The organism is Acinetobacter sp. NIPH 2100, assembly GCF_000369805.1.
Classification (GTDB): Bacteria; Pseudomonadota; Gammaproteobacteria; order Pseudomonadales; family Moraxellaceae; genus Acinetobacter.
In genome coordinates this window covers 1-57,671 of record NZ_KB850224.1, presented here as the reverse complement: position 1 = coordinate 57,671, position 57,671 = coordinate 1, and the positions used below count along the sequence as shown (strand labels likewise).

General features: G+C 40.8%; 53 protein-coding genes (1 of these 53 running past the window's edge). 27 read left to right on the top strand and 26 right to left on the bottom strand.

Annotated features, from left to right (window positions below; genetic code table 11):
• From F887_RS17610 to F887_RS17620, 3 genes are all read right to left on the bottom strand, one after another.
• Window positions 1-602: the 5' portion of an alpha/beta hydrolase gene (locus tag F887_RS17610; protein WP_212749621.1), read on the bottom strand. Its footprint begins 469 nt before the window's first position; 602 of the gene's 1,071 nt are visible here — the first part of the coding sequence; it begins with the start codon at window positions 600-602; the stop codon falls past the left edge of the window.
• 361 nt (window positions 603-963) lie between these two features.
• Window positions 964-1,203 (bottom strand): hypothetical protein, encoded by a 240-nt coding sequence (locus tag F887_RS17615; RefSeq protein ID WP_005186334.1) that lies wholly within the window; start codon window positions 1,201-1,203, stop codon window positions 964-966.
• Window positions 1,204-1,585: 382 nt separating this feature from the next.
• A complete protein-coding gene (locus tag F887_RS17620; RefSeq protein WP_005290698.1) occupies window positions 1,586-2,440 on the bottom strand; it encodes an MBL fold metallo-hydrolase in 855 nt (284 codons plus the stop codon).
• Window positions 2,441-2,547: 107 nt separating this feature from the next.
• Here F887_RS17620 and F887_RS17625 point away from each other — a divergent pair, with 107 nt between their 5' ends.
• The 3 genes from F887_RS17625 to dnaK all read left to right on the top strand — a co-directional run bounded on the left by F887_RS17625 (window position 2,548) and on the right by dnaK (window position 6,211).
• Window positions 2,548-3,441, top strand: coding sequence for a LysR family transcriptional regulator (locus tag F887_RS17625; protein WP_005290695.1), 894 nt, complete (start codon window positions 2,548-2,550; stop codon window positions 3,439-3,441).
• A 159-nt stretch (window positions 3,442-3,600) separates the two neighbouring features.
• Complete coding sequence (gene grpE, locus F887_RS17630; RefSeq protein ID WP_005186322.1) at window positions 3,601-4,146, top strand: nucleotide exchange factor GrpE; 546 nt, start codon at window positions 3,601-3,603, stop codon at window positions 4,144-4,146.
• Between the two features lie 118 nt (window positions 4,147-4,264).
• Window positions 4,265-6,211, top strand: a complete 1,947-nt coding sequence (gene dnaK, locus F887_RS17635) for a molecular chaperone DnaK (RefSeq protein WP_005290692.1) — start codon at window positions 4,265-4,267, stop codon at window positions 6,209-6,211.
• Window positions 6,212-6,284: 73 nt separating this feature from the next.
• On the opposite strand, the gene F887_RS17640 is transcribed toward dnaK, so the two are convergent.
• Window positions 6,285-7,169: an MBL fold metallo-hydrolase gene (locus tag F887_RS17640; protein ID WP_005290689.1), complete on the bottom strand. Its 885-nt coding sequence runs from the start codon at window positions 7,167-7,169 to the stop codon at window positions 6,285-6,287.
• A 195-nt stretch (window positions 7,170-7,364) separates the two neighbouring features.
• Between F887_RS17640 and F887_RS17645 the strand changes: the two genes are divergently transcribed.
• From F887_RS17645 to F887_RS17665, 5 genes are all read left to right on the top strand, one after another.
• Window positions 7,365-7,781, top strand: a complete 417-nt coding sequence (locus F887_RS17645) for a hypothetical protein (RefSeq protein ID WP_005290687.1) — start codon at window positions 7,365-7,367, stop codon at window positions 7,779-7,781.
• Window positions 7,778-8,686, top strand: coding sequence for a matrixin family metalloprotease (locus F887_RS17650; protein WP_005290684.1), 909 nt, complete (start codon window positions 7,778-7,780; stop codon window positions 8,684-8,686). Before F887_RS17645 ends, F887_RS17650 begins: the two co-directional genes overlap by 4 nt.
• Window positions 8,687-9,075: 389 nt before the next feature.
• Window positions 9,076-9,987, top strand: coding sequence for a matrixin family metalloprotease (locus tag F887_RS17655; protein WP_005290681.1), 912 nt, complete (start codon window positions 9,076-9,078; stop codon window positions 9,985-9,987).
• Window positions 9,988-10,373: 386 nt separating this feature from the next.
• Window positions 10,374-11,282 carry a matrixin family metalloprotease gene (locus tag F887_RS17660; RefSeq protein ID WP_005290678.1) on the top strand — a complete coding sequence of 303 codons (909 nt, stop codon included), beginning with the start codon at window positions 10,374-10,376 and terminating at the stop codon, window positions 11,280-11,282.
• Window positions 11,283-11,414: 132 nt separating this feature from the next.
• Window positions 11,415-11,786, top strand: coding sequence for a hypothetical protein (locus F887_RS17665; RefSeq protein WP_005290675.1), 372 nt, complete (start codon window positions 11,415-11,417; stop codon window positions 11,784-11,786).
• 59 nt (window positions 11,787-11,845) lie between these two features.
• On the opposite strand, the gene F887_RS17670 is transcribed toward F887_RS17665, so the two are convergent.
• The 4 genes from F887_RS17670 to F887_RS17685 form a co-directional block, all read right to left on the bottom strand.
• Window positions 11,846-13,141: a lytic murein transglycosylase gene (locus F887_RS17670; RefSeq protein ID WP_005290672.1), complete on the bottom strand. Its 1,296-nt coding sequence runs from the start codon at window positions 13,139-13,141 to the stop codon at window positions 11,846-11,848.
• A gap of 600 nt (window positions 13,142-13,741) precedes the next feature.
• Window positions 13,742-14,869, bottom strand: coding sequence for a 5-(carboxyamino)imidazole ribonucleotide synthase (locus tag F887_RS17675; RefSeq protein WP_265596640.1), 1,128 nt, complete (start codon window positions 14,867-14,869; stop codon window positions 13,742-13,744).
• Between the two features lie 166 nt (window positions 14,870-15,035).
• A complete protein-coding gene (gene purE / locus F887_RS17680) occupies window positions 15,036-15,548 on the bottom strand; it encodes a 5-(carboxyamino)imidazole ribonucleotide mutase (RefSeq protein WP_005290665.1) in 513 nt (170 codons plus the stop codon).
• Window positions 15,549-15,682: 134 nt separating this feature from the next.
• A complete protein-coding gene (locus F887_RS17685) occupies window positions 15,683-16,036 on the bottom strand; it encodes a DMT family protein (RefSeq protein ID WP_005290663.1) in 354 nt (117 codons plus the stop codon).
• A 221-nt stretch (window positions 16,037-16,257) separates the two neighbouring features.
• Between F887_RS17685 and mpl the strand changes: the two genes are divergently transcribed.
• Window positions 16,258-17,619, top strand: a complete 1,362-nt coding sequence (gene mpl / locus F887_RS17690; protein WP_005290660.1) for a UDP-N-acetylmuramate:L-alanyl-gamma-D-glutamyl-meso-diaminopimelate ligase — start codon at window positions 16,258-16,260, stop codon at window positions 17,617-17,619.
• Window positions 17,620-18,146: 527 nt separating this feature from the next.
• Here mpl and F887_RS17695 read toward each other — a convergent pair.
• Genes F887_RS17695 through F887_RS17710 form a run of 4 tightly spaced genes read right to left on the bottom strand, consistent with a single transcriptional unit; the run spans window position 18,147 to window position 21,968 of the window.
• Window positions 18,147-18,890 (bottom strand): SDR family oxidoreductase, encoded by a 744-nt coding sequence (locus tag F887_RS17695; protein ID WP_005290656.1) that lies wholly within the window; start codon window positions 18,888-18,890, stop codon window positions 18,147-18,149.
• Window positions 18,891-18,906: 16 nt separating this feature from the next.
• A complete protein-coding gene (locus tag F887_RS17700; RefSeq protein ID WP_005290653.1) occupies window positions 18,907-19,605 on the bottom strand; it encodes a histidine phosphatase family protein in 699 nt (232 codons plus the stop codon).
• A complete protein-coding gene (locus tag F887_RS17705) occupies window positions 19,602-20,723 on the bottom strand; it encodes a phosphotransferase family protein (RefSeq protein ID WP_005290650.1) in 1,122 nt (373 codons plus the stop codon). The genes F887_RS17700 and F887_RS17705 overlap by 4 nt, the downstream gene beginning before the upstream one ends.
• A 15-nt stretch (window positions 20,724-20,738) precedes the next feature.
• Window positions 20,739-21,968, bottom strand: coding sequence for an acyl-CoA dehydrogenase family protein (locus tag F887_RS17710; RefSeq protein WP_005290646.1), 1,230 nt, complete (start codon window positions 21,966-21,968; stop codon window positions 20,739-20,741).
• Window positions 21,969-22,073: 105 nt separating this feature from the next.
• On the opposite strand from F887_RS17710, the gene F887_RS17715 reads away from it, so the two are divergent.
• Window positions 22,074-23,024: a LysR family transcriptional regulator gene (locus tag F887_RS17715; RefSeq protein ID WP_005290643.1), complete on the top strand. Its 951-nt coding sequence runs from the start codon at window positions 22,074-22,076 to the stop codon at window positions 23,022-23,024.
• Window positions 23,025-23,283: 259 nt separating this feature from the next.
• The gene (locus F887_RS17720; RefSeq protein ID WP_005290640.1) at window positions 23,284-24,240 is read left to right on the top strand and encodes a TerC family protein; all 957 of its coding nucleotides are present in this window, start codon (window positions 23,284-23,286) and stop codon (window positions 24,238-24,240) included.
• 54 nt (window positions 24,241-24,294) lie between these two features.
• Here F887_RS17720 and F887_RS17725 read toward each other — a convergent pair whose 3' ends face one another.
• Window positions 24,295-24,894 carry a nucleotidyltransferase family protein gene (locus tag F887_RS17725; protein WP_005290637.1) on the bottom strand — a complete coding sequence of 200 codons (600 nt, stop codon included), beginning with the start codon at window positions 24,892-24,894 and terminating at the stop codon, window positions 24,295-24,297.
• Window positions 24,895-25,066: 172 nt separating this feature from the next.
• On the opposite strand from F887_RS17725, the gene F887_RS17730 reads away from it, so the two are divergent.
• Entirely contained in the window at window positions 25,067-25,456 is a 390-nt protein-coding gene (locus F887_RS17730) for a hypothetical protein (RefSeq protein ID WP_005290634.1), read from the top strand.
• Window positions 25,457-25,477: 21 nt separating this feature from the next.
• Window positions 25,478-26,638, top strand: coding sequence for a glutathionylspermidine synthase family protein (locus F887_RS17735; RefSeq protein ID WP_005290630.1), 1,161 nt, complete (start codon window positions 25,478-25,480; stop codon window positions 26,636-26,638).
• A 221-nt stretch (window positions 26,639-26,859) separates the two neighbouring features.
• Here the strand turns inward: F887_RS17735 and F887_RS17740 are convergent, their stop codons facing one another.
• The gene (locus F887_RS17740; RefSeq protein ID WP_005290627.1) at window positions 26,860-27,333 is read right to left on the bottom strand and encodes a hypothetical protein; all 474 of its coding nucleotides are present in this window, start codon (window positions 27,331-27,333) and stop codon (window positions 26,860-26,862) included.
• Window positions 27,334-27,520: 187 nt separating this feature from the next.
• Between F887_RS17740 and guaD the strand changes: the two genes are divergently transcribed.
• The 3 genes from guaD to F887_RS17755 all read left to right on the top strand — a co-directional run bounded on the left by guaD (window position 27,521) and on the right by F887_RS17755 (window position 30,072).
• Window positions 27,521-28,837, top strand: a complete 1,317-nt coding sequence (guaD, locus tag F887_RS17745; protein WP_005290624.1) for a guanine deaminase — start codon at window positions 27,521-27,523, stop codon at window positions 28,835-28,837.
• A gap of 224 nt (window positions 28,838-29,061) precedes the next feature.
• Complete coding sequence (gene hpt, locus F887_RS17750) at window positions 29,062-29,592, top strand: hypoxanthine phosphoribosyltransferase (protein WP_005290621.1); 531 nt, start codon at window positions 29,062-29,064, stop codon at window positions 29,590-29,592.
• 228 nt (window positions 29,593-29,820) lie between these two features.
• Window positions 29,821-30,072 carry a GlsB/YeaQ/YmgE family stress response membrane protein gene (locus tag F887_RS17755; RefSeq protein ID WP_005290618.1) on the top strand — a complete coding sequence of 84 codons (252 nt, stop codon included), beginning with the start codon at window positions 29,821-29,823 and terminating at the stop codon, window positions 30,070-30,072.
• A gap of 59 nt (window positions 30,073-30,131) precedes the next feature.
• Here F887_RS17755 and F887_RS17760 read toward each other — a convergent pair whose 3' ends face one another.
• Entirely contained in the window at window positions 30,132-30,830 is a 699-nt protein-coding gene (locus tag F887_RS17760) for a DsbC family protein (RefSeq protein WP_005290614.1), read from the bottom strand.
• Between the two features lie 438 nt (window positions 30,831-31,268).
• Here F887_RS17760 and F887_RS17765 point away from each other — a divergent pair, with 438 nt between their 5' ends.
• Window positions 31,269-32,450: a PilT/PilU family type 4a pilus ATPase gene (locus F887_RS17765; RefSeq protein ID WP_005290611.1), complete on the top strand. Its 1,182-nt coding sequence runs from the start codon at window positions 31,269-31,271 to the stop codon at window positions 32,448-32,450.
• 151 nt (window positions 32,451-32,601) lie between these two features.
• On the opposite strand, the gene F887_RS17770 is transcribed toward F887_RS17765, so the two are convergent.
• The 6 genes from F887_RS17770 to rpmH all read right to left on the bottom strand — a co-directional run bounded on the left by F887_RS17770 (window position 32,602) and on the right by rpmH (window position 37,841).
• Window positions 32,602-33,270 (bottom strand): isochorismatase family protein, encoded by a 669-nt coding sequence (locus F887_RS17770; RefSeq protein WP_005290608.1) that lies wholly within the window; start codon window positions 33,268-33,270, stop codon window positions 32,602-32,604.
• Between the two features lie 450 nt (window positions 33,271-33,720).
• Window positions 33,721-35,076, bottom strand: coding sequence for a tRNA uridine-5-carboxymethylaminomethyl(34) synthesis GTPase MnmE (gene mnmE / locus F887_RS17775; RefSeq protein ID WP_005290607.1), 1,356 nt, complete (start codon window positions 35,074-35,076; stop codon window positions 33,721-33,723).
• 114 nt (window positions 35,077-35,190) lie between these two features.
• Window positions 35,191-36,948 carry a membrane protein insertase YidC gene (gene yidC, locus F887_RS17780; RefSeq protein WP_005290605.1) on the bottom strand — a complete coding sequence of 586 codons (1,758 nt, stop codon included), beginning with the start codon at window positions 36,946-36,948 and terminating at the stop codon, window positions 35,191-35,193.
• Window positions 36,949-36,953: 5 nt separating this feature from the next.
• Complete coding sequence (gene yidD / locus F887_RS17785) at window positions 36,954-37,274, bottom strand: membrane protein insertion efficiency factor YidD (protein ID WP_005146289.1); 321 nt, start codon at window positions 37,272-37,274, stop codon at window positions 36,954-36,956.
• Window positions 37,275-37,283: 9 nt separating this feature from the next.
• Complete coding sequence (rnpA, locus tag F887_RS17790) at window positions 37,284-37,679, bottom strand: ribonuclease P protein component (protein WP_004656857.1); 396 nt, start codon at window positions 37,677-37,679, stop codon at window positions 37,284-37,286.
• A gap of 27 nt (window positions 37,680-37,706) precedes the next feature.
• A complete protein-coding gene (rpmH, locus tag F887_RS17795) occupies window positions 37,707-37,841 on the bottom strand; it encodes a 50S ribosomal protein L34 (RefSeq protein WP_000831329.1) in 135 nt (44 codons plus the stop codon).
• Window positions 37,842-38,511: 670 nt separating this feature from the next.
• Between rpmH and dnaA the strand changes: the two genes are divergently transcribed.
• The 4 genes from dnaA to gyrB all read left to right on the top strand — a co-directional run bounded on the left by dnaA (window position 38,512) and on the right by gyrB (window position 44,966).
• Window positions 38,512-39,906: a chromosomal replication initiator protein DnaA gene (gene dnaA, locus F887_RS17800; RefSeq protein ID WP_005290600.1), complete on the top strand. Its 1,395-nt coding sequence runs from the start codon at window positions 38,512-38,514 to the stop codon at window positions 39,904-39,906.
• Window positions 39,907-40,192: 286 nt separating this feature from the next.
• Window positions 40,193-41,341: a DNA polymerase III subunit beta gene (gene dnaN / locus F887_RS17805; protein WP_005146294.1), complete on the top strand. Its 1,149-nt coding sequence runs from the start codon at window positions 40,193-40,195 to the stop codon at window positions 41,339-41,341.
• Window positions 41,342-41,368: 27 nt separating this feature from the next.
• Window positions 41,369-42,451 carry a DNA replication/repair protein RecF gene (recF, locus tag F887_RS17810; protein ID WP_005290596.1) on the top strand — a complete coding sequence of 361 codons (1,083 nt, stop codon included), beginning with the start codon at window positions 41,369-41,371 and terminating at the stop codon, window positions 42,449-42,451.
• A 46-nt stretch (window positions 42,452-42,497) separates the two neighbouring features.
• Window positions 42,498-44,966, top strand: coding sequence for a DNA topoisomerase (ATP-hydrolyzing) subunit B (gene gyrB, locus F887_RS17815; RefSeq protein WP_005290594.1), 2,469 nt, complete (start codon window positions 42,498-42,500; stop codon window positions 44,964-44,966).
• A gap of 32 nt (window positions 44,967-44,998) precedes the next feature.
• Here the strand turns inward: gyrB and F887_RS18580 are convergent, their stop codons facing one another.
• The 4 genes from F887_RS18580 to F887_RS17830 form a co-directional block, all read right to left on the bottom strand.
• Window positions 44,999-45,175, bottom strand: a complete 177-nt coding sequence (locus F887_RS18580) for a hypothetical protein (protein WP_005290591.1) — start codon at window positions 45,173-45,175, stop codon at window positions 44,999-45,001.
• Window positions 45,159-46,316, bottom strand: a complete 1,158-nt coding sequence (locus F887_RS17820) for a PepSY-associated TM helix domain-containing protein (RefSeq protein ID WP_005290588.1) — start codon at window positions 46,314-46,316, stop codon at window positions 45,159-45,161. The genes F887_RS18580 and F887_RS17820 overlap by 17 nt, the downstream gene beginning before the upstream one ends.
• Window positions 46,317-46,558: 242 nt before the next feature.
• On the bottom strand, window positions 46,559-47,116 hold the full coding sequence (locus F887_RS17825) for a VTT domain-containing protein (protein WP_005146304.1): 558 nt from the start codon (window positions 47,114-47,116) through the stop codon (window positions 46,559-46,561).
• 329 nt (window positions 47,117-47,445) lie between these two features.
• Window positions 47,446-49,368, bottom strand: a complete 1,923-nt coding sequence (locus F887_RS17830; protein ID WP_005290586.1) for an ATP-binding cassette domain-containing protein — start codon at window positions 49,366-49,368, stop codon at window positions 47,446-47,448.
• A gap of 213 nt (window positions 49,369-49,581) precedes the next feature.
• On the opposite strand from F887_RS17830, the gene F887_RS17835 reads away from it, so the two are divergent.
• The 5 genes from F887_RS17835 to erpA all read left to right on the top strand — a co-directional run bounded on the left by F887_RS17835 (window position 49,582) and on the right by erpA (window position 54,771).
• Window positions 49,582-50,589, top strand: coding sequence for a putative solute-binding protein (locus tag F887_RS17835; RefSeq protein WP_005290580.1), 1,008 nt, complete (start codon window positions 49,582-49,584; stop codon window positions 50,587-50,589).
• Between the two features lie 204 nt (window positions 50,590-50,793).
• On the top strand, window positions 50,794-51,795 hold the full coding sequence (locus F887_RS17840) for a putative solute-binding protein (RefSeq protein WP_005290578.1): 1,002 nt from the start codon (window positions 50,794-50,796) through the stop codon (window positions 51,793-51,795).
• A 217-nt stretch (window positions 51,796-52,012) separates the two neighbouring features.
• Window positions 52,013-53,020 carry a putative solute-binding protein gene (locus F887_RS17845; protein ID WP_032863037.1) on the top strand — a complete coding sequence of 336 codons (1,008 nt, stop codon included), beginning with the start codon at window positions 52,013-52,015 and terminating at the stop codon, window positions 53,018-53,020.
• Window positions 53,021-53,308: 288 nt separating this feature from the next.
• The gene (locus F887_RS17850) at window positions 53,309-54,313 is read left to right on the top strand and encodes a putative solute-binding protein (RefSeq protein ID WP_005290573.1); all 1,005 of its coding nucleotides are present in this window, start codon (window positions 53,309-53,311) and stop codon (window positions 54,311-54,313) included.
• 122 nt (window positions 54,314-54,435) lie between these two features.
• On the top strand, window positions 54,436-54,771 hold the full coding sequence (gene erpA, locus F887_RS17855) for an iron-sulfur cluster insertion protein ErpA (RefSeq protein WP_005186235.1): 336 nt from the start codon (window positions 54,436-54,438) through the stop codon (window positions 54,769-54,771).
• 49 nt (window positions 54,772-54,820) lie between these two features.
• Here erpA and F887_RS17860 read toward each other — a convergent pair whose 3' ends face one another.
• Entirely contained in the window at window positions 54,821-55,954 is a 1,134-nt protein-coding gene (locus F887_RS17860; RefSeq protein ID WP_005290569.1) for an anhydro-N-acetylmuramic acid kinase, read from the bottom strand.
• A gap of 61 nt (window positions 55,955-56,015) precedes the next feature.
• Between F887_RS17860 and tyrS the strand changes: the two genes are divergently transcribed.
• On the top strand, window positions 56,016-57,248 hold the full coding sequence (tyrS, locus tag F887_RS17865; RefSeq protein ID WP_155757575.1) for a tyrosine--tRNA ligase: 1,233 nt from the start codon (window positions 56,016-56,018) through the stop codon (window positions 57,246-57,248).
• Window positions 57,249-57,671: the final 423 nt, after the last annotated feature.

The following is a 57,671-nucleotide window of genomic DNA, read 5'->3' as shown; positions in this document are numbered from 1 at the left end:
CTGTCACCAGCGACAGCAATACGATTCTTATAAATTTTCAATTGACGGCGATTTTGATATACCCATGCCAACGCATCTTCACAAGTTTTTATCAATAGCTGTGGTGATGCTTCGGGTGCAAGTGGATAGTCAATACTGAGTACTTGTACTTTTGCATACTTGGCAATTAAGCGGCACGCTTCATCATGTGTATCCAAACCACCAACGACAAAGCCACCACCATGATAGAACACGATGATCGGCAGTTTTTTATTGGGTGCTGGATGATAGTGTCTGGCAAACACTGTTCCGCTTTGTAGAGGCAGACGGATATCTTCAACCGATGCAACTGAAGTTGGTTTATTGATAATTGCCAACATTTGCGCATCAAACTGACGGCGAGACTCAATCGGATCATCACCAATAAAACCAATCCGGCCTTGTTTAATTTGCACAGCCATCAGACATTTGGTAAATGAATCTAAATCTGGATACTGGTGCGGATAAGCTAAAATCTTAGCCAAAGATTCTTGTACGATTTTGGGGAGCTTATCGAGTGCTCGTGCAGCAGGACCTTGTCCTTTATCTAAAATCGTCTGAATTTTTTGAGGTAATGCTGTCACTTTTGTCCCCTTCTTCGCTCTATCCATAATTCTTGTTGCCTTCGACTATATGCTTTTATAAAGTCTTAGATCAAGTTCAAGATTTTAAATTATGTCGTACGCTAAAGGGCTCTTATTAAAAAGTCATTAACCATTGTGCTTATTACCACCTACTTTTTATGTCAATTCAATCGTGTTTTAAGCTTCGATTTTCCAAACAATAAAACCAGAGCCAAGGTCTTGGCTCTGGTTTTATATCACTTTTAAAGTGTCAATTTGATGAATTCAGTCGCTGTGCAAATATGTATAGCAGTACATAAATCGATTGAAATTAAAGTTGGCATCTCATTTCCAATCTCATGCTCGCAGACTTAATCAAAAATTATTGCGCAGAACCGCCTGCTGAACCAGATACAGAACCTGAAACGTCAGCAGAAGCACCACCTGGTTGAACATCTACCGATGTACCTGCTTGCACGCCAACACCACCTTGTACACCTGATGGGCTTGCACTTGTTGTTTGAGCTGAACCAGAAGCATCCAACCCACCTTGAGTTGAGCAACCCACAGCTGTTAATGCAACACCAGATACAACCATAGAGATCAATGCTAACTTTTTCATTGTGTATTTCCTTTCATTATGACAAAAAGCAAAGTTGTCTTTGCGTTGCCTATAATTCACAATTTTTTTCTTGGACGTGATGCGTATTAGTTGCAGTTTGTTAAGCAAACAGCATTGTTTTGCAATTTTTCTTAAATCAACTACGTTCAGGTTTCACACATTTTTGACGCGCTGCGAAATAGCTAAGGTGTTATGACTCAAGTGATTTCATCTTTATCTAGTCAATTAAAACGCCTTTATCTTATTTTTTTATAATTCATAGAAACACTGCACAATCTGCTTAAAAGATTACAATCAGATAGTTTTGATTAAAAATAAATGTAGTGCACATAAAAAAACCGTGATTTTTCATCACGGTTTCTTGTAAAACACTAGTCTAGACTTAAGGCCATTGCATTTCGCCTTTAACAACTTTGGCACCCAGTTCCAAACTGCTCGACTCGCCTAAAGCTGGATATTGTTTTTGCATTGTTTTGATTAATTCAGCCGAGTTTTTTGTTACTCTAACCGCTTTTTCATACTGCTTTAAATAGTCGATTGAAAAGTTAACTGCATCCAGACCTTCAGCAGCGCCTGCTTTCATATGCGCAGGGACAACAACCTTCGGATTCAAGGCTTTAATGCTTTCTAACGTTTGGACAACTTCAGCACGATCTTTTGCTGTAGGGGTATCCGCAGTCCAAAGATGAATGCCTGATGACACTGGAATACCACCAACAACCGCTTTGGCACTCGGAATCCACAAGTAAGTAAGTTCTTTCTTACCCTTAATTTCGATGTTTTCATTTTCAAGCTTTAACGTTTTTGCGGTGTAGGCTTGAGGAACAATAATTTGACTCGGTGCATTCGCACCCATTTTCGGTCCCCAGTACGCCACTTTCAGTGCTTGAGTATCCTGAATATGTTTCACTGTTTCAGGCGTCGCAATAATTTGCACATTTGGGAAGTATTGTTTAAATACATCTAAACCAAAATAGAAATCTGGGTCGCCATAGCTGACAAAAATAGTTTTTAATGTTTTACCACTGTCTAAAATATCAGCAGCGATACGCAATGCTTCTGATTTAGAAAATTGAGCATTCACCAATAATACTTCTTTATCACCTTCGATCAAGGTTGAAGTCACACCGAAGTGCTCAGGTTGAGCTAGAAAGTTTTGGATTTTTAAATCTTGTGCAAAAGCAGCAGATGTTGCTGCCAAAGTTGATAAAGCAATAATATAAGGTTTAGTGTTCATCTTATCGTCTCCAATTTGATAAGGAACACTTTAAATTGCAATTATTGCTGAAGAAACACACTAAACTAAGATAAAATGTTGCATATCTTGCAACAATGATAATAAACATGGATACCTTAAAAGCCATTCAAGTCTTTGTTTGTATTGCGAACCAAGGCAACCTCAGCAAAGCTGCAGAACATTTGGATTATTCTAAAGCAATGGTGTCTCGCTATTTAGACCACCTCGAACAAACCTTTTCGACCCGACTGTTTCAACGTAATACCCGTAAAGTGTCGCTCACCCCAGCAGGTGAGAAAGCGCTAGTCTATTGTGAAAATATTTTACAGCAGCAACAGCTATTAGAAGGTTTGGCCGCACCCGAACAACATAACGGGACAATTCGTTTTACTTGTGGTTTGTTTTTATTTCAGCTCGGTGTCAATGAATGTATTAAACAATTTAAAAAGCGCTATCCACAGATTCATTTTGATGTGTACCTCACAGAGAATACCGTTGATTTAATGGATGCACATGTCGATTTGGCTTTGCGTATTACTCAGAAAGTTGCAGATGGATTAATTGCTCGACCTGTCTGTCAAATCGAATCAACCTTTTGTGCACATCCTCACTATTTACAAGACCACACTCCCCTATTACATCCCAGTCAACTCATTCAACATGAATGCATTGCCCATCACACACATAACCAATACTGGACCTTGTTTGATACAGATCAGCAACCCCAGAACTATCCATTAAATGTTACGTTTAAAAGCAATGATGTGATCGCGCTTTATCAGATGTGCCTTAAAGCACAAGGTATTGCGATGTTGCCAACGTTGCTGGTGCGTAAAGATATCGCTCAACAACGTTTGCAACAGGTGTTTACTGATTTTTCAGCACCTGATCTGACCTTATCGTTGGTTTATGCATCCAGACAACATTTACCGAAAATAACCCAAGAATTTATTGCTTTTGTGATTGAAAACTTAAATTTTTACTTAAATCAGCAAAATTAAAAGATTTAAATCGACCTGAACGCTTGAATTTTGTCGCGTTGCCCATACTTCATCCCTATCTATGAATGACCAAGATGTGGCAGTTCGGGTTTAACCCTATGAGCATTAACGCCAGAAGGACTGTACATGTTTAAGAACTTTTTTCAACGGAGATCGTCAATGGCTAATGAGCACAATGAGCAAGCTCAAGACATTCAAAATGAGCAACAAACTGAACAAACTCAAGCTGAAGGTGTAGAGCAGGCAAACGAGCTTAGCGTTGAAGATTTACAAGCTCAAATCACTAAACTCGAAGAAAGCTTAAAACTCGAAAAAGCACGTACAGCCAATGCTGTTTATGAGGCACAAAAAAGTGTTGAACGTATTCAACGTGAATCTGAAAAGCATAAAGAGACTGTGCTGGAAAAATTTGCGAAAGAATTATTGGATTCTGTCGATAATCTAGAACGTGCAATTCAAGCCGCGGGTGAAGAACAGACCCCTGTCCTTGAAGGGATTAAGCTCACTTTGAAATCGCTACTCACCACACTAGAAAAATTTGGTGTCGTCGAAGCAGATACCCAAAATGGTTTCAATGCGGATTTACACCAAGCTGTGGGAATCGACCCGAATGCCAAAGCCAATCAAATTGGCACTGTTTTACAGAAAGGCTATACCTTAAATGGTCGTTTACTTCGCCCAGCGATGGTCATGGTCGGTCAATAAGGTAAAAATTTGAGAGTTTTTTGATTTTTTTTCACAAAAATGCTTGAAAAAAACCGATTAACTCTCATATCGAATAACAAGCAAAACATTGCAACAAAATTTTAGAGGAACACAATCAATGGCAAAAATTATTGGTATTGACTTAGGTACTACCAACTCATGTGTTGCTGTACTTGAAGGCGATAAAGTAAAAGTAATCGAAAATGCAGAAGGTACGCGTACAACTCCATCGATCATTGCCTATAAAGATGGCGAGATCCTTGTTGGTCAAAGCGCGAAACGCCAAGCGGTAACTAACCCGAAAAATACATTATTCGCAATCAAGCGTTTAATCGGTCGTCGTTATGAAGATCAAGCGGTACAAAAAGACATCGGTCTTGTACCTTACAAAATCATCAAAGCAGACAATGGCGATGCTTGGGTTGAAGTAAACGATAAAAAATTAGCACCGCAACAGATCTCTGCTGAAATCTTGAAAAAGATGAAGAAAACTGCAGAAGACTATTTAGGTGAAACAGTCACTGAAGCAGTGATTACTGTTCCTGCTTACTTTAACGATGCACAACGTCAAGCGACTAAAGATGCAGGTAAAATTGCAGGTCTTGATGTTAAACGTATCATTAACGAACCAACTGCTGCGGCACTTGCGTTCGGTATGGACAAAAAAGAAGGCGATCGTAAAATCGCGGTTTACGACTTAGGTGGTGGTACTTTTGACGTATCAATCATTGAAATCGCTGACCTTGATGGCGACCAACAAATCGAAGTGTTATCAACCAATGGTGATACGTTCCTTGGTGGTGAAGACTTTGATAACGCATTAATTGAATTCTTGGTTGAAGAATTCAAGAAAGAACAAAGTGTGAACTTGAAAAATGATCCACTTGCGTTACAGCGTTTAAAAGAAGCAGCTGAGAAAGCGAAAATCGAGCTTTCTTCATCGAATGCAACTGAAATCAACCTTCCATACATCACGGCTGATGCGACTGGTCCTAAACACTTAGTGATCAACGTAACACGTGCAAAACTTGAAGGGTTAGTTGCCGATTTAGTTGCTCGTACCATTGAGCCTTGCCGCATTGCGCTTAAAGATGCAGGTCTTTCAACTTCTGAGATTTCTGACGTGATCTTGGTCGGTGGTCAGTCTCGTATGCCGCTTGTACAGCAAAAAGTACAAGAATTCTTTGGTAAAGAGCCACGTAAAGACGTGAACCCTGACGAAGCTGTTGCGATTGGTGCTGCGATTCAAGGTGCAGTATTGTCTGGTGACAAAACTGACGTACTTTTATTAGACGTAACACCGTTAACTTTAGGTATCGAAACAATGGGCGGCGTATTGACTCCGATCATTGAGAAAAACACTACGATTCCTGCGAAGAAATCACAAGTGTTCTCTACAGCTGCTGATAACCAGCCTGCAGTAGACATTTCGGTTTACCAAGGTGAACGTAAAATGGCTCAACAAAATAAATTGTTGGGTAACTTCCAGTTAGGCGATATCCCACCTGCTCCACGTGGCGTACCGCAAATTGAAGTATCGTTCGACATCAACGCTGATGGTATCTTAAAAGTATCGGCTAAAGATAAGAGTACTGGTAAAGAGCAATCAATCCAGATTAAAGCAAACTCAGGTTTGTCTGATGCTGAAATCGAAGCGATGATCAAAGATGCTGAAGCAAATGCTGAAGAAGACCGTAAGTTTGAAGAGTTAGCAAAAGCACGTAACGAAGCAGATGCACTTGTTTCTAGCTCGACGAAAGCAGTAAAAGATCTTGGTGACAAAGTGACTGAAGATGAAAAAACTGCGATCACAACTGCGGTTTCTGAGCTTGAAGCAGCAACTAAAGAAAATGATGTTGAAGACATCAAAGCGAAAACTGAAGCTTTACAAAACATCTTGATGCCTATTACACAACGTGCTTATGAACAAGCACAAGGTGCAGCTGGCGGCGCAGAAGGTTTTGATCCAAATGCATTCCAAGGTGGCGATGCAGGTCAACAACAAAAAGCGGACGATGGCGTTGTAGATGCTGAGTTCACAGAAGTAAAAGATGACAAAAAATAATTTGTCTCTTTAAAAAAAGACCGCGCGCAAGCGCGGTTTTTTTTGCTTAAAACTTATTTATAAAAAGTGGCTATCAGATAAATTTAGATTGTTCAAAATACAGTTCGCCCAAAATTGGCATAAACAAAGGTATCACCCCACACGCTTTAATTTCTTCAATAAACTGAGGAATATTCACACCTGGCAATAACTGCGCTGGCGCATCAATTGGCGTGACCATGCTATCCCAATGACAGGGAATAATGTATTTCGGTTTCAATAGTCGCACCACATCTTTGACGTAGTTTGGACGATATTTGCGTCCGATTGCACATAAACACACAATATCAGCTTGTTTGCCCTGCAATTCCTGTTCAATAAAATCAGCAGAATCGATGTGAACAACACGAAGCTGTCCTGTATCAATCCACCAATTCAGCACCAACCCATGCCGTAATTGATGAAATTTCGGTGGAAAAGGTGGCGGTGTGGTCATATCCCCTGGTAACGGCACTCGTCCAAATAAAGCCTTACCATGGATTGAAGGTAAACCAACCACTTGCCATTTCCCACACTCGATCACCTCCCTTCCCTGTGTGACTCGCATCTGTTGCTCTGGTAAAGCTGCAGAACGGGCATACATCAAGCTGGCTTCAGAGCCAATGAGACGAGCCCCTGTTTGTTTACACACTTCTGGTGCATCCAGAATATGATCATAATGCGCATGCCCGATTAATACCTCATCCGCATCTGGAATATAACGTTTGACCAATGCTGGATCACTACATAAAGGTTGAGTAAAGGTTTGCCAGAAATTTGGGCGACTAATAAAAGGATCGAGTACTAATGTTCGGTTGGCATCAGACAAGATAAATCCTGCGGTCCCCAAATATTTAATTTTTAAATTTTCAGTTTTTGCCGCCGCTGGTGAATTAGCCGTCCACGCAGTTTCAGGTGCTTTAAGTAGATATTTCAGCATGCATGTTCCTTTGCATTTTCTTTTAATTGTCAGAATGAATGGTTCCGTCCTCAATATGGCAGCTATATGAATCAATCACAAGCAGAAGCCCAAAACCGAGCTTGATTGCAGTCAGTACATCAAGATTGCTTTGATACACATAAATTTATTTTCTGTATAATCCAAAACACTAAAAGAAAGATACCTAGATAGAAGATGAAAACAGATCCTGTCATAACCAAAACCAAATTTAGATTCATCCTTATTTTTTCGCTGCTGTGTATTTTTATCAGTGCAATATTTGATGCTTATGATGAAACATCTATCATGGTTAATGAATTATTAGCAACGGAACCACAAAACTGGGAGGTAATCATCTCAGGTCTCCTGGCGATTGGTCTCTTGATTGTATTGATTGGTTTGCTTTTATTCAAAGACTGGGCCAGAAAGGTCTATGTGTATAGTTTTTTCCCTCTGTTACTCTTTTATCTGTTACCGAGTTATTCTTGGACCTTCATCTCAGGTTTAAGTGCTATTTTTTATGAGTTAGGCAATATTCTCTCTACACTCATCTGGGGTGTTTTAGTTGTGCCTAGCCTCTATCAACCTTTATTTGAAAAAAATGCTGAATGAGACTCGCCCTAATTATTGCATTGGTGCTATTTCTATTCTGGTCGGGTTATCAAACCCGCCAACACCCTCAACTTAAATTTAACTCACTCACCGACCGTATCAGCAACCCCTTTGATACTCGTCTACGTTATCGTATTGCCGAAGTTGACCCGCGCTTTAAACTCAGCATTGAGCAAGTCAAAGTAATCAGCCAGCAAGCAACGCAAATCTGGAAAGATGGCACAGGGCAAGATTATTTTGTCTATGACCCGAATGCTCAGCTTGCAATCCACTTGATCTATGATGAACGCCAACAAGAAAGTGAACAACGTCGCGAACACCTCAGTCAACTTCAATCCAATCAACAACACTGGCTAGAGAAAAAACAAAAACTTGATCAAATTGAACAGGAAATTATTCGTAGTAAGCAATTTCTCGATTTAAAACAACAACAGCTTAACCAACAGATTCAACACTACAATCAAGAACAACACAATGCGCAGCAGAATCGAGCCTCGATTGCCAATCCAGAGTATTTTCAGCAACGACAACAGGTCTTAGCGCAAAACGTACAGTTATTACAGCAAGAAATTAATCAATATAATCAAACAATCGTGGATTTAAATCAGCAGATTGATGAGCTCAATGCTTTGGATCAACAACTAAATGCTTCGGTGAGTCAATATAAGCAACGCTTTAAACCCCATTTATTCCATAAAGGTTTGTTTAATGGCAAACAGATTTTAATTTATGAGTTTGAATCTGAAGATGATCTACGTTTAACACTCGCCCATGAATTAGGCCATGCATTGGACATACAGCATACTGATGATCCTCAGGCACTGATGCACCCGATCATGAAAGATCAAAATACAGCGCATTTCCGTTTAACCCAGTCCGATCGTGATTTATTGTTGGGAAGATAATCGCTACAGAACATTGCAGTCCAATCAGGCTCCAAAACAATAAAAACTGATGGACTAGAAATGTCACATATCAACATTTTTTTATCTAAAAGTAGAAAACTTTACCATTTTATATAATATTTACAAAAGTTAACAAACAGAGGGTTTTTAAGTTTTATTTCCGAGAATTTTTCCGTTTTCTACGGTGATCAATTTAATAGCTTGATATTTTTCAAATTACGATCAAAAAACACACCAATCCTTATTTTTATCATTCTGCAAATCATTCGATTCATTTTTTTATTTTTTGGAAAAAAGTCACATTTTTTACTTTTATTTATTAACCAGATAGCATTTTGACGCTCACAAAATAATGATGAAAAATAAGTCTTTATTTGGGGAGATTTACAATGCGAGCTCATTATCTAGTAGCCTTAATGGCTTGTATCAGTATGATAACGCCTCAACTGAGCAATGCCCAAACCAATACCAACCCTATTGATGTGCATCAGCATCAAACGATTAAAAAAACCTTACGCTACCGTATCGCTGACATCGATTCCCGTTTCAATCTCAGTCAACAGCAAGTCCTCGAATTAACCCAACAAGCCGCTAAACTTTGGGAGCAAGAAACAGGACAACAAAATTTTATTTATGACCCACAAGCTGAATTTACCATTAATCTGGTCTTTGATGAGCGCCAACAACGCAGTGCTGATCGTATACAAAGCTTAGATCAACTCAAACAACAACAAAAACAATGGGAAAATCAAAATCAACAACTACAACAAGTAAAAAATGAAATTCAAAAAACCACTGCATCAATTGCCAGCAAACAAGCGCTATTGAACGCGCAATTCCAGCAATATAACGCGGAAGTACTTCGTTTCAATCAAACACGTTCGACATCTAAAGATCTGGCTCAACAATTTTCACAAAGACAAAAAATGTTGGAACAACAATCTTTAGTGCTACAGCGCGAAGTTCAGGAACATAATCAACGGACACAGCAACTCAACCAAAGCATCCAAAACTTAAACCAAAGCAATCAACAACTGGTTGCATCGGCAAGCCAATTTAATCAGGTGTTTCAGCCACATTTACTGCATAAAGGTCATTTCAATGGCAAGCAGATTCTGATTTATGAATTTTCATCTGCAAATGATCTACGCTTAACACTGGCACATGAGTTTGGACATGCACTCGGTCTAGAGCATACCAACGACCCTCGCTCACTGATGTACCCTGTGATCCAAAAACAAAACTTCCAGCAATTTGCACTGACCGATTCTGATAAAGATTTGGTAAAAGCCATTTATTGATAACAACAACGGATTTTTGTTTACAAGAATTAACACTGACTAGACTCTAAGTATAGTTTTTGTACAAACAGATAATTTTTTTATGTGAAATAGAATGTATTTTTTATCTCTAAGAAAAATTGATTTTTTAAGTTACCCGATTAAAATTTTAGTGATTCAGTCCATTCACAATAAAAAATAAATCGTTGTTCTCATTTTAATTTTAGATCATTTAATAAACAAATCTCTTTTATTTATCATGATTTTTCACGAGTATTTCTACAAATGTATTTTTATTCATTTTCCAGAAATATCGTAAAAACTCATAAGAAACTCTACAGGCCATCAATTTGACTAATGTTTTTAATTGAATAAAATGTGACCTCTTTCATGTTTTATCTCCAATTATGCGTCTTTTGTCTCTCCTGTTGGCTGCATGTTTTACCTTGCTAGCCCCTGCTCCCGTTTTTGCTAAAATTTCTTCGACTCCATCGGTACAGTCGCAAGTTCGCTATAGCACAGAACAACCTCTGCGTTATCGTATTGCTGAGCTTGACCCACGCTTGAATATCGATCAACAACAAATGATTGAGCTCAGTAAACAGGCTGCTGCAATTTGGGAAAAAAACACGGGACAAAAATATTTCATTTATGATCCAGAAGCAGACTTTGCAATTAATTTGGTTTTTGACCAACGTCAAATTCGGAGTATGAAACGCGCAGAAAGCTTAGGTCAACTTGAGCAGGAGCAACAAAATTGGCTCAACCGAAATGAGAAATTGCAGCAGATCAATGCAGAATTGACTGAAAGCAATGCTCAGCTTGAGCTACAAAAGCAAGCCTATGAAACTCATCTTCAGCAATATCAGCAAGGCTTAGCCCAATATCAGGCGGACAACACTAATAAAGCACTATTCTCTGTTTTACATAAACAGCAACAACAGTTGCAACAACAAGCCTTAAAGCTGCAAGCAAAAATTGCTGAATACAATAAAAAAGTTCAGCAAAATCAGTTAAAAGCTGAAAAATCAAAGCAGATTCATCAACAACTCACAGCATCTGTTGATGAGTTTAATCAGACCTTCAAGCCAGAAGTGCTACACAAAGGTCAATTTGATGGAAAACAGATTTTTATTTATGAGTTTTCTTCAATCGATGACTTACGCTTAACATTGGCACATGAATTTGGGCATGCACTCGGTCTCAAGCATACTCGTGACCCAAAGTCTTTAATGTATCCGCGCATTAAAGAACAAGATGCCAAAAACTTTCAACTTACAGAAACTGATCTTAAGTTACTTGGTTTGGCAGATTAAAAGCTGATCAATAGATTATCCTCAGTGGATATAAGATGATGTGCTAAGCAATAACAAGAATGGGTCGATTGTTTTGATTTATTCATGCTATTGTGGTGTTAAAACATCATCTTAGGCTTAACGGAGATCAGCATGAGTTATTATCATATCTTAATTGAAGTGAACGACCACATCAGTACGATTGAACAGACTCGTGATATCGAACTCTTAAATATTCAAGACATTAGCCCCTACTTACACTCGATTTTAATTCCTTATTTCAATGAGCAAGAAGTCGAACTTGAAGATGAAAATGTGGCTTATAACGAGATTCTACATTTAGAAGTTAAACAGACATTATTGCCAATCGAACATTTGATTGAAGAAGAACAAAAACAATTACCAAGTGATACTGATGTCACCATCACAGCGTATGAAATCTTTAATGATCGTGATTTAAGCCAAGATGTCACTGCGGTAATTTTTGATATTTTAGAAGCAGTTAAATTAGACGCTGCACCCTAAACATAGAAATAAAAAAGGTCTGCACTGCGCAGACCTTTTTTATTTTATCTGATACAGATTTATTGCATCATTTGCTTCGCCTGCTCCTGACGGAAAGCACGTAAAATCTGCTGCCCCGCACGTCCTGTTGGATTTAAGCCTAAACGGGTTTGCTCTTGGCGAATGGCCTGACGACTTTTATCACCAATCAATCCATCAACCGCACCAATATCATAGCCACGTTGCGCTAAAAACTGTTGAATTTCACGACGTTCTGCACGCGATGTACCCGCATCATCGGTTGGCCAAGCGGTTAAAAATGGCGTGCCACCACGTAAACGATCTGATAAATGTGCAATGGCTAAACCATAACTTTCGGCCGCGTTATAACTATAAATCGCATCAAAGTTTTTAAAGACCAAGAACACTGGACCGTTGGCACCTGCTGGAGAGATCAGTCCTGCTGGCGTGCTGCCTGATAAATTACCTTGGATTAAGGCTGTACCATCCGCGCGGGTGACTCCTTGCGCAATCCAGCTATTCAGTGCTTTTTTATTGCGGCGACTTTCACCAGAGATCGACATACCTGATGGGATTTTGACTTCAAAGCCCCATGGCATACCCGTTTGCCACCCTGCTTTCTTTAAGAAATTTGCTGTCGAAGCCAAGGCATCAGTGGTACTTGAAACCAAATCTCGACGACCATCGCCATCGAAATCCACCGCTAAACGTTCATAGGTCGATGGCATAAACTGGGTATGACCAAAAGCGCCTGCCCATGAACCGTACAGCTGATCTTGAGTTAAATCACCACGTTGTAAAATACGCATGGTGGCAAAAAACTCACCACGGAAATAGCTTTGACGGCGACCTTCACAACTTAAAGTCCCTAAAGCCTGTAATAAAGGATATTTACCGGAAATATCACCATAATTACTTTCGACGCCCCACACGGCAACCACTGTTTCTGCAGGTACACCATAGGCCTGCTCAACTCGGTTCAAGACGGCACGATGTTGATTTAATTTTTGCTGTCCAGCTTGCACACGTTCGTTATCCACAAGGCCAGACAAATAATCCCAGATTGGGGTCGAAAATTCAGGCTGATAATTTAATTTATCAATCACAGAATAATCAGGCGTTAAATTTTGCGTATAACGATCATAAGTTGCTCCAGAAACACCTGAAGCAATCGCTTGCGAACGCAAATTGGCAATACAGCCCTGAAAATTGGAATTTGGCGTATAATTACTGCTTACAGGTGCTGTCGTCGTTGGTGTCGAAACTGCTGCACCATTAATGACTAGCTCGGCATGCGCATGATTAAAAAAAGTAAATAAGGCAGTGCCTAGAAAAAAAGAAAAATGACGTTTCATGACTGAACCAAAAATTTTGAATTTAAATTTCCTCTCCACCTTAACATGCTCTATCAAGATGTATAGTTTGGAAACGTAACTTTGAATTCATTTCTCGGTTTTTAAATTTAAAACCTTACTTTTAAATTCATAATTCAGGCTTTATTTTAAATTTAAAAGTTATCAACAAGCCTTATTTAAATTCAAAAACCACAATACCAGCTCACATAACGGTTTTGAATTTAAAAATTTGATTCACTTTTAAATTCATTTCTTCCAATAAAATAGTGATTGATTCAATCAGAACATCAACAAGACGATAAACTTATATTTTTTATATCATTATTTCAGAGAAAATAGATATCCACAGCCCCATCATTTAAACTTAAAAGCCCACCATCGCCTTATTTTTAAATTTAAAACAGGCTCTCTATTTTGAATTTAAAAAACAGTGTCACTTATCCACCCGCATTTAAATTCAAACACGCATCATTATTTTAAATTCAAAATTACACAACCAAGTTATCCACAACAGATTAATTCCTGTTTTTTAAATTTAAAAAAGAATATGCAATAAAAAAAGCGATCCGAAGACCGCTTTTTTAGCTATTGTGGATAAGTTTAGAGCTTCATATCCGCTGTTAATGCCAATGGCACAGGTAAAATCTGAGCCAATTGGCGGCATAAACTGGTTAAATCATCTGAATTATTCGGCATCAATGTAATATGTCCTAGCTTACGACCTGTACGCTCAGACTTATTATAGAGATGTAGATGCGCACCATTCAGTGCCAAAACATCCTCAGACTTTGGATGCTGACCAATAATATTGATCATCACCGTTGGACGAATCACTTCAGTTGAGCCTAAAGGTAAACCAGCAACAGCACGAATATGGTTCTCAAATTGCGAACAAATCGCACCTTCAATCGACCAGTGTCCTGAATTATGGACACGACATGCCATTTCATTGGCATAGAGGCCTTGTTCAGTCACAAACAGTTCAAGCGTGAGTACGCCCACATAATTTAAGTGATTCAACAAACGGGTAATATAGTCTTGTGCAACAGGCTGTAAATCAACACTATTTGGCGCAGGCACAATTGAATGTGACAAGATGCCATGATGATGATGGTTTTCTGCCAATGCCCAAGTTCTTACATCACCATTCTGTCCACGTACCGCAATAATCGAGACTTCACGGCTGAATTTGACAAAACTTTCTGCAATCAAGCTTTTTGCAGGACCGAGCTCAGCCCAAGCCGTGTCGATTTGATCTTCCGTACGTAACACGAACTGACCTTTGCCATCATAGCCACCTGTTACGGTTTTTAAGACAATAGGTAAGCCAAGATCAGTAACAGCCTGTTTTAAGCTCTCTAAGCTATCCACAGCGCGATACGGCGCAACAGGAATGTTTAACTCATCAAACAAACTTTTCTCAGCCAAGCGGTTTTGTGCAGTCGCTAACGCGAGGCGAGGAGGGTGTAAGGTTTTGCTTTGGGTTAAAACATCCACATCCGCAACAGGTGTATTTTCGAATTCAAGACTAAATACATCTGCGCTGGCAATGAAATCCTGTAAACCCTGTGCCGCTTGGCTCGAGAAAACAGGGCCTAGAATCGCAGCAGGGCAATCCGTTTCCGCTTCAAAGAAGGTGCATTGAATATTAAGTGGTAATGCTGCCTGCGCCATCATGCGACCAAGCTGTCCACCACCAAAAATGCCAATGGTTTTATTCATATCTATAACTCTTTTGCTCGGGCAAAGCCTTAAAACAACATTCTTACTCGTCTTCTTGCGGAGCTTATGCTCCTCAGGGCAAAGCCTTAAAGCAATGCTTTAAGTTTGCTTATCCTCTTACTCGGACAAAGTCCTTGTCTTGCATTCGGGCAAAGCGTTGCTTTGCTTATCCTCATTCATGGCCAGGAATGTTATTACTCGATACTTTTTCTGTTTGTGCAGTACGGAAGTCAGCCACATTTTTAGCGATGTCTGGACGGGTTAAACCTAAAATCTGTGCTGCCAAAATTGCAGCATTGGTCGCACCAGCCTGACCAATCGCCAAAGTACCCACTGCAATACCTGCCGGCATTTGCACAATCGAAAGCAATGAATCAACACCATTCAAAATCGATGATTTAACCGGTACACCTAATACTGGTAAATCAGTTTTAGCCGCACACATGCCTGGTAAATGTGCAGCACCGCCAGCACCCGCAATAATCACTTGGATACCACGATCACGTGCTGTTTCAGCATATTCAAATAAACGATCTGGCGTACGGTGCGCAGAAACCACTTCAGCTTCAAAAGGAACACCCAATTGTTTGAGCATGTTAGCGGTATGTTCAAGTGTTGCCCAATCTGATTGAGAACCCATGATAATTCCGACTAAAGGTTGGCTATCTGTTGCGACCGCATTCATTGGCTTTTCCAAAACATGATAAAATAGACAAGTATCTCGACTTACGCCAAGCACGAGGGAATAAATTGGCAAATATTATAGCCTTTTTTTCAGGCATCCCCAACAAAAGAACGCGTCAACTGATCTATGAAAAATTAGCTCTGATTTCGAAATACAAAATAGACACAGCCCATTAAACAAAACATTGCCCAGATATAGTCGAGCTTAAAAGGCTGTTTAAAGACAAAAATCATAAAGGGCACAAACACCATTAATGTCACGACTTCTTGGGTAATTTTCATTTCACCCAGACTCCAACCATGCTGGTTGAGTAACTTTGTGGCGGGAATCATGAAACTGTATTCCAACAAGGCAATACACCAGCTAAATAAGATCGCTTGCCAGATCGGCGCATCATGTAGAATTTTCAGATGCCCATACCATGCCAAGGTCATAAAACAGTTGGAAATAATCAACAAACATAACGCTAAAAGAGTAGGGCTTAACATAATGTGCTTTTATCCAAATAAAGGTTGAACAGCAAAGATGAAATGCTTGTAAAAACGCTGAAATTTTAGCATTCATCTGTGCAATTAGAACTAAACAATAACAACGAATTTTGACTATCTTTTCCATGCAAGCCTTGCTATCGTTGCGTTTGATTTTTATTGATAACGACAATCATACATACGATACCGTGCTGTATGACAAGCAGTGGAGAAGGCGCGTTATGCATCTGCATATTTTGGGTATTTGTGGCACATTTATGGGGTCTTTGGCTCTGTTAGCACGAGATTTAGGACATAAAGTCACAGGTTCAGATGCCAATGTTTATCCACCGATGTCAACTCAACTGGAAAATGCAGGTATTGAATTGATGCAGGGCTATGACCGTAGCCATTTACAACCGCATCCTGATCTTGTGATCGTCGGCAATGCCATGAAACGTGGCATTGATGCAATTGAATACATGCTGAATGAAGGCCTGCCTTATATATCTGGTCCACAATTCTTGGCAGACCATGTGCTCCAAGGTAAACATGTGCTCGGTGTCGCAGGCACTCATGGTAAAACCACCACCACCACCATGTTGGCTTGGGTACTAGATCAAGCAGGTTTAAATCCGGGTTTCTTGATCGGCGGCGTACCATTGGGTTTTAGCGAAAGCGCACGTTTAGGTGGTGGTAAATATTTCTGTGTCGAAGCAGATGAATATGATTCTGCATTCTTTGATAAACGTTCTAAGTTCGTTCATTATCATCCTAAAACCGCGATTTTAAACAACCTCGAATTTGATCACGCCGATATTTTTGATGATCTTGCTGCAATTCAAAAACAGTTCCACCATTTAGTGCGCACCATTCCAAGTGAAGGTCGTATTATTGCGCCAATTACTGAAACCAATATTGATGAAGTATTGGAGCAGGGCTGTTGGACACCTGTGATTCGTACCAGTCTAGAGCCAAATGAGCAAGTTGCTTTATCTGCTGAGTTAATCAGTGCTGATGGTAGTCACTTTAAAGTACTTGAGCACGGCAAAGTGGTCGGTGAAGTGAAATGGAATATGACAGGGCAGCACAGCGTTGCCAATGCTTTAGCGACCATTGCTGCTGCACAGCACGTGGGTGTTAGCCTTGAACAGGCTTGTGAAGCATTATCCAACTTCGGTGGGGTAAAACGTCGTATGGAGCTATTAGGCACGGTTCGTGGTATCGAAGTCTATGATGACTTTGCCCATCACCCAACTGCAATTGAAACGACACTAGACGGCGCACGTAAACGTTTAGGTGAACGTAAACTTTGGGCGATCATTGAACCCCGCTCAAATACCATGCGTATGGGCAGCCATAAAGATGGTTTAGCGCATTCAGCTCGTTTAGCGGATGAAGTGATTTGGTATCAGCCAGAAGGTCTAGATTGGGATTTACAACCCATCATTGCAGCGTCATCAAATAAGGCAGAAGTCAGTCGTTCTTTAAATGACATCATTACCCGTGTGGTGAATGAAGCAGGTGAGGGGGATGCTGTGGTGATCATGTCCAATGGCGGTTTTGGTGGTTTACACCAAAAGTTGATTACAGCGTTGTCGTAATTAAAGTCAACACTTTCTTTAACTTATTGAAAAACTATTGTCTTAACGGAGTCTTGCAAGTTCTTATCTAATTTCTGGATCAGCCTGCGGCTCGCCCTACTTTTCTTTCGGGAAAAGTAGGCAAAACCTGAGGGACGAATAGCAAAGATTAATAATCTTTGCCGTACCGTAAGGTGAAAGCTATGCTTGAGCAACAAACTACGCACTTTGTTTGTCTTACGCTAACTCAAAGCTTTAAACGCTTTAGTTAGCTCAGGTTGTGGATGACGTTTACGCGTATCATCTTTCTTGTCGAACTCAGATTAAATTAATTTCTTGCTGATATTTACTATTGTGACGGCGGCATGGATGCCGCCCGTTGGACTGTGGTATAGGGATATACCATCAGTCCAACAAAAGATTTTTGTTACTTTTCATCTTTGAAAAGTAAGGAAACGCCTATACCCAAACAACTCGACTATTCAGCCTATATGAGGCTGTGAAATCTTGCCGAATAGAGATATTTTCCATCCATTTTTAAATTGCAATCAACTCAATTTATTCACCCATTTTAACGGCAAAATCTTCATTGCAATCCCCATTGGCAACCACGGCCACTGCGGCACATAGGCTTTTACAGGCTCTCTCTCAATTGCTTTGACCAAGGCCTTGCTTCCCGTCTTCTCATCAACTTCAAAAGGTAGTTTCTTGGCACCTTCATTCAGTTCAGTGCGAATATAACCAGGGAAAATCGTCGAGACTTTAATTGGTGTGCCCAACAACTCCGCACGAATGCCCTCTGCCAAATGCGCTACCGCTGCTTTGCTGGCGGCATAAGTCGATAAATGCTTTGGTAAACCACGCATCGCACTCATGGATGAAATCACCACCAAATGCCCTTTGTTTTGCGCTCTAAAGATTTCAACTGCCGCTTCACACTGCGCCAAGGCAGAAATAAAATTGGTTTCTGCCGTAGCACGATTCACTTCAAAATGACCTTTACCAATACGGCGACCATCACCCACACCTGCATTTACAATAATTCGGTCAATGCTGCCGAATTCTTGCTGAAAGGCTTTAAACACAGTAAACACATCATCGTAATGGGTCACATCAAGGATCTTAATCTTGACCTGAATTGAGAACTGGCTTTGCAACTGCTGTTGTAACGCTTCTAGGCGCTCTAAACGTCGTGCGCAAAGCGCCAGATTGTAGCCTTTGGCTGCAAATTCACGCGCCATACCTGCGCCTAAACCCGAACTTGCACCTGTAATTAAAATCGTTTTTGCCATGCCTGCCACCTATTTTTTAAATCCATGTTAAAAGTTCAGCATCACGCGCTTTTAAATAATGATGCTCATTAAAACTGAGTAATTGCAAACGACCATCGCTCCAACGCAACGTGCTAATACTGGCATTGGCAATTGACCAGTTCAGTGCAAAAATCTGTTTGGCATCCAGACCTAACACCTTACCAACTGCCACAGAAATGACACCGCCAGAACTGAATACCACGGCTTGACGCTGCTGGGTTGCATCAATGTGCTGACACAACAGCTGTAAGGCATTTTCTACCCGAGACTGAAAACCCAACCAGGTTTCATGATATTCATGGTCATATTGTTCTCCAATCCAACGATCAATCGCCCCATCAAAAATTTTGGCAAGGTAAGCACGTGGATTGGCCACCAATTCAACATCCTGCTTCAATAATTCAGGCTGATTAAAACGCGGTTCGTATTGTGCAAATACATGTTGGTGATCAAACTCATTCCATGCCGATTCGGTTTGAATGGGCGCATCACAAAAACTTTGCGATAATGCCAATTGCGCTGTTTGCTGATGGCGTTGCATCGAACCAGCCACAACCAATGGCGTTTGCTTCAGGGTTTGCTTAAAAAAATCACCCACGACCTGCGCTTGCTGTTCACCTTTGGCAGAAAGCTGATCATAACTTGCAGCACCAAATGATGCTTGCCCATGTCGTACCAAATAAATTGTGGTCATCGTTTTAAAATATCCTGTAGTTTTGCGCCATATTCAGCAATCAAGGGTCGTGCTTGCAGATGATCTTCCGCGATCAGTTTCAAGGCCCGAATATGTAAGGCATGAATCATAATCCAGAAATCTTTAAAAGCTGGGTTATCTGTTTGTTGATGGTAATAGCGATAATAAATCTGTTGGGCAATCACGGCTAAACGGAATAAACCAAACACTTCATAAAATGCCCAGTTGTCAGGCTGCAAACCTGTTTTTTCCAAATAATAATCGACCACTTGTTGTCGTGTCAGCATGCCTTTTAAATTGGTCGGTTGGCGGCGGCTGGATTTCATCAAAGCATCATCATCGTCCTGAATCCAGTAGGCGAGAGCACTGCCCAAATCCATCAATGGATCACCGAGCGTCGCCATTTCCCAGTCCAGCACCCCAATCACTTGAGTCGGTTGTTGTGGATCTAAAATGACATTATCAAAACGCCAGTCATTATGAATCACGCAAGTTTTAGCATCGGTTGGGATATGTTCCAGCAACCACTGACGCACAAACACAAAATCAGGAACATTCGGTGTCAGCGCCTTACGATAACGCGCATCCCAGCCTTCGACCTGACGGCGGCAATAGCCTTCACCTTTACCCAGTTTTTCTAGCTCTGTGCCTTGATAAGGCACTTGATGCAGCTCAATCAATTTATCTAAGACATTCAGGCAAAGTTGCTGTACCTGCGGCTCATCCAGCTGTAATTCCTTGGGTAGATTCGCACGTGGAATAATGCCCTCAATCCGCTTCATCACATAGAAATCACAACCAATCACGCTGTCATCTTGGCACAGCGCAATCATTTCAGGCAGGACAGGGTAAAACGGTGCAAGATGCTTCTGCACATTGTATTCACGTGCCATATCGTGTGCTGATTTGGCTTTGGTGCCTTTCGGTGGGCGACGTAGAATCAGATCGCTATTGTCATACTGTAGCCGATAAGTCCAATTTGATGCGCCACCTGAATACTGAGTGACTTGTGCTTGTCCCTGCAGCTTCACACCTTGTTTTTTTAACCAAGCTTCAACCGCTACAATATCCAGCTCTTCGCCATGACGAATCTGACCGCCAACATCAATTACTGCCATTTGCTTTTATCCTTATCAACGACCATAGCCACGTTTTTTGAGTTCTAATTTGGCAATCATGCCTTTATGAACCTCATCTGGTCCATCGGCCAAACGTAAACTACGTGCTTGGTTAAAAAATGCAGTCAGCGGGGTATCACGTGAAACGCCTTCGCCACCGTGGATTTGAATCGCCATATCCACCACGTTTTGTAATACAGTCGGTGCGACCACTTTAATCGCAGATATCTCGGTTAGTGCCGCCATATTCCCCAAGCTATCCATCTTATACGCTGCATATAGTGTCAATAAGCGAGCTTGATCGATTTGTACACGTGCATCAGCCACACGTTCTAAATTACCGCCCAGTTTAAGAATTTCTTTACCAAAGGCTTTGCGTGACATGCCACGGTCAATCATCAACTCCAAGGCTTTTTCTGCTGCGCCGATACAACGCATACAATGGTGAATACGTCCAGGCCCTAAACGACCTTGTGCAATTTCAAAACCTTGTCCTGCACCCCCAATAAAGCTGCTGACTGGCACACGCACATTGTCAAAATTGACTTGTCCATGTCCATGCGGTGCATCGTAATCACCAAACACAGGCAACATTCGTTCAATGCTCACGCCTTGCGTTTCAATCGGCACAAGTACCATCGAATGTTGATGATGACGGTCTTTATTCGGGTCTGGGGTATAAGCCATGAAAATAATCACTTTGGCATTGGGATCGCCCAAGCCCGATGACCACCATTTGCGGCCATTCAGTACAATTTCATCGCCCTCAATCACCGCCGTGGCCTGCATATTGGTGGCATCACTGGAAGCCACAGCGGGCTCAGTCATACAGAACACTGAACGAATTTCTCCTGCGAGCAAAGGTTGCAACCATTGCTGTTTTTGCGCCTCGCTACCATAGCGCCATAACACTTCCATATTACCGCTATCAGGCGCATTACAGTTAAATACGGTTGGTGCAAGTAAGCTACGTCCAGTCAGTTCGGCAATATGAGCATATTCCTGAACCGATAGACCTGCACCCAGCTCCGCATCGGGTAAAAACATGTTCCATAGGCCAGCCGCTTTAGCCTTATCTTTCAATTGTTGTAATTGTTCAGGCCACTGCCACTTGGTCCAGTCACCATCCACATTGAGATGATGAACTTCATCCCAAAATGCCTTTTCAATCGGTTCAATTTCTTGTTGGATAAAGGCTTTTGTTCGTGCAATAAAATCCTGTGCGCGCTCAGATAATGCAAACATCATCATTTCCCTCAATGTAAAATGTGTCGAATATTGATTCGCTGCTTTACATCACCATAAGTGAAAATTTATTATGAATGAAATGATTTAATTTTATTCAAAACTATGAATCAGATTCATAATAGTCATCCACTTGAAGTGGGCAATTTCCATCGCATTGATATCAATCTGTATCCTCTTTTTATTGCCATTTTTGAGCAAAACAGCATTTCAAAAGCAGCTCAACTCCTCTGTATCAGCCAATCTGCCGTCAGCCACGCCTTACAGCGCCTACGCACTCAGTTAGGTGATGAACTCTTTGTCCGTAGCGGACAAAAGATGTTGCCCACGCCATATGCCGAACAAATTTATCAACCGATTCAGGCTGCATTGCTGACGATCCAGCAGATTGCAGTACCTCAACACGACTTTGTGCCAAGCATGTTACAAAGCCTGAAAATTGCCATTCACGATGAAATCGAACCGATTATTTTTCCTGAGCTGGTCAATCATTTTGCTCTACTGAATTTGGATATTCAGTTTTTAAGTTCGAAACTGGATCGTAAAAATATGCTGGCCGATCTCTCTGCGCAGCAAATTGATTTTGTGATTGATCTGGTTCAACCCCATCAAGCTCATTTGCAGTTTGAAAATCTGATTGATGACCATTTTGTGGTGTGTACCCAACAACCTGAGATGAACTTGTCGTTCTATTTATCCTCGCCACATATTGGTGTGTCATCACGGCGTACAGGCTTATTACTTGAAGATATTTATCTGAATCGACAACAACTGTCCCGGCAAATTTTTCTACGCTGCCAGCACTATTCGACAGCTTTACAGGTGTTAGCGCAACACCCAAATGCCATTTTAACCATTCCTAAGAGTATTCTGAAAAACCTACATTATGCTGAAAATCTGAATATTCATGCTTTACCCATCGAACTACCTAAAATCAATATGGGCATGTATTGGCATGAGCATGTCAAACACAATCCACGCCATCAATTTTTACGCGCAGAAATTTTAAAAATTTTTAATACCCACGCATTTGATGAAGATTTGCACATTTTATAAAAGTATGTAATTCTATGTACATCTTTGGATGTCATCATCCATACAGAATTTGACAAGGGGAGTAGCCTCCTCCAAGCCTAAGTGCAAAACTGCCTTAGGTGTCAGAGTTTCGTCATTACACTTTGCAAAAAGTCGGACTCTGAGCATCACACTCAATTGTGATGTAGGCAAGACCTTGATCATGTTGAAACAGGTGTATTAATTCATCTGGCAACTGGTCAAGGTTTTTTTATGCCCATTTGCCAGATAGGGAGTTGTGATGGAAACTATCGGTAATTTATGGCTATACGCCGTGTTCTTCGGCCTCGTCGCGGTCATGCTTGTCGTCGACTTTTTAGGCTTTAAACAAAAACAAAACCAAGATGTTCCAATCAGACAGGCTGCTTACTGGAGTATCGCGTGGGTCACTGTCGCGGTGCTATTTGGTGGTGGTTTATGGTTCTACCTACAACAAACTGTAGGCGCAACCATTGCAAACCAAAAAACCATGGAGTATTTCGCAGGTTATCTACTGGAAAAATCATTAGCGATTGATAACGTTTTCGTTTGGTTGATGATTTTCGCAGCGTTTGCGATCCCGCCTGCTTTCCAGCGTAAAATCTTACTTTATGGCGTACTCGGTGCAATTATCTTAAGAACCATCTTTATCTTTATTGGAGCGTGGTTTGTACAAGAATTCTCTTGGGTGCTGTATATCTTCGGTGCGTTCCTAGTCTACACAGGCTTTAAGTTCCTGAAAGGACAGGATGAAGAAGACACTAATATTGAAGACATCAAGTTCCTGAAATGGTTACGCAAACATATGCGTATCACACCACAATTGCATGGTAATAGCTTCTTCGTCCGTCAAAATGGCTTACTCTGGGCAACACCTTTATTTTTAGTGTTGATCTTGGTTGAAGCGTCTGATGTGATTTTCGCTGTTGACTCCATTCCTGCGATCTTCGCAGTCACCACTGACCCGTTCATTGTTTTAACTGCAAACTTGATGGCGATTTTGGGCTTACGTGCGATGTTCTTTTTACTTTCTGGTGCGGCAAGTAAGATGCATTACTTACCTTATGGCTTAGGTATTATCCTTTTGTTCATTGGTGCGAAAATGTTATTGCTCGATGTATTCCATATGCCAATCTGGATCTCATTAGGCTTTATCGTACTGGTATTAAGCATCACCGCTTATCTATCAATACGTCATAATAAGCGCCAAGCGCAATAATAGCTTGAACATAAAAAGGGTCTCAATGCAGGCCCTTTTTTGATTTTGAACTCATCACTCAATATTTTCTATTTCTGGATCAATTGCTTGTAATAGAGGCCATTGCTGTAACCATTGTTTAGAATCGATACGCTTTTTAAACGTGGCGTAACTGACCAATGCTGGATTCCAGCAAAGTTTCAACTCAAATAAATCCTGTAAGCCAAACGGCGCAATCAATTCCAGTTCTCCTAAAGCATTTAACCGTACCGCAAGGGCTGTTGCTGTATCAGGCCATAACGATAAAGCCTGTTCAATCGACAGCAACGGCTGAATCCGTTCCCCATTATCTTTGCAATACCATGTATGCACCAATGCTTGATTGACCACATCCCATTGCTGTTGTGGAAACAATTGTTCTAGATGCTGTTGCAACTGCTTTTGTGAATATTGATCCATTTCTGTTGCATCATAATAAATCACATCTACATCGCTATATTTCAAATCAAAAGATTGACCATGTAAATGTCCCCACACAGTATTTCGCAGCACACCAGCACTTAAATACGCCTGGGGATATAAATGAGATAATGTCTGCAATATTGCAGAAAGCGCAGGGGATTGAGTAATCATCTCGAAAAGGATCGATTGATAATACTCATGCGTGTTTTTCATGCTTCAATCAACTGCATATATTTATTGAATCCACACATAATCATGCCTTAGTGCTCTGTACTTTAAAAGCACAGATCAATATCATATGTCGGCTTTCCTAATCAGAAACATAATAAAACAAGGCTGTTCACCAATTTATGTTGATCATGCCAATTAAAATGAGTGGGGTCTCATGCGTTCTAAAAAAATTAACTTAGTGGTCGTACCGTTATTATTAACGGCATGCAGCCATAATGATGGGCCATTGGTCCAAGATGTCTACAACAGTCAATATGACTGTGCAGCAGACTGGAATACTGAAACCTGCGAAGAAGAAAATAGCTCAGGCAGTAGCGGTTCCACTGCTGGGGTTCGCTACTATGGTGGCTTTGGATCAGGACGTTATTTAGGTCCACAGTATTATCAAAACAACCGTGAAGTCTCATTCCGTGGCAATAGCTTACGTCCACGTAGCAATCTCAGCGTTGGGCAACCCTCCATTTCAACTACGGCAAAAACCTATTCTGCATCATCTCCTGTCCGTGGCGGCTTTGGTCGTGGCGGTTTTTCCTTTGGTGGTTAATTTCAAAAACTGATATTTAAAATGAAAAGAAAAATCTTCACCCCACGTACAGATTGGCAAATTGAACACCAAAATATTGGCTTTGATTATTATAATTTACCCTCACTGGACGGCTCAATTTACTGGTCGGAAGGCATTGCCTACGAATTTAGCCTGAAACAAATTGAACAGCTTGAAGATGCTGCCAATGAATTACATCAAATGTGTTTATCGGTTGCAGGTGATCTAATTCAGCGCGGTAATTACCCCGATTACTTCCATCTACCCACTGCGGCAATCGCACATATTGAACAATCATGGCAACAGAATGCACCAATGTTGTATGGACGTTTTGACTTCGCTTACGATGGCCGTAACATCAAAATGCTAGAATACAATGCAGATACGCCAACGGGCTTACTTGAAGCATCTGTGGCGCAATGGTTATGGATCGAACAAGTTTCAGGTATTCCCAATCGAGATCAATTTAATAGTATCCATGAAGACCTGATTAAACGTTGGAAAACCATTCTACCGCGTGGCAGTCATCTCCATTTTGCTGCATGTCAGGAAGCAGGGCGAGAGGATTGGGGTAATCTAGAATATTTAATGGATACTGCCTTTCAAGCCCATCTGCAAGTCTCTGAACTCTCGATGGAGAACATCGGGTGGAACGGACAAGGCTTTGTTGATTTAAATCATCATCCCATTCAAAACCTGTTCAAGCTTTATCCATGGGAATGGATCTGGGAAGAATCTTTTTCGCAATATCTCAGTCCTCAAACACAGTGGATTGAACCTTGTTGGAAAATGCTGCTCTCTAATAAAGCAATTTTAGTCGAGCTGTGGAAACGCTATCCCAATCATCCTCTTTTACTCGAAACTCACGCCTTTGATCCACAGCAAAAGTACGCTGAAAAATGGGTAAAAAAACCAATTTTGGCAAGAGAAGGGGCCAATATTCGGGTGTTACAAAATGGTCAAGATCAAGGCGCTGCCTCAGGAAGCTTTTATTTTGAAGACTATGATAAGTATGGTTATGTGGTGCAAAAATGGGTGGATACACCATCATTTTCGGGTCAATTACCAACCTTAGGTTTATGGATGGTCGGACATCAATGTGCGGGGATGTCCATTCGAGAAGACTGCTATGACATTATTGGCAATGATGCTCATTTTGCTGCACATTATTTTGTAGAATAAAAGACGTAATTTATATAAATCATCTACAGTTTTTATTTTTTTAAAATTTCCCCTACATTCTCTCGCGCTAGGCGGCATGGATGCTGCTGGTTTAGCTGTGATAGATGGATGTATCATCAGCTAAACAGAGGATTTTTGTTACTTTTGATCCATCAAAAGTACGCTAAATACCTATATCAAATAATAGAACAAACGAGATCCATAGAATCATTACTATTGATTTAAATCGTATGTGTTGCCACACGTTTCATATACGCGATCAAGCGAGTAAAAAATAAAATCTGCAAAAAAATCGTAAACGCTGAAACGCACCACTCATACCATATGTCAAACACAGCATCAGCCAAACCAAAATATTGATAAATCGCCAACAGCACAATACCAAAGACAATGCCTGCAACTGTTGTCTGCATCAAAATAGGAAATGACAGGGCTGTTATCCGATTTAAGAAATGAATGCCTTGATCACCACCATTGGCCTGATAAGTCCGTTGAATTCCGATTAACATAATCAAAAGAGTCAGTACTGCTTCAACCCCAATTACACGCGCATCAGAATAAGGCGAGTACATACCGTAGTAATACACCACACTCACCACCAATGCTGCTGCAAGATAATAGTTTTTATAATGTTGTTTACTTAAAGTGTCCTCAGCCAACTCATGCGCCAAAGCTTTAGTATTCCAATAATACATACGTATTTTTCTCAAGAAGTATCATTATTGCTGACAATTTACGCATTTCCACTCAAAAGTAAAGTGAATTGATTCAATCTATTACTCACATTTATACACGTTTTAACGGCTTTAATTAGCCGAATAATCCAGTAAATTTGGCAAAATCAGGTACAATCAACCGAAAAAAGTAAAATTGTAGGTTGTTATGACTTTGGCTACTCCAATCACGGTGATTCGTGGTCGTTTCTTAGATATTCAAAAAACCGTTTCCCAAGCTGCTGAAATTGCCGATCAAGTTCGTTATATCGAAGATGGTGTCCTCATCACGGAACAAGGCAAAATTCGCTGGTTTGGCACGTGGAACGACGCTCAAGCCCATCTTCCTGCAAACGTTGATATTCAACATTATCCAGAACAACTGATCATCCCAGGCATGATCGATACACACATTCACTTCCCACAAACTGAAATGGTCGGTGCCTACGGCGAACAACTCCTAAGCTGGTTGAACACCTATACTTTCCCCACGGAAATTCAGTTCAAAGACAAAGCGTATGCACAAGACATTGCCAAATTTTTTGTCAATGAACTGCTTAAAAATGGCACCACCACTGCATTGGTATTCTGTACGGTTCATCCTGAATCTGTAGATGCCTTATTCGAAGCCGCAGAACAGCACCAGATGCGTTTAATCGCAGGTAAAGTGATGATGGATCGTCATGCACCAGAAGCCCTATGTGATACCGCAGAGAGCGGCTACGATGATTCTAAAGCACTGATTGAAAAGTGGCATGGTCAAGGTCGAGCGTTATATGCGATCACACCACGTTTTGCGCCAACATCTACGCCTGAACAGTTGGAAAAAGCAGGACAACTTAAAGCACAATTTCCAGATGTCTATGTGCATACGCATTTAAGTGAAAACAAAGATGAAATCGCTTGGGTAAAAGATTTATTCCCTGAACAAAAAGGCTATTTAGATGTTTATCATCATTATGGTTTAACGGGCCAACGTTCTGTATTTGCGCATTGCGTTCATTTGGAAGATGCAGAATGGAAATGTATGCATGATACCGACTCTGCCATTGCGTTTTGTCCAACTTCAAACCTGTTCTTGGGCAGTGGTTTATTTCCATTGAAAAAGACTTGGGAACAGCAAGTTAAAGTCGGTTTGGGTACAGACGTTGGGGCAGGGACCTCGTTTAGCTTATTGCAAACCGTAAATGAAGCCTACAAAGTCCAACAGTTACAGGGTGATAAACTCTCTGCATTTGAATCGTTGTATCATGCAACTCTGGGTGGTGCAAAAGCCTTGGATTTAGATGACAAGCTCGGTAACTTTAACTTAGGTAAAGAAGCTGATTTTGTAGTGCTCAATCTCCAACCAACGGCATTGCAACAATTACGTCAATCCCGTTCAAAATCGGTCGAAGACAGCGTATTTGCACTATTCACCATGGGTGATGACCGCAATATTGAGGCAACCTATATTTATGGACAGAAAGCCTACAGCCAAAACTAAACGTTTAAACAAACAAAGACTTGGGTGGTTGTTCGTTGCTGTTGGATGTGCTGTTCTGTTAAAACGTGACAGCGCATCTGCTCAAAATGAAACATTTTCTTCACCATCAAAAGGTGCATGAAAAGTGATTTTGTTTTAAAATTGGCAGATTAGCTCAAGATTTCGAGGTGTTGCAGGTCAACACCTTTTTTATTTTCCCGTTTTTAAGTTTTAGGAATCTACCGATGACCATTGCAATGCGCATTATGATTTCAAGTGAAGAGATTCAAGCCAAAGTGAAAGAACTTGGCGAAAAAATCAATGCACACTATGCTCAAAGTGATAAAGAACTGGTATTGATTGGCTTGTTGCGTGGGTCAGTTATTTTTATGGCAGACTTATGCCGTGCAATTGAAAAGCCACACGAACTCGATTTTATGACCGTTTCTAGCTATGTTAATGGCACGACGATTTCATCACGCGACGTAAAGATCCTCAAAGATCTCGATGGTGAAATTCACGGTAAAGATGTACTTGTGGTTGAAGACATTATCGACTCAGGCAACACCTTAAGCAAAGTGGTCGAGATGCTTCAAACACGTAATCCAAACTCAATTGAACTGTGTACCTTGGTAAGTAAACCATCACGCCGTGAAATTCCTTTGGAAGTAAAATTTTTAGGTTTTGAAGTCGAAGATCGTTTCATTGTGGGTTATGGTTTGGATTTCGATCAAAAATATCGTCACCTACCTTTTATCGGTGAGATTGGTCTTTAATTTATAAACTTCATTCGCATTTCTTCAATGCTTATGAGATATGTAATGAGCGAATCATTGCTGTTACATAAGGTGCTTTCGGGCACCTTTTTTATTGCTTTAATTTAAACAAACCCTGCTAAAGAATGCACAAAAATACGACACAAATAGGCAATCCACTACAGACAAAGCAAGAGCAGATCAAGCAGGATAGTAAGAAATATCACTGTTAAAACAAGGAGAAAGACAATGTGGTCTCTAATTGTGGCAATCGTCGTTGGTTTTTTTGCTGGTTTAATTGCCCGAGCGCTACATCCAGGTGAGGATAAAGCAGGCTTTATCGTAACAACCTTATTGGGTATTGCAGGTTCATTACTGGCTACGTATGGTGGCCGCTTACTCGGCTTATATGCCGAAAATTCGGCAGCTGGTTTTATTGCTTCCGTACTGGGTGCCGTGATTATTTTATTTATCTATAAGTTAGTCACCAAAAAAAGCTAAACAAATAAACAACTCCCTATTCATTTTAAGCAATGGATTGGGAGTTGTCCTTTTTCGATTTATAAACCTAACTCTTTCCAAATCATTTGAATTTCTTCAGCACTACGCCCGCCAACCATTTTTAAACCATTGCCAAAAATCAATGTCGGTGTACCATCCACACCCAATTTACGCCCTAACTCAAGATTACGTTCAATTGGGTTGGCACAGCTTTTTTCTTTCGGCTGCACATTTTTTTGCAACAAGTTTTTCCAGGTGTAAGCTTGGTTTGCATCACACCAAACCGATTTAGCCACTGCAATGGATTGTGGTTTTAATGGATACATAAACGTATAAATCGTGACGTCATTGAGTTTATCTAGCTCTGCTTCTAATTTTTTACAATAAGAACAATTTGGGTCTGAGAATACAACAAGCTCGTGCTTTCCAGTGCCTTTAACGGTTTTAATGGCATCTTTAAAAGGCAATTGTTTCCAGTCAATCGAGTTTTGTTTTAGTACTAAATCTTTAGTGAGATTCTTTTGATCTTTTAAGCGGACCATAGAGCCCACAAACATATGTTCTGCACTTTCATCTAAATAAATAATCTGATTATCCAGACTTGCACTATATAGGCTGGGCATTTCTGTGGTTTGAATATTGGTCACTTGAATATTGGGATACTGCTTGGCTAAATTGTTTTTTAAAGCCTCCACATTGGCGAAACTCATTGCAGAAACACAACTTAATAATGAGAATATCCCAATTTTTTTTAACATGACTGACACTCTATTCAAAAATCAGTGGCTATTGTAATCACTCTCTGATCGACAAACAGCTTAGCTTACTGAGCAACAACCAAAAATCAACCAACCCTAGCCATGTTTCACGTGGAACATCGAAGCTTATAGATCCATAAAATAACCTGCCAAACTTAAACCATATATTTGGTAAAAAACTGACAATATTGATACATCATATTGATATTTATTTAATATTTTAAAAACTCAGTAGCTCACAGCTTTTCTTTTTGGAATAATCTGTTCCAATTCGTCAGGAAGCAGGGAATAGTTCGATAAAAAAGCATCAACTCAAAGGAAATAGATATCGATAAGTAAACTTAACTTTTAAGTCATCAAAATATGTTTGTATTATCGAACGATTTTAGTCATATCATAGGGATGGACACCATTTCATCTTAAAATTTAGGTACATCAATGTATAGCGCGGAACTATTAGAAGAAGCCAAAACCTTTATGTTTCATATGCTCACCAAAGTGGTGGAATATGGCGGTTCAGATTTATTTATCACCGCAGATTTTCCACCGAGTATTAAACTTCAAGGCTTAATGCGACCTTTGGGACAACAAGCCTTAACAGCAGATAAAACCAAGCTGTTTGCCTATAGCTTAATGAATGAAAAACAACGCCAAGAATTTGAAAATGAATGGGAATGCAATTTTGCAATCAATGTACCCAATGTTTCACGTTTCCGTGTCAATGTATTTAAGCAACAGCTACAGATTGGCATGGTGATTCGTACGATTACTTCTGAAATTCCAACCTTCCAAAAGCTAAAACTCCCAGAATCCTTGAAAAATGTGATTATGGAAAAACGTGGTTTAGTGCTGGTGGTCGGTGGAACAGGTTCAGGTAAATCCACCTCATTGGCGGCCATGATTGACCACCGAAATGAAAACTCAGCGGGGCATATCATCACCGTTGAAGATCCTGTGGAATACGTACATAAACACAAAAAATCAATGATTACCCATCGTGAAGTCGGTGTTGATTGTCATTCATGGCAGCATGCCTTGAAAAACACCTTACGTCAGGCGCCCGATGTGATTCTGATTGGTGAAATCCGTGATACAGAAACCATGGAACATGCAATTGCCTTTGCGGAAACAGGTCATCTTTGCTTGGGCACCTTACATGCCAACAATGCCAATCAAGCTTTGGATCGGATTATTAACTTTTTCCCAGAAGAACGCCGTAATCAATTGCTCATGGACCTTTCATCCAATATGAAAGCGATTATTTCGCAACGTTTGGTCAGGACTCAAGACGGTCAAGGTCGCCGTGCAGCAATTGAAATTTTGCTGAATACCCCATTAATTGGAGACAATATTCTAAAAGGGCAATTCCACGCACTGAAAGAGATCATGAGCAAATCACGCGAGCTGGGTATGCAAACCTTCGATCAAGCGCTATTCGAGCTCTATAACGAAGGTGCAATCAGCTACGATGAAGCTTTACGTAATGCCGATTCAGTCAATGAGCTGCGTTTACAGATCAAGCTAAAAAGTACGCGCCAAGAAGGTTCGCCTGTCGCCATGATGACCGCTTTAAATGTAGTACAGGAAGAAAAGCCTGAAGAAGAGCAAGAACAAAGCTAATTAAAAAAACCGCTTGGGTCACGATCAACCAAAGCGGTTTCATCTTTACAATCTTTCTCAAAAATAATGAATAATAGCTGAGCTCAAAACGCTCTACCAATCGGCTACTTCAATTTCAAGCCCAACCTTCAGACTGCCTCATAAAAATTAATTATTGATATTGGTCTAACAGGGTTTCAGGGCCATCTTTCACAACAGCCTGGGCCTTGGCATAACTTTCCATCAAACACTTGTATTCGGGACAGATATGCTCTGAAATAATTTCAGCAAAACGGGAACCTTCTGGACGATTCCATGTTCGCATTAATTCCGCCACAATCGCAAAGGTATCGGTTGGAATTGCGCCAGCTTGGGTAATACGCGCGAGAGTTGTTTCTGTGGCCATTTTACTCCAGTTCCCGGATGCATCTACCACACAATACACATTATAGCCTTCTAGACGCGCACTCACAGCAGGAAATGCCATACAAACGCTGGTCAGCGTACCTGCAATGATCAATGTATTTCTGCCTGTTTTTTTCACTTCCTCGACAAATCGAGGGTTATCCCAAGTATTAATTTGTCCTGTTCGAGGGACATAGACTGCATGGGGAGCACACTGGTGTATTTCAGGTATTAATGGACCATTTGGACCATCAGGTACCGAGGCAGTGGTAATCACAGGAATGTTTAACAGCGTTGCAGCTTTTGCAATTGCTGTCACATAGTGACGTAAATCTGGCACGGGTACATCTCGTACCGTATTAAATAATCCGCTTTGATGATCGATCAGTAAAATCACTGAATCATTTGGATCGAGCATCCCATTCGTTGCAGCCATAAATAACACCTCTGAGCTTATTAATATTAATTATCTTCCAGTATGAAAATGGAAGTTTTGAGGCGAGACCACGAAATGATTTATTGTTCCATCAATACATTATTGCTTATTTTAAGAGCATTTTCCTCGCCTAATTTACAAGTTAATAAAAACAATTAATTTAATAAAGCTTAACAATGTTTTATCTTGTAACGTCTTTTCCTTCCCCCTCTTTTGGCTCAATAGCATCAAAAAAAGGCAAACAATCGGCAGCAAACTCGATAAAACCGAGAATACTGAGCAAAATAAAGGGATCTATTCGATCTGGCACTGCCCACGTTCAAAAGATTTAAAATCAACTTGGGCAATGCTCGTTGATTAAAAGTGGAATGGAGATAAAAAAGCACTCTGTCATCAACAGCGTGCTTTCTCTCCTCTTTTCAATTTCTAAAAATATAAAAATAAAATCAATTACTTGCCAATACAAAACGAACCAAAAATCTTACCCAGCAGATCATCAGCACTAAAATCACCTGTGATTTCACCCAATGCATTTTGCGCCAAACGTAATGACTCTGCCACCAGTTCACCCGCATTAAATACCACAAGTTGCTCACGTGCTTCAGATAAATAGCGCTGAGTACGCTTCATTGCGTCTAAATGACGTGTTCGAGCAATAAAGGTGTCTTCCTCAGGCTGGAAGCCAGCATGTGCTGTAACCGCCTCTATAAGCGCTTGAACACCCATATCCTGTTTTGCAGAGACACTAATATGACGGAAGCCTTGATAATCACTTAAGGCAGCATCCTGACCCGTTAAATCACATTTATTGCCAATCAATAGCAAACGTTTTGGCTCAAGATGCTCTGCAAAATATTCATGTGCCAATTGCAAAGGTTCATCCCCCTGATTTAGGTCATAAACCAATAGCAATAGATCAGCCTGTTCAATCTCTTTGATGGCACGACGAATACCTTCTTGCTCGACGATATCGCCAGTTTCACGTAGACCTGCAGTATCAGTTAGGGTAATCGGCAAACCATTTAAGCTGATCTTTTCATGTAATACATCACGAGTAGTACCAGCGATATCAGTCACGATCGCACGCTCATGCCCAGCCAATGCATTTAACAAGCTGGATTTCCCTGCATTCGGTTTGCCGGCAATCACCACCTGTAAACCTTCACGCAATAGCTGTCCTTGGCGTGCAGACTGCTGTACCGCTTGAACTGAATCCTGTACATCATCCAATAACGCTAAAATCTTGCCATCGGCAAGGAAATCAATTTCTTCTTCTGGGAAATCAATGGCCGCTTCAACATGCAAACGCAAGTGAATCAGTTTTTCTAAAACTGTATTAATTTTGGTTGAGAATGCACCTTGCAAAGAGCGGACCGCAGAACGTGCTGCAGCTTGTGAGGTCGCATCAATCAGATCGGCAATTGCTTCTGCTTGTACCAAATCCATTTTGCCATTTTCAAAGGCACGCATGGAAAACTCACCCGCTTTTGCAGCAGTCGCGCCCAAATCGAGTAAACGTGCCAGCAACGCATTTTGGATGACAGGACCACCATGCCCCTGTAATTCCACCACATCTTCACCTGTAAACGAATGTGGGTTAGGGAAACATAACACAATCCCTTCATCCATCACCGAGCCATCGGCATCACAAAACTGACGGAAGCCTGCCATTCGTGCAGCAGGAAGTTTTTTCTGGGTTAGTTGCTCTGCTATCGCATAGGCTTTCGGTCCAGAGAGTCGAATCACCCCCACACCACCACGACCTAATGGGGTAGCAATCGCAGCAATAGTGGTTTGATGTTGCATGTTAAATTCACCTAAAAACGAGCGGGTTATACAATGGATAACCCTAAATACAGACAAAGAAAAATCCGCCTAAGATTACCATCTTAAGCGGATTTATTCAGTAAAAGTTCGAACTTAAGCGCTAGGCTCAACCTTGTTGAGACGGTCTTTTTCGACACCTTTGTTAATAAACCATTGTTGCAAAATGGTAATACTGTTGTTGACGATCCAGTAAAGCACGAGGCCCGCAGGGAAGAACAACATGAATACCGTAAACATGATTGGCATGATACGGAATACTTTTGCCTGCATTGGATCCGTTGGCTGTGGGTTCAACATTTGCTGAACGAACATGGTCACACCCATGATCAACGGCAAGATAAACCATGGATCCATTGCTGATAAATCTTGAATCCAGCCTAACCATGGTGCATGACGGAGTTCAACAGACTCCATCAATACCCAGTACAAGGCCAAGAAAATCGGCATTTGTAATAATAACGGTAAGCAACCAGACAATGGATTGACTTGTTCACGCTTATACAAGGCCATCATTTCTTGTGAGAAACGCATACGGTCTTCACCAAATTCTTCTTTCATGCGTTGCATTTCAGGTGCAATCACACGCATTTTCGCCATTGAGCGATAACTTTTTGAAGAAAGTGGCCATAAAATCAGTTTCACCAAGATCGTCAATAGAATAATTGACCAGCCCCAGTTACCAATGATGTTATGGAAGAATTGCAAACCTAAGAATAACAATTTAGCAATCGGCCATAACCAACCATAATCTACAGTTTGGTTTAAACCATCCGCCAAGTCTTTCAGTTCAGACTGAACTTTTGGACCAGAATAAAGCTTAGCATCCACTTCCATTGACGTACCCGCTGGTACATTAATCACTGGAGAAGTGAAGCCCATGATATTCATGTGATCAGCAGACTGACGAGATTCCAGCTTAGCAACATAGGGTTGACCATCAGCTTGAGTAAGTTTTAAATTCCCAGGAATCCAAGCACTTACAAAATAATGCTGAACGATAGCAACCCAGCCACCTTTTGCATCAACATTCAGTTTTTCATCATTAAAATTGGTAAATTTTAACTTGTTATAGTGTGCATCTGGTGCACCCCAAGCGCCGCCCAGATAGGTTCCCAAAGTGAAAATACCTTGCGAAGATTTACCTGGATCGTCTGAATTATCACGCTTTAACTGACCAAACATTTGACCTTGCCAGTTTTGCTGACTACGGTTAATGACTTGGTGTTTTACCGTAATCGGATAATCACCCTGCGTGAAGGTGAACGATTTGATCACTTCTACGCCTTCTGGTGTTTTAAATACCAACGGCACAGTCAAAACTTGATGTGTTTTGCCATCTTTCGATGCGACGCTTTTTGCATCCGCCAAAGTATATGCTGTTTTTTCAACATCATACATTGGACGACCACTACGGCTGCTATCAGGTCCATTTAAACCAATTAAGCCAGATTGAGCGACGTAAGTACGTTTCGCATCACTTTCCAGCATAACAAAAGGTTTTTCGCTGTCTTTGCTTTCATCGTGGCTTAACAATTCAATACGAACAATATCACCACCCTTTGGATTGATCCAAAGATGATAAAGATCAGTTTGTACTGAAATCAATTGCTGACTCACAGAAGGTGTTTCTGTGGCTTGTGATGCAGTCACATTTGCTTGTGGCAAGTCTGAAGCCGCTGTTGCATTTTGAGCATTTGGCAAATCTGCTGATACGTCATGCGCACTTACAACAGCCGCTTGTTGTTGCGGAGCTGGTGTCGTATGACCGTAATCTTTTTGCCAAGCCAAAATAAGCAAATATGCGGTAACAAACATGGCTCCAAGAATTGCAAATCTGGCCCATTGTTGCATATCTATTATCCCAAATGGTTAGAGAGATTTTGCTTGAATAAACGATCACGAAAGGGTACAGCAACGTGATGCATTTGAGAATCTATTTGATGAAACGAAATAAAACGAAGTGCTTTGCGTGGGACCGGATCATAGCCTGAACCACCCCAAGGATGACAACGGCAAATTCGCTTAGTCGAAAGCCATACACCTTTTGCTGCACCATGTGTCTGCAGTGCTTCAATTGCATATTGAGAGCAAGTGGGAATATAGCGACAACGAGGACCCAATAAGGGACTAATTGCGATTTGGTAACATCTTATCAACCAATGTAGTAAACGTACCATTGGAGATCTCTAATTTTGGAGGGATGTCACAACGACTTTAGAATGCTTCTTTGCTAAGCGTTGTAATTTTTGCCAAGCAAAATCTAATTGTTGATGTAATTCTTGATTTGCGATTGCTTCTATACCAACTTTAGGCATCACCACAATATCGATATCAGCATTAAATTGCGCTTGATGTAAGCGAAAGCTCTCCCGAGCAAGACGTTTTATTCGATTTCGTTCGTGCGCACGGCGCACCTTTTTTTTAGCAACAACAATACCCAAACGGCTTTTCGGCTGTTCGGTTAATTTTGCTAAAAAAAGGAAATGGGGCTGATGCACTTTAAAAAGCGCACCATCAAATACACTTTTATAATCTGCAGCACAACGAATACGAGATTCAGTGCCAAAACTGTAAAGTGTCATCACCCAAGTCTGGTCAGCTTAACAGTATTAAACAGTTAAGCTATGACGACCTTTTGCACGACGACGAGCTAAAACTTGACGACCAGCTTTTGTTGCCATACGAGCACGGAAACCATGAACACGCTTACGCTTTAATTCAGATGGTTGGAAAGTACGTTTCATATCGAAACTCCCAAAAATGATCTTTCTATAAAGGTCCGCGATTTTATGGTGCAAAGCTCAGTCTGTCAATGGAAAATCAAAATCTTTACATTTTGTTTGTTCTGTTTGACATCAGTAGAGAAAGGCGAACTTTATCTGTTGAGTTGAAAACAAAAAATATACACATGCTATCTATTTAAATTATATCAACATTACGTTATATTCACACCTTAATCACAAGCTTATCAACAATTCATTTTGTATTTTAAATTTAATTCTTGGATTTTGAATTTAAATTTCGATATGCTCAGTTATCCACAATTCGAGTGAACCTTATAAGTAAATTCAAATTTTAAAATTTAAATTTATTACTATTAGAGTGGATTTATTCTGTGGAAAGGCGTGTTTTTTTATAAATAAACATATAGTTACTTTGTGGATAACCATGTTTTTATCATTTTTATAGTTTGTGGATAACTTGACGGTTAAAACTATCCACAGCTTGTGCAAAAAGTTATGCACATGTGGTTTTAAATTTGAATTTATAAACGATTGCTTTCTTTTTCAGCAAAAGTCTCATAAATTTGCCTGACAGATGTGGATAACTTGGTTAGAATGGCGACCCCTTCGAAAGATGGGGCTGGTGATTTCTTTGTTTTTGAATTTAAAAATGGATATATAGGGGATGCACATGCTCTGGACAGACTGCTTAACTCGCTTGCGACAAGAGCTCTCTGACAACGTCTTTGCGATGTGGATTCGTCCTTTGGTTGCTGAAGAAGTTGACGGTGTGATGCGTTTATATGCACCCAATCCTTATTGGACTCGTTATATTCAAGACAACCATTTAGAGTTGATCTCTATTCTTGCTGAGCAATTATCAGAAGGTCGAGTACGTCAGGTTGAAATCTTGGTTGATTCGCGTCCAGGGACCATTTTGTCTTCTCATGAGCAACCTGCAACTACGACAGCTGCTTTAACCACACAAGTTTCTGTTCCAACAAAAGTAAAAAAAGAATCGGATTTGGTACAACCCAATCAGAATGTCAGCAAAATACCCAAGAAAAGACAGTTAAATTCCTTATTTACCTTTTCACTTTTTGTAGAAGGCCGATCAAACCAGATGGCTGCTGAAACATGCCGTAAGGTTTTAACCCAATTGGGTGCATCGCAGCACAATCCTCTATTTTTATATGGTCCAACTGGTCTGGGTAAAACACATTTAATGCAAGCAGTGGGGAATGCGTTATTACAAGCAAAGCCCAATGCGCGTGTGATGTACATGACTTCAGAAAGTTTTGTACAAGACTTTGTGAGTTCTTTACAGAAGGGTAAGGTTGAAGAGTTTAAGAAAAATTGTCGTTCTTTAGATTTGTTATTGGTCGATGATATTCATTTACTTGCTGGTAAAGAAGCAAGCTTGGTTGAATTTTTCTATACTTTCAATGCTTTACTTGATGAATCTAAACAGATTATTTTAACCTCAGACCGTTATCCAAAAGAACTCACTGAACTTGATCCACGTTTGGTCTCTCGTTTTTCTTGGGGCCTATCTGTTGGTGTTGAGCCACCAGATATTGAAACTCGAATCGAAATTTTGCTGAAAAAAGCTGAAAATAGTGGCGTTGATTTACCTCGTAACTGTGCTTTATTTATTGCTCAACAAGTTGTTGCCAATGTGCGTGAGCTTGAAGGTGCCCTCAATAAAGTGGTGGCGATTTCACGTTTCAAAGGTACCGTCATTGACCTCGATGTGGTGCGTGAATCTTTAAAAGATGTTTTGGCAATTCGTGCACGGACCATTAGTGTGGAAAATATTCAGCGTGTGGTGAGTGAATATTTCCGCATCCCACTCAAAGAATTGGTTGGACCAAAACGTACCCGTATTTATGCACGCCCGCGTCAGTTAGCTATGGGGCTTGCACGCGAATTAACTGGAGACAGTTTTCCTGAAATTGGAATGGCCTTTGGTGGTCGTGACCACAGTACCGTGATGCATGCTTGTGAAAAAGTCACGAGTTTGCGTGAAGAAGATCCAATTTTTAATGAAGACTATAAAAATTTGCTTCGTTTGCTGCAAAGTTAATCTTGGGCGTCGTGATATTTAATCTTTGTGATGAAAATAGGGCTGAATGAAGACAATCAGCCCAGTAAATATCTATTTTTTGGCAAGCTGTTCAATATAGCCTTAGTCTCATTTAGCGATTTTTCATGCAAAAACAAGGCACAACCTTCTTTACTTGAATCAGCAAAAGTGAATTGGGCGATTAAATGTCTATAGACCCTACTTTCAGAGTTGCAAACTGCTTTTAAGTGCAGCATAGTACACTGCTAACATTCATATCAGCTTCTGTTGTAAGAGGAATAAAATCGTGCGTTTGAAAATCGCTAAAGAAAGTTTAGTCAATGTTTTATCACATGTGGTGGGGGCTGTTGAACGTCGCCATACCTTGAATATTCTTTCAAATGTCAAAATTCAAACCACCCAACAGGCCTTAACGATTACGGGTTCTGATTTAGAAGTTGAATTGGTTGCAAGCACAACGTTAGCTGATGGTGCTTGTTTAGAGGCAGGTGAAACAACAGTTCCTGCACGTAAATTAGTCGAAATTTGTAAATCCCTTCCAACAGCTGCCTTGATTGATCTGCAAATTACAGAAGACCAACGCTGTATTTTAAAATCGGGCAATAGCCGTTTTGTTTTAGGTACGCTTCCTGCTGAAGATTATCCACTGCTAACCACTGAAAATAGTCAGGGTACACAAGTTCAGGTAACGCAGCGCGAATTGAAGCGATTATTTGAAAAAACAGCCTTTGCAATGGCTGTACAGGATGTTCGTTTTTATTTGACTGGTACTTTACTGGAAATTGATCAAAATCAATTGCGTACAGTAACGACTGATGGACATCGTTTAGCTTTGTGTGAAGTATTGGCCTCATCAACAGCAGCATCACCGATGCAGGCAATTGTTCCGCGTAAGGCAGTTGGCGAATTACAACGTTTATTGAGTATTGAAGATGAACAGTTGACCCTGTTGATTGGACGTGAATTGTTGAATGTCACCATTAATACGCCAAGCCGCGATAAAGAACAGGGCGATATTACCGTGCGTTTCACCACCAAGTTGATCGATGGAAAGTTCCCTGATTATCGCCGTGTGATTCCAAAAAATGGTGATAAGCATGTCTTTATTGCTCATGATGTATTCAAGCAATCTTTACAACGTGTTGCTATTTTAAGTAATGAAAAACTTCGTGGTGTTTTCTTGAATTTCAATCAAGATTCATTGCAGTTGCGTGCCAATAACCCAGAACAGGATGAGGCGGTCGAAGATATTGCAATTCAATATCAAGATGCACCTTTAGAAATGTCATTTAATGCGCAATATATCCTTGAAGTACTTGGTGTACTGGATGGTGATGACGTGAAAATGAGCATGAGTGAAGCCAATCAATCGGTGCTTGTTCAAGATCCAGCGCATCCTGATCAAACTTATGTCGTGATGCCAATGCGAGTTTAATGACGATTGATGTTTGAGTTTTAAAGCATGCAAATCACGCGTTTAAATATCGAACGTGTACGTAATTTAAAGACGGTTGCACTCCATGAGTTGCAACCGTTTAATATTTTTTACGGCGCAAATGGTTCTGGAAAAACTTCAGTTCTAGAGTCGATTCATTTACTGGCAACAGGCCGTTCATTTCGCACCCATATACCAAAACATTACATTCAATATGAAGCAGGGGATGCGATTGTTTTTGCGCAATCGGCCAGTGAACGTATTGGTATGCAAAAGTTGGCTTCGGGCGAACAGGTGATTAAAGTCAATGGCGACACCATTGCAACCCAAGGTCAACTGGCAAAATTATTGCCGTTACAACATATCGATCCACAAAGCACCGATATTATTGATCATGGCGCAAAGCCAAGACGACAGTTATTAGACTGGTTAATGTTCCACGTGGAACCTGAATTCTATTTTGCATGGCAGTACTATTCTCGCGCACTCAAACAACGTAATAGTTTGCTCAAGACACGACGTAATCTAACTTTGGCTGATTTAGAGCCTTGGAATAAAATGCTGAGTGATTATGGCGAAATGCTGCACTCACAACGGGTCAGTATTGTTGAGCAATGGAACCAATTTTTCCATGAAGATTTAAAGCAACTTTTACCCAATCTTGAGATAGAACTGGAATACAATCCTGGCTTTCATACTGAGCAAGGCCTATTGCAGGACTTGATTCAGCAGCATCAAAAAGACCTTGATCGGCGCTATACCGAGTATGGTCCGCATCGTGCTGATTTACGTTTAAAAACGCCTTTTGGCAATGCCGATGATGTGTTATCTCGTGGGCAAAAAAAGTTGTTAATCATGGCATTAAAACTGTCACAAATTGCAATGCTACATGCGAGTAATAAGGAAACTGTGGTATTATTAGATGATCTGACAGCAGAGTTAGATGAGACTGCACAACAGCGTTTAATTGAGCGATTGAGTCAGTTAGGAAGTCAAGTTTTTATGACCACCTTAGACCATGCGTCGGTATTAAAACACTTACAGGATTTGTCGATTTCTTTTCAATTATTCCATGTTGTTCACGGTCAAGTCAGTCTTGCTGCACCATAATTTTATTTTTCATCTTTAAATAGATCAATATTACTAGGGAGTAACCATGAGTTCAGAGTCTCAATCAGTCTCTCAAACAGAACAAACAAATGAAAAGGCTTATGATTCCTCTAGTATTAAAGTATTACGTGGATTAGACGCGGTTCGTAAACGTCCTGGGATGTATATCGGTGACACCGATGACGGTACAGGTTTACACCATATGGTGTTTGAGGTGGTGGATAATGCCATCGATGAAGCTTTAGCTGGGCACTGTGATGAAATTTTAGTCACGATTCATGAAGATGAGTCGGTCAGCGTATCTGATAACGGCCGTGGTATTCCAACCGATATACACCCTGAAGAAGGGGTGTCGGCGGCAGAGGTGATTCTAACCATCCTGCATGCGGGTGGTAAGTTCGATGACAACAGCTATAAAGTGTCTGGTGGTTTGCATGGTGTCGGTGTATCGGTTGTAAATGCGCTGTCTAAAAAATTGCATTTAACCATCCATCGTGCAGGTCAAACCCATGAGCAAGAATATGCGCATGGCGATCCGCAATATCCATTAAAAGTTGTGGGTGAAACAGATAAGTCAGGTACAACGGTTCGTTTCTGGCCGAGTGAACTCACCTTTAGCCAAACGATTTTCAATGTCGATATTTTGGCTCGCCGTTTAAGAGAACTGTCTTTCCTAAACGCAGGTGTGCGAATTGTATTGCGCGATGAGCGTGTAAACTTCGAACATATCTATGCTTATGAAGGTGGTTTATCTGAGTTCGTTAAATATATTAACGAAGGTAAAACCCATTTAAATGAGATTTTCCATTTCACTAGTGACACCGATAGCGGCATTGCTGTTGAAGTTGCATTGCAGTGGAATGAAAGTTATCAAGAAAACGTTCGCTGTTTTACCAACAATATTCCACAAAAAGATGGTGGTACACACCTTGCAGGTTTCCGCGCGGCGTTAACCCGTGGTTTAAACCAGTATCTTGAAAGTGAAAATATTCTTAAGAAAGAAAAAGTTGCTGTCACAGGTGATGATGCGCGTGAAGGCTTAACTGCAATTATTTCAGTGAAAGTGCCAGATCCGAAATTCTCATCACAAACCAAAGAAAAATTGGTTTCAAGTGAAGTGAAACCTGCTGTAGAGCAGGCCATGAATAAAGAATTTTCAGCCTATTTGTTGGAAAATCCGCAAGCGGCTAAATCGATTGCTGGCAAGATTATTGATGCTGCGCGTGCGCGCGATGCGGCACGTAAAGCACGTGAAATGACACGCCGTAAGAGTGCATTAGACATCGCTGGTCTGCCTGGTAAATTGGCGGACTGTCAGGAAAAAGATCCAGCATTGTCTGAACTTTATCTGGTCGAGGGTGACTCTGCGGGCGGTAGTGCCAAGCAAGGTCGTAACCGTAAAATGCAGGCAATTTTACCGTTGAAAGGTAAGATACTGAATGTTGAACGTGCGCGCTTTGACAAGATGATTTCCAGTCAGGAAGTGGGAACTTTGATTACCGCTTTGGGCTGTGGGATTGGGCGTGAAGAATACAATCCAGACAAATTACGTTATCACAAAATCATTATCATGACCGATGCGGACGTGGATGGTTCACATATTCGTACCTTGTTATTGACCTTCTTCTTCCGTCAAATGCCAGAATTGGTTGAACGTGGATATATTTATATTGCACAGCCGCCATTGTATAAGTTGAAAAAAGGCAAGCAAGAGCAGTACATCAAAGATAATGATGCACTTGAAACCTTCCTGATTTCAAACGCGATTGATGAACTGGCTTTACATGTCAGTGCTGAAGCACCTGCGATTACTGGCACGGCAATCGCAAGTGTCATTGCTGATTATCAAGTGTCGCAAAAGAGCTTACAGCGTCTCACTCAACGTTATCCTGCAAGTTTGTTGGATGGTTTGCTTGAGCTTGATGCATTTAAAGCAGATCACAACCATGAACGTGACTATGTCGAATCATGGGCTGAGCAATTACGTGTTGCGATTGAAACGCTACAACCAAGTTTACGCCCTGAGATTACATTAGAATCGTTTGAGCGTGAAAATGCACAAGGTGAGAAATCAGCGCATTATTGGCCACGTGTTACGGTCTATGTGCATAACTTACCGCATTCTTATTTACTCGATGCGGGTCTGTTAAATTCTGCTGAGTACGCACGTTTACTGAAGAACTCTAAGAGCTGGTTCAAGCTGATTGAAGAAGGGGCTTATCTACAAAAAGGTGAGCGTCGCATCCAAGTCAGCAATTTCCATCAAGTGTGGCAGCACATTTTGCAAGACTCACGTCGCGGTATGATGATCCAACGCTATAAAGGTTTGGGTGAGATGAATGCTGAGCAACTGTGGGAAACCACGATGGATCCTGAAAACCGCAATATGTTGCAGGTGACCATTGATGATGCGATTGAAGCGGATCGTATGTTCTCATGCTTGATGGGTGATGATGTAGAACCACGTCGTGCCTTCATTGAAGAGAATGCATTAAATGCAGATATTGATGCTTAATTAATTTAGGCATCAATACCAAATAAAATGGCTTATCTTTTACCACGCTGTAAAAGATAAGCTCTCCATCCTGCAACCAACAGGGGCAGCAGGGTGATCATTAGAAAAATAACATCCGCAATACCATCCATCAGCAACATTCCAATAATTCCTAAAATACTGCACAAAGCCAGTAGCCATAAGAAACTTAACTTATTCCACAGTTGCATTATTGACTCCTTTTAGGCTTTTTTGCTGACGTTTTGCCCACCATAACCATGCACCATTTAGAGTGATAAATAAGGTGAGTAGGGTACATAGACTCCACAAAATCTTTAAAGGCATGCCGCCGTAATTGCCAAAATGCAAAGGTTGTGACAGTAAGATGGCTTTCAGATAGGTGGGCAATTCTTCAACCGTATCGACGTGTCCTGTCTCAGCATTGACTAAGGCGACTTTCAGCATTTTTTCCTGTAAGCCCTCATTGCCTTGCAGCAGAACCATGTAATGCCCCTGAGTTGAATATTCTGTTTTTGGGTAGAACACACTGGTGGGGTGCCAACCGACTTCACCTTTCTGTGCAGCCGCATAAACCTGATCAATGCTTAAGTTTGGATGAATCACACTGGCATGTTGATATTTGTCTTGGAGGGCTTTTAGTTCAGTGATTTGCCACACCCCAATCGCAACCGTACCAAAGCCGAGTAAAAAACCTGTCAAGGTCACCACCAAAGCCCAACCTAAAATCGCGGAACCGATTAAATTATGCAAATCGAGCTGTAACAAGCGTTGACCTTTGCCAATGCGGATAATGCCAAAAAAGAATTTTTTCACATAAGGGGCATAGACCACCAATCCTGAAACCAGTGATAAGAACACTAAAAATGCAATCAATGCACCAATCAATTGTCCAATAAAACCTAAAAACCAGTTGGCGTGCAGTTCCAGTAAGAAGCCCGTTAAGGTATCCCGTTCATTCGGTTGCTGAATCAATGTCGCAGAACCAATATCGGCAAATAACCAGCGTGCTTGTTCAAAGCTTTGCTCTGGTTTGGCCATACCAATCAATAACACACCTGGATGATGCTCAGGATCGTAGCCTGTACTGATAATATGCTCATTGGGATAAGTTTTCTGTGCTGTCGCAATTGAATCGGCTAACGGTCGTTGTTGCTGTATTGAGGAGTGTAGGGCTGTCGGTTCAACACCAAGCGCATGATCGATTTCCTCATGAAAAATCAGTATCACCCCAGTGATGGATAAAATCGCAAAGGGGATCACGATCACTAAGCTGACCCAACGATGAATCCATAAGTTGATACGAAACCAGCGCGAGTTGGTTTTTTTAATGGCAGTTGCTGTTTGCTTCATAACCGGCTTTCCAATGAAGGTGAGTACATTGGCTTCCTTAAGATTCGTGTTTTTATAAAGTGATTCTATTTTTATTGATAATTATTTTCATTACTATTTACGATTGTTTTTTACGTTCCACGTGAAACCTTACACGGAATAAAATGATTAAAAAAGGCAGCCGATGAAATCGACTACCTATCAATGGTCTATTTAAGTTTGAGCTGAATGAGTCAGGAAATGATGACTAGCCAAATAGTTGATCAGTTTTCAACAAAGTCACTGACTTGAATTAATGCGTGACCAAACAAATAGCCTGCCGTGACCAAAACACTAATCCAGAGCAAAGCGCCTAAAATGTTGTACACCACAAAGTGGCTATAATTCATGTTGCTTGAACCTGCAGCCAACGGCGCAAATGAACGAGCAAAAGGAATAAAGCGAGCCAGTAGAATGGTTTTCCCACCGTGCTTTAAGAAGAACACATTGGTTTTTTGCAGGTATTCTTGCTTGATAAAGCGTGATTTGACATTGAAAATACGATCGCCAAAATGACGGCCAATATGGTAATTCACCATATAACCCAATGCTGCGGCGAAAAACAGTAAGCTGATCATGTAGCCAAGATGCATGATTTCAACCACGGAGCATAATGCCCCCACTGTCAATAACAGACTGTCGCCCGGTAAAAAGAACATAAAAACAAAGGCGGTTTCTGAAAAAATAATCAGAAAAAGGATGAAATAAATCCATAGGCCATACTCTTGAACCAAGACAGGCAAAATATGTTCAAAATTAAAAATAAAATCTAAAGAATTCATTCAGTTTGTATAATCCAAAATAGAGTACTCACCAAATTAAAGTACAAAAAATGTGAAATGAATTTAACCCTCAGGATTCATTCGTTAGTGATAACTATACAACAGTGGGAGCCGAGTATATCGAGCCTGAAGCTAAAGCTCAATTTTCTGAGAAAATTCCAATTTTTACCTTATCTTAAATTATCGACAAATTCATGACACTTTTAATGATATTCATAGTGTTTTTAAGTATCTGCATCCCTTTTAGATCAAACTAATGAAGGATTATTTGAAGGTATACGCTTGATCCATACATGCTACAAATGAGCATGTATGGATCAATTCCGAACTTAGTCAGTAAAGGAACCTTCTAATTCTTCCAGTTCCATCATCAGCTCTAACAGCTGTTCTTCATACTGTTCCAACTTGGCCTTCAGTTCATTTTGTTCATTCATCAGCTTGATCAAATCATCTTTGCGATTGGCATCATACAGTGCACTGTCTGCCAACGCATGTTCAATTTCGGCTAAGCGAGGCTGAACCTTTTCAATTTGAGCTTCGACTTTTTCAATATTTTTACGAATTGGACGAGTCAATTCACGGCGGCGGGCAGTCTCTTTACGTTGCGCTTCTTTGTCAACTTTTCCAGCTGGGGTATTTACTGGTTGCTGCTGTGATGCATTCTGCGCATTGATTTGTTGCTGGCGTGCTTCACGTAACCATTTGGCGTAGTCTTGCAAATCACCCTCAAATTCAGTGCATTGACCGGCATGAACTAACAGCAGGTCATCACAAACACTAGCAATCAACTGACGTTCGTGCGAAACCAGAACTACAGCCCCTTCAAAATCTTGCAATGCCATTGTTAGGGCATGGCGCATATCCAAATCCAAATGGTTGGTTGGCTCATCTAGGATCAAAACATTCGGACGTAACCATACAATAAGGGCCAAAGCGAGACGCGCGCGTTCACCGCCAGAGAAGCTTTCACACGGTGTGTCCATACGTTCACCGCTAAAACCAAATCCACCTAGAAAGGCGCGTAATGCAGCTTCACTGATTTTTTTGTCGGCAATACGGGCCAGTTGCAGCATTGGACTGGCATTGGCATCTAATGCATCCATTTGATGCTGAGCAAAATAACCAATATTGAGCAGTTCAGAAGCCTTACGTTCACCAGCCAAAAGTGGCAAATCCCCGACCAAAGTTTTGATCAGCGTTGATTTACCTGCACCATTCATCCCTAATAAACCGATACGTGAACTTGGGGTGATTTGCAGACGAATCTTTTCGGCAATCATTTTATCGCCATAACCAATCGTGGCTGCATCTAAACTTAGCAATGGTGAACTCATTTTGGTCGGTTCACGGAAACTAAAGGTAAACGGTGTATCGACATGTGCGGGAGCAAGTTGTTGCATCCGCTCAAGTTGCTTGATACGGCTTTGTGCTTGGCGGGCCTTAGTCGCTTTTGCCTTAAAACGATCAATAAATTTCTGTAAATGTGCTCGCGTTTCTTGCTGTTTCTCAAACGCTTGTTGTTGTTGTGCTAAACGTTCGCTACGTGTGGTTTCAAAGGTTGAATAGTTGCCCGTATATAGCGTCAGTTCCTGATTTTCAATATGCAGAATATGGTCAGTAATGGCATCGAGGAAATCACGGTCATGTGAAATTAGAACCAGTGTGCCTTCATACGCTTTAAGCCAGTCTTCTAACCACAAGATTGCATCTAAGTCTAAGTGGTTGGTTGGCTCATCCAGTAATAAGAAGTCTGAACGGCTCATCAAGGTACGTGCAAGATTTAAACGCATACGCCAGCCGCCAGAGAAGCTCGCCACATTTAAACGGATTTGATTATCCAGAAAACCGAGTCCAGCCATAAGTTGTGCAGCTTTGGCAGGCGCAGCATAGCCATGAATTTCATCAAAACGGCCATGAAGTTGAGCCAACTCATCATTACTGAGTTGATCTGGATGCGCTAATTTTTCTTGAATGTCCCAATATTCTTCATCGCCAGACAAGACAAAATCAATCGCTGGCATTTCTAAGGCTTTAATTTCTTGCGCCATATGCGCAACAGTCCAGACTGCTGGGCGGGTCAGATTGCCCTCATCTGCGACCAAGTCACCCAGAAATGCAGCAAATAAAGTTGATTTACCTGCACCATTTACCCCTGTGAGACCAATTTTCCAACCTGGATGGAGCTGCATCGATGCTTTTTGGAACAGAACACGCCCACCGCGGCGTAATGAAACTTGGTCAAACTGGATCATGAGTATGCAAAATAGCGAATAGATAGCTGCATTTTAAGGTGATCGCCCATGAATGCAAATTTTTATATTGAAGATCAAGTTGTTTGGATTGAGCAGCTCAATTAATTACAAAATAGAGCAAAAGCTCTATTTTTGTGACGTGAATCAGATTATCATTTAAATTATATGAAAAAATAAGTAATTAGGCTAAAAGTACAGCAATAGGATTTAAGGATGAAGAAGGGAATTCTTGCATTGGGGGCAATGCTGTTTTTGGGCGCGCATACTGAAACACAGGCAGCGACCAAGATTTGTGTTTTTGATCTGCTTGGCAAATCAGGAGAGGCTTATAAGGCCATGGAGGAATGGGCTTTAGCAGCGAAAGCTTGGCGTGGTGATAGTTATTTGATCAGTTACCAGAATGAAGCACTGGCTGAAAATGATTTTGAACAAGGCAAATGCGATGGCGTGTATATGACCTCCATGCGTGCACGCCGTTATAACAAATTTGCAGGTTCAATTGATGCCATTGGTGCTGTTCCGAGTTATGCCATTGCACAGAAAGCGATTAGTTTTGCTTTGGATAAGCGCAATCAGCGCCGTTTAATCAGTACTGTGGATCATGAAAACTATGAAGTCGCTGGAATTTCGCAAATTGGTTTGGCTTATATTTTTGTCAAAGACAAGAAAATGAATACCATTGAGCAAATCAGAGGCAAGAAATTTGCTGTGCTTGGGTATGATGAAGCACAAAAAATTGTGGTCAAAAGTTTGGGAGGGCAAGCGGTCCTTGCCGATGTGTCTGATATCGCCAAAAGGTTTAATAATGGACAGGCCGATATTATGGCTGCACCCGCGTATGCCTATAAACCATTAGAGTTGCATAAAGGATTGGGCAATGATGGAGCGATTATTACCTTTCCCGCTGTGAATATGACCATGGATTTGATTATTCGCCCTGAAAAATTCTCCAGTAATTTTGGGCAAAACTCCCGTACATGGTTCTTAGGTCGTCTCAATACCAATTTTGCTCTGATCCAACGTCTTGAATCAGAATTGCCCACCAAATACAAAATGAATCTCAGCACTGAAGATAAAACCCGTTATCAGCAAATCCTGCGTGAAGCACGAATGGGATTGACCAAACGTGGTATTTACGATGCCACCATGATGAACGTACTCAAACGTGCGCGTTGCACCGTGGATCGGACCAATTTTGAATGTACCTTAGGTGGTGAATAAACTCAGATACAGAGGGGTAAGATGTTCACCATCTTCCTTTTGAGTCGATATTGGCCTAAAAAATTAAAATGTGATCAAGATTGTTAAAACCAATGAAAACCCGATGTATGTATATAAAAGCGCTATGCATTTAGGCAAAAGCTGACTATATTTATCGAGCACTGATGGAAAATTGTGCAAGATAGTAAAATAAGGGAAAACGAGATGAAAAAAGGACTTTGGGCATTGAGTGCTGCGGCTCTATTTGTCATGACTACTCCTGTACAGGCAAAACAACAAATTTGTGTTTTTGATTTATTGGGTAAGGCTGGGGAGTCTTATAAACTGATTGAAGAATGGAAGCTTGCCTCTAAAACATGGCAAGGTGATGTAGAATTAATTCCTTATCAAGATGAAGAAAAAGCGGAAAAAGATTTCGATGCAGGCAAATGTGATGGCGTGTATATGACCTCCATGCGTGCACGTAAATATAATAAATTTGCAGGTTCTGTCGATGCGGTTGGCGCAGTCACCAGTAATGCCATTGCACAAAAGGCGATTACTTATGTACTGGATAAACGCAATCAACATCGTCTAACCGCAACGGTCAATGGTGATAAATTTGAAGTCGCAGGGATTATCCAAGTGGGGTTGGCGTATATCTTTGTTCGCGACAAAAAGATCGATACCATTGAAAAAGCCAAAGGCCGAAAATTTGCGTATTTACATTATGATCAAGCACAAAAAACCATTGTTGAAAGCATAGATCTGGTCGCTGTCCCATCTGATATCTCTGATTTTGTGAAAAAATTTAATAGTGGTCAGGTGGATGTGATTGCAGCACCCGCATATGCCTATAAGCCGCTCGAAATTAGTAAAGGCTTAGCCAATGGCGCGCTGTTTAATTTTCCTGTGGTGAATATTACTGGTGACTTGATTATCCGTCCAAGCCAATTCCCGAATGGATTTGGTCCACAATCTCGACAATGGTTCGTCAATAAATTGCCAAGTAACTTTGCCATGGTGCAACGTTTAGAAGCAGGAATGAACGCGAAAAAAATTACCTTGTCGAACGAAGATAAAGTCCGTTATCAAAAAATGTTACGTGATGGTCGTATGAATTTAACCAAGCAAGGCGTGTACGATGCTAGTATGATGAATGTACTGAAGCGTGCCCGTTGTACGGTTGAACGGACAAACTTTGAGTGTACTTTGAGTGGTGAATAACAAGGAGAACAGCAGTACAAAAAAATAAATCTATAAACAAAGGTAGGCATATATAACAAATTTGCCTATGAAAATAATAGAAATAGATAAAACAGGGTAAAAAATATACAAACCAGATATAAAAATAGAGTATAAGCTCTATTTTTTTTCAGAAAACATGATTAATATTTGCTTCGAACAAGGAGACAAACATAAAGTTTGTGAAGGGATGAAAAATATGAAAAAAATTGCACTTGCTATTGCAGCAACTTCGATCTTAGGTGTATCTGCTTCTACTCAAGCAGCAATTGACGTGTGTGTATTCGACTTATTAGGAAAGTCAGGTGAATCATACAAAATGATGCAAGACTGGGCACTCGCAGCGAAAGGCTGGGGCGCTGAAGTCAATCTACTTGCAATCACGGATGAACAGGTTGCAGACAACAACTTTAAAGCGGGTAAATGTGCTGCTGTTGCAATGACCGCTATGCGTGCTCGTCCATATAACAAGTTTGCTGGTTCAGTGGATTCATTGGGCGGTGCACCAAGCAATGAAATCGCTCAACGTGCGATTACGTATGTATTAGATGCACGTAATGCAGCAAAAATGACCACCAACTTGGGTGGTAACAAGTATGAAATCGGTGGTATTGCGCCATTGGGTGCGGCATACATTTTCGTACGTGACAAGAGCATTAACTCAATTGAAAAAGCAGCGGGTAAAAAATTCGCAGTATTGGGTTATGACGATGCACAAAAAATCATGGTACAACGCGTAGGCGCGCAAGCCGTACTTTCTGATATCTCTAACTTCGCTGCTAAATTTAACAATGGTCAAGTGGATATGGTTGGTGCGCCTGCTTATGCCTACAAGCCATTAGAATTAAGCAAAGGTTTGGGTACTAACGGTGCGATGTTTAACTTCCCTGTACTCCAAGTAACAGCGGATCTGGTTTTACGTCCAGAAAAATTCCCAGCAGGTTTTGGTCAAAAATCGCGTGATTACTTTGTGAAGCAACTTCCAAAGAGCTTTGCAATGATCAAGCGTTATGAAGCTGAAATCCCAGCGAAATACAAAATGAATTTAACGCCTGAAGACAAATTGAAATATCAAAAATTAATGCGTGATGGCCGTTTAGAAATGACTAAACGTGGTATTTACGATGCTGGTATGATGTCTGTATTGAAAAAAGCGCGTTGTTCAGTCGATAAAGCAAACTTTGAATGTGCATTACCTGGTGAATAATCAGTAATTGCGATATATCACACTTAAAGCCTAGATTCATCTAGGCTTTTTGTTTTTTAGGCTTTGTCATTTGAGTCATTGTCTTTATTTTGAAAGATCGTAATCATATTCATATATAAAAAGCCAAATGAAATCTTGAAGATTTAAAATATGTTTTAATCGGGAAGATTGGACATGATTGAACAAAAACATATTTTCATTTGAAAACCCAGAGCAGGATGTAAGGTAATTCTTTAATTTTTGGGTGCGATGCAACAACAATCAGCATAGATGCAAAGGAAAAATAAAATGCAATGGTTTAAAACATTATTACTCGCAACAGGTATCGCTGCGGTATCTGTAGGCGCTCAGGCAAAACAAACAATTTGTGTATTCGATATCGTGGGTAAAAGTGGCGATGTCTATGCATTAATGAAGGATTATCAGCTTGCCGCAAAAACATGGGGTGCTGATATTGAACTAAAAGTCGCGACCAATGAAGCTGTAATCGCAGAAGACTTTAAAGCGGGTAAATGTGATGGCGTCAGTATCACAGGTATGCGTGGTCGCCAGTTCAACCCATTTACTGGATCATTGGATGCGATCGGTGCAATTACCGACCTTAAGCTTGCTGTGAAGGTGATGCAAGGTTTGGCGAGTCCAGCTTTTGCCAAAGCGATGGTGAATGGTAAATATGAAGTCGTTGGGGTTATTCCTGTTGGCGATGCCTATTTGCTGGTCAATGACCGTAATATCAATACGGTGGCTAAAGCTGCTGGCAAGAAAATCGCCGTTTTAGATTATGACGAAGCCCAAAAAATTATGGCTTCGCAAGTCGGTGCACAAGCGGTCAGTTCAGATATCACCAACTTTGGTGCAAAGTTTAACAATGGTCAGGTCGATATTATTGGCGCGCCAGCGGCAGCATTCAAACCTTTAGAATTGTATAAGGGCTTGGGGACCAAAGGTGCGATTGTGAATTACCCAATTCTACAAGTGACAGGTAATTTAATTATTCATCCAGATAAATTCCCTGCTGGTTTTGGTCAAAAATCAAGAGAATGGGTCAAAGCACAGTTACCACGTGCATTTACGATTCTTGGGAAAATGAAAGCAGATATTCCACAAAAATATTGGATGGAAGTACCAGCGTCTGACAAACCAGGCTATCAAAAGTTGATGCGCGAAGCTCGTATTAATCTGACTGCAAAAGGCATTTATGACAAGCGAATGATGAAATTGTTATGGCAATTCCGTTGCCGCGAAGATGCAAAGAACTTTGAATGTGGTCTACAAGATGAGAACTATAAATAATCTTGTAAAAAGTCATTAACAGGACTTTAAACTTCAAATACAGACCCGATATTGAGTATGCTATACTAAATATCAGGTCTTTTATTTATTAAAGACGTATTGAAGTCTGAGGAATGTGCATCATGAACGCCCAAGCTCTAGAATTGTCAGATAATGCTGCCAAAAAAGTTCGCCAACTGCGCGAAAGTGAAGGGAATAACGACCTTATGTTACGTGTCTATGTAACAGGTGGTGGATGTTCAGGATTCTCTTATGGCTTTAATTTCGCTGAAAGCGTCAATGAAGATGATGCTGAGTTCATGAATGGCGATGTAAAAATGTTGGTCGATTCTTTAAGCTACCAGTATTTGATCGGCTCAGTTGTTGATTACCTTGAAGGACTGGAAGGTTCACGCTTTGTGATCCAGAACCCAAATGCGACGACAACCTGTGGCTGTGGTTCATCGTTCTCGATCTAACAGATTCTAGATATAAAAAAAGCTTCTCCAATTGAGAAGCTTTTCTGCTTTATACCGTGGTTATTGTTCCAAGGATACGATCCCCAGCTGCCCCTGTCACAGCGGGTAAATTGCCACTCAGCTGTTGTACGAAGCGCATCGCCAGCCACGCAAAAGCAGTTGCCTCCACCCAAGTTGGTGCTAGGCCAAGCGCATCCGTTGTTTGCACGGACCAATTATGTTTACGTAGGCGCCAACGCAGTTGTTCAAGTAGATGCGAGTTATAGGCACCACCACCACAGACATAAATTTCACCTGTCGGCATCCATTCCTTGCTACGATAAATTGCTTTCTTAATCGCACGTGTGGTGAGTTTCATTAAAGTTGCTTGAATATTCTCTGGCGTATCTTCTAATTCTTCATACTCTAAACCACTGCGCCAATCACTCAGCTGTTCATCGAGCCATTCCAGATTAAAGTCTTCGCGTCCTGTGCTTTTAGGGGGTTCTTTGGCAAAAAACTCATGGGTCTGTAAACGATCTAATAATGAACGCACTGGATTACCGTACGCCGCCCAATCGCCATTTTCATCATAAGGATGTCCGGTGTGACGATGGCACCATGCATCCATCAAAATGTTGGCAGGGCCAGTATCAAAGCCGTATACACCGTTTAAATCATTTGCAGGCAGCATACTGACGTTTGCAATTCCACCTAGGTTTAAAATGACACGGTGGATACTGTCATGTAGGAATAAGGCTTGATGGAAGGCGGGCACCAAAGGCGCACCTTGGCCACCTGCTGCCATATCACGACGACGGAAATCAGACACAACGGGTAGTTGCGTGATTTCGGTAATGATATTGGGGTCACCAATTTGTAAGGTAAAACCGTGTTCAGGACGATGGCGAATGGTTTGTCCATGCGAACCAATGGCTTTAATTTGAGTACGATCTAAATTATTCTTTTCAATCAATTCATTGATGCCATGACCAATCATTTGCGCCAAAGCGACATCGGCTTTACCCATACGATCAATTTCATTGTCGTCTGGAAGCGTTAATGCCATCAATTCATCGCGTAATTCAGGCTCAAAAGGTACAGTCAGCGTAGCATGCAGTGTTAAAGGATCGAATGAAGTTGCAACAATATCAACACCATCCATGCTCGTGCCTGTCATTACACCAATATAGATTGCGCTCATATACAACTTATCCTGCAAGATGCTGAAAAAATGTTAGTATATCGCACAAATTGAATAACTGATGTGTTTAGGTTTTGTGATGTCAAATTTCTTGCCAGCCGAAGAACAGCTTGCTCTCATTCAACGAGGCACGCACGAGATTATCTCTGAAGAAGATTTACTTAAAAAACTGAAAGAGAATCGTCCACTCCGTGTAAAAGCAGGCTTTGACCCAACGGCTCCTGATTTACACTTAGGACATACGGTTCTAATTAATAAATTAAAAACCTTTCAAGATTTGGGACATGAAGTTACTTTCTTGATTGGTGACTATACCGCTATGATTGGTGACCCAACGGGTAAAAGCGCAACCCGTCCGCCGTTGTCACAAGAGCAAGTGATTGCCAATGCGAAAACCTATCAAGAACAAGTTTTTAAAATTTTAGATCCGAATAAAACCAAAGTTCGTTTTAACTCGGAATGGTTTAATCAAAAATCTGCGGCTGATCTCATTCAATTGGCAAGCCAGCAAACCGTATCACGTATGTTAGAACGTGATGACTTTACCAAGCGTTATAGCAACCATCAGCCGATTGCGATTCATGAATTTTTGTATCCATTGGTACAAGGCTACGATTCGATTGCACTTGAGGCAGACGTCGAATTAGGCGGAACAGACCAGACTTTTAACTTGTTGATGGGGCGTACTTTACAAGGTCGTTACGGTCAAGAATCACAAGTGTGTATCACTGTGCCGATTCTTGAAGGTTTAGATGGCGTCAATAAGATGTCTAAATCTTTAGGCAACTATATTGGTGTATTTGACACGCCAGGCGCGATGTACCAAAAAATTCTGTCAATGCCAGATAGCTTGATTGAGCGTTATTTTGATCTACTTAGCTTTAAATCGCTTGATGAAATCAAAGTCTTGCTTGATGAAATGGCTGCAGGTCGCAACCCGCAAGAAATCAAACGGATCTTGGCACTTGAGCTGGTTGAACGTTTCCATGATGCAGAAGCGGCTGAAAATGCACATAAGAGTGCAGGTAACCGTGTCACTGAAGGTGAAGTGCCAGAAGATACACCAGAAGTGACGATTTCTCGTGGTGAGTTTGGTGGCGAGTTATTTATTGCAACCATTCTGCGTGTAGCTGGTTTAAACCCGAATGCTGCTGCTGCAAAAGATGCAGTTGGTCGTGGTGCAGTAAAAGTCGATTGGAATGTGGTTGATATGAGCTTCTCTGTAAAAGAGAATGTCACTTTAATCATTCAGTCAGGCAAAAAAGCGATTGCACGAGTGACTTTCACTGATTAAATCGAAAAGAAAATAATAAAAAGCAGGCCATGAGCCTGCTTTTTATACGTAAATAGCTGATAAAAACAACGAAAACACTGGTTTTGTAGAAAAAAGAAACATGCAAAAGAAAATAATAAAAAATGGGGTTGTGTCTGGTTGGAAATGCTGTAGAATGCACATCCATCGGCGGTGATGCAGATAAAAACTTGTTGAGAAACAAGGATTTGGCTTAAGGGTTAAATTTTTGGGTTTGAGAATAAGTTTTGAAAATATCTAAATTACCTGTTGACTTTAAAGAAATTTAGAGTAATATAGCCGACCTAGCTTGATGATGACGAATCATCGAGAAGATCATTAAGAGAATAGAAGAACAACTTGTGTGGATTTTTACTGGTTGATCAATCGAAAATATTTCATTGATTGAATGGTAGAAATTTCTCG

Bases quoted from the DNA above. Each gene is read 5' to 3' on its own strand.
- F887_RS17615 (WP_005186334.1), bottom strand. From the start codon at position 1,203: ATGAAAAAGTTAGCATTGATCTCTATGGTTGTATCTGGTGTTGCATTA.
- F887_RS17620 (WP_005290698.1), bottom strand. From the start codon at position 2,440: ATGAACACTAAACCTTATATTATTGCTTTATCAACTTTGGCAGCAACA.
- F887_RS17625 (WP_005290695.1), top strand. From the start codon at position 2,548: ATGGATACCTTAAAAGCCATTCAAGTCTTTGTTTGTATTGCGAACCAA.
- grpE (WP_005186322.1), top strand. From the start codon at position 3,601: ATGGCTAATGAGCACAATGAGCAAGCTCAAGACATTCAAAATGAGCAA.
- dnaK (WP_005290692.1), top strand. From the start codon at position 4,265: ATGGCAAAAATTATTGGTATTGACTTAGGTACTACCAACTCATGTGTT.
- F887_RS17640 (WP_005290689.1), bottom strand. From the start codon at position 7,169: ATGCTGAAATATCTACTTAAAGCACCTGAAACTGCGTGGACGGCTAAT.
- F887_RS17645 (WP_005290687.1), top strand. From the start codon at position 7,365: ATGAAAACAGATCCTGTCATAACCAAAACCAAATTTAGATTCATCCTT.
- F887_RS17650 (WP_005290684.1), top strand. From the start codon at position 7,778: ATGAGACTCGCCCTAATTATTGCATTGGTGCTATTTCTATTCTGGTCG.
- F887_RS17655 (WP_005290681.1), top strand. From the start codon at position 9,076: ATGCGAGCTCATTATCTAGTAGCCTTAATGGCTTGTATCAGTATGATA.
- F887_RS17660 (WP_005290678.1), top strand. From the start codon at position 10,374: ATGCGTCTTTTGTCTCTCCTGTTGGCTGCATGTTTTACCTTGCTAGCC.
- F887_RS17665 (WP_005290675.1), top strand. From the start codon at position 11,415: ATGAGTTATTATCATATCTTAATTGAAGTGAACGACCACATCAGTACG.
- F887_RS17670 (WP_005290672.1), bottom strand. From the start codon at position 13,141: ATGAAACGTCATTTTTCTTTTTTTCTAGGCACTGCCTTATTTACTTTT.
- purE (WP_005290665.1), bottom strand. From the start codon at position 15,548: ATGAATGCGGTCGCAACAGATAGCCAACCTTTAGTCGGAATTATCATG.
- F887_RS17685 (WP_005290663.1), bottom strand. From the start codon at position 16,036: ATGTTAAGCCCTACTCTTTTAGCGTTATGTTTGTTGATTATTTCCAAC.
- mpl (WP_005290660.1), top strand. From the start codon at position 16,258: ATGCATCTGCATATTTTGGGTATTTGTGGCACATTTATGGGGTCTTTG.
- F887_RS17695 (WP_005290656.1), bottom strand. From the start codon at position 18,890: ATGGCAAAAACGATTTTAATTACAGGTGCAAGTTCGGGTTTAGGCGCA.
- F887_RS17700 (WP_005290653.1), bottom strand. From the start codon at position 19,605: ATGACCACAATTTATTTGGTACGACATGGGCAAGCATCATTTGGTGCT.
- F887_RS17705 (WP_005290650.1), bottom strand. From the start codon at position 20,723: ATGGCAGTAATTGATGTTGGCGGTCAGATTCGTCATGGCGAAGAGCTG.
- F887_RS17710 (WP_005290646.1), bottom strand. From the start codon at position 21,968: ATGTTTGCATTATCTGAGCGCGCACAGGATTTTATTGCACGAACAAAA.
- F887_RS17715 (WP_005290643.1), top strand. From the start codon at position 22,074: ATGAATCAGATTCATAATAGTCATCCACTTGAAGTGGGCAATTTCCAT.
- F887_RS17720 (WP_005290640.1), top strand. From the start codon at position 23,284: ATGGAAACTATCGGTAATTTATGGCTATACGCCGTGTTCTTCGGCCTC.
- F887_RS17725 (WP_005290637.1), bottom strand. From the start codon at position 24,894: ATGAAAAACACGCATGAGTATTATCAATCGATCCTTTTCGAGATGATT.
- F887_RS17730 (WP_005290634.1), top strand. From the start codon at position 25,067: ATGCGTTCTAAAAAAATTAACTTAGTGGTCGTACCGTTATTATTAACG.
- F887_RS17735 (WP_005290630.1), top strand. From the start codon at position 25,478: ATGAAAAGAAAAATCTTCACCCCACGTACAGATTGGCAAATTGAACAC.
- F887_RS17740 (WP_005290627.1), bottom strand. From the start codon at position 27,333: ATGTATTATTGGAATACTAAAGCTTTGGCGCATGAGTTGGCTGAGGAC.
- guaD (WP_005290624.1), top strand. From the start codon at position 27,521: ATGACTTTGGCTACTCCAATCACGGTGATTCGTGGTCGTTTCTTAGAT.
- hpt (WP_005290621.1), top strand. From the start codon at position 29,062: ATGACCATTGCAATGCGCATTATGATTTCAAGTGAAGAGATTCAAGCC.
- F887_RS17755 (WP_005290618.1), top strand. From the start codon at position 29,821: ATGTGGTCTCTAATTGTGGCAATCGTCGTTGGTTTTTTTGCTGGTTTA.
- F887_RS17760 (WP_005290614.1), bottom strand. From the start codon at position 30,830: ATGTTAAAAAAAATTGGGATATTCTCATTATTAAGTTGTGTTTCTGCA.
- F887_RS17765 (WP_005290611.1), top strand. From the start codon at position 31,269: ATGTATAGCGCGGAACTATTAGAAGAAGCCAAAACCTTTATGTTTCAT.
- F887_RS17770 (WP_005290608.1), bottom strand. From the start codon at position 33,270: ATGGCTGCAACGAATGGGATGCTCGATCCAAATGATTCAGTGATTTTA.
- mnmE (WP_005290607.1), bottom strand. From the start codon at position 35,076: ATGCAACATCAAACCACTATTGCTGCGATTGCTACCCCATTAGGTCGT.
- yidC (WP_005290605.1), bottom strand. From the start codon at position 36,948: ATGCAACAATGGGCCAGATTTGCAATTCTTGGAGCCATGTTTGTTACC.
- yidD (WP_005146289.1), bottom strand. From the start codon at position 37,274: ATGGTACGTTTACTACATTGGTTGATAAGATGTTACCAAATCGCAATT.
- rnpA (WP_004656857.1), bottom strand. From the start codon at position 37,679: ATGACACTTTACAGTTTTGGCACTGAATCTCGTATTCGTTGTGCTGCA.
- rpmH (WP_000831329.1), bottom strand. From the start codon at position 37,841: ATGAAACGTACTTTCCAACCATCTGAATTAAAGCGTAAGCGTGTTCAT.
- dnaA (WP_005290600.1), top strand. From the start codon at position 38,512: ATGCTCTGGACAGACTGCTTAACTCGCTTGCGACAAGAGCTCTCTGAC.
- recF (WP_005290596.1), top strand. From the start codon at position 41,369: ATGCAAATCACGCGTTTAAATATCGAACGTGTACGTAATTTAAAGACG.
- gyrB (WP_005290594.1), top strand. From the start codon at position 42,498: ATGAGTTCAGAGTCTCAATCAGTCTCTCAAACAGAACAAACAAATGAA.
- F887_RS18580 (WP_005290591.1), bottom strand. From the start codon at position 45,175: ATGCAACTGTGGAATAAGTTAAGTTTCTTATGGCTACTGGCTTTGTGC.
- F887_RS17820 (WP_005290588.1), bottom strand. From the start codon at position 46,316: ATGAAGCAAACAGCAACTGCCATTAAAAAAACCAACTCGCGCTGGTTT.
- F887_RS17825 (WP_005146304.1), bottom strand. From the start codon at position 47,116: ATGAATTCTTTAGATTTTATTTTTAATTTTGAACATATTTTGCCTGTC.
- F887_RS17830 (WP_005290586.1), bottom strand. From the start codon at position 49,368: ATGATCCAGTTTGACCAAGTTTCATTACGCCGCGGTGGGCGTGTTCTG.
- F887_RS17835 (WP_005290580.1), top strand. From the start codon at position 49,582: ATGAAGAAGGGAATTCTTGCATTGGGGGCAATGCTGTTTTTGGGCGCG.
- F887_RS17840 (WP_005290578.1), top strand. From the start codon at position 50,794: ATGAAAAAAGGACTTTGGGCATTGAGTGCTGCGGCTCTATTTGTCATG.
- F887_RS17845 (WP_032863037.1), top strand. From the start codon at position 52,013: ATGAAAAAAATTGCACTTGCTATTGCAGCAACTTCGATCTTAGGTGTA.
- F887_RS17850 (WP_005290573.1), top strand. From the start codon at position 53,309: ATGCAATGGTTTAAAACATTATTACTCGCAACAGGTATCGCTGCGGTA.
- erpA (WP_005186235.1), top strand. From the start codon at position 54,436: ATGAACGCCCAAGCTCTAGAATTGTCAGATAATGCTGCCAAAAAAGTT.
- F887_RS17860 (WP_005290569.1), bottom strand. From the start codon at position 55,954: ATGAGCGCAATCTATATTGGTGTAATGACAGGCACGAGCATGGATGGT.
- tyrS (WP_155757575.1), top strand. From the start codon at position 56,016: ATGTGTTTAGGTTTTGTGATGTCAAATTTCTTGCCAGCCGAAGAACAG.